44 protein-coding genes are annotated in these 49,334 nt (G+C 63.7%); 13 read left to right on the forward strand and 31 right to left on the reverse strand.

The features are described 5' to 3' along the window. The coding region (locus JOZ06_RS01055) for a glycosyltransferase (RefSeq protein ID WP_293227825.1) at positions 1 to 240 on the forward strand (240 nt) is incomplete at its 5' end. Positions 241 to 334: 94 nt separating this feature from the next. Continuing rightward, complete coding sequence (locus JOZ06_RS01060; RefSeq protein ID WP_293227827.1) at positions 335 to 1,585, forward strand: glycosyltransferase; 1,251 nt, start codon at positions 335 to 337, stop codon at positions 1,583 to 1,585. Between the two features lie 36 nt (positions 1,586 to 1,621). Here JOZ06_RS01060 and JOZ06_RS01065 read toward each other — a convergent pair whose 3' ends face one another. From JOZ06_RS01065 to galU, 13 genes are all read right to left on the reverse strand, one after another. Next, the gene (locus JOZ06_RS01065) at positions 1,622 to 2,440 is read right to left on the reverse strand and encodes a hypothetical protein (protein WP_293227828.1); all 819 of its coding nucleotides are present in this window, start codon (positions 2,438 to 2,440) and stop codon (positions 1,622 to 1,624) included. 44 nt (positions 2,441 to 2,484) lie between these two features. Continuing rightward, a complete protein-coding gene (locus JOZ06_RS01070) occupies positions 2,485 to 3,309 on the reverse strand; it encodes a hypothetical protein (RefSeq protein ID WP_293227830.1) in 825 nt (274 codons plus the stop codon). A 144-nt stretch (positions 3,310 to 3,453) separates the two neighbouring features. Further along, positions 3,454 to 7,974 carry a glycosyltransferase gene (locus JOZ06_RS01075; RefSeq protein WP_293227831.1) on the reverse strand — a complete coding sequence of 1,507 codons (4,521 nt, stop codon included), beginning with the start codon at positions 7,972 to 7,974 and terminating at the stop codon, positions 3,454 to 3,456. Positions 7,975 to 8,028: 54 nt separating this feature from the next. Next, the gene (locus JOZ06_RS01080; protein ID WP_293227832.1) at positions 8,029 to 9,420 is read right to left on the reverse strand and encodes a radical SAM protein; all 1,392 of its coding nucleotides are present in this window, start codon (positions 9,418 to 9,420) and stop codon (positions 8,029 to 8,031) included. Between the two features lie 37 nt (positions 9,421 to 9,457). Then, on the reverse strand, positions 9,458 to 10,516 hold the full coding sequence (locus JOZ06_RS01085) for a transketolase C-terminal domain-containing protein (protein ID WP_293227834.1): 1,059 nt from the start codon (positions 10,514 to 10,516) through the stop codon (positions 9,458 to 9,460). Next, positions 10,513 to 11,505, reverse strand: coding sequence for a thiamine pyrophosphate-dependent dehydrogenase E1 component subunit alpha (locus JOZ06_RS01090; RefSeq protein WP_293227836.1), 993 nt, complete (start codon positions 11,503 to 11,505; stop codon positions 10,513 to 10,515). The genes JOZ06_RS01085 and JOZ06_RS01090 overlap by 4 nt, the downstream gene beginning before the upstream one ends. After that, positions 11,480 to 12,580, reverse strand: a complete 1,101-nt coding sequence (locus JOZ06_RS01095) for a radical SAM protein (RefSeq protein ID WP_293227838.1) — start codon at positions 12,578 to 12,580, stop codon at positions 11,480 to 11,482. Before JOZ06_RS01095 ends, JOZ06_RS01090 begins: the two co-directional genes overlap by 26 nt. Positions 12,581 to 12,598: 18 nt before the next feature. Then, positions 12,599 to 14,116, reverse strand: coding sequence for a PfkB family carbohydrate kinase (locus JOZ06_RS01100; RefSeq protein ID WP_293227839.1), 1,518 nt, complete (start codon positions 14,114 to 14,116; stop codon positions 12,599 to 12,601). Beyond that, entirely contained in the window at positions 14,113 to 14,685 is a 573-nt protein-coding gene (locus tag JOZ06_RS01105) for an SIS domain-containing protein (protein ID WP_293227841.1), read from the reverse strand. Before JOZ06_RS01105 ends, JOZ06_RS01100 begins: the two co-directional genes overlap by 4 nt. Next, positions 14,682 to 15,674: an SDR family oxidoreductase gene (locus JOZ06_RS01110; protein WP_293227842.1), complete on the reverse strand. Its 993-nt coding sequence runs from the start codon at positions 15,672 to 15,674 to the stop codon at positions 14,682 to 14,684. Before JOZ06_RS01110 ends, JOZ06_RS01105 begins: the two co-directional genes overlap by 4 nt. Before the next feature lie 65 nt (positions 15,675 to 15,739). Continuing rightward, positions 15,740 to 16,480, reverse strand: coding sequence for an S-methyl-5'-thioinosine phosphorylase (locus JOZ06_RS01115; protein WP_293227843.1), 741 nt, complete (start codon positions 16,478 to 16,480; stop codon positions 15,740 to 15,742). 149 nt (positions 16,481 to 16,629) lie between these two features. After that, positions 16,630 to 17,172 (reverse strand): hypoxanthine-guanine phosphoribosyltransferase, encoded by a 543-nt coding sequence (locus tag JOZ06_RS01120; RefSeq protein ID WP_293227845.1) that lies wholly within the window; start codon positions 17,170 to 17,172, stop codon positions 16,630 to 16,632. A gap of 64 nt (positions 17,173 to 17,236) precedes the next feature. Continuing rightward, entirely contained in the window at positions 17,237 to 18,100 is an 864-nt protein-coding gene (gene galU, locus JOZ06_RS01125) for a UTP--glucose-1-phosphate uridylyltransferase GalU (RefSeq protein WP_293227847.1), read from the reverse strand. 308 nt (positions 18,101 to 18,408) lie between these two features. Here galU and JOZ06_RS01130 point away from each other — a divergent pair, with 308 nt between their 5' ends. Then, positions 18,409 to 18,666 (forward strand): hypothetical protein, encoded by a 258-nt coding sequence (locus tag JOZ06_RS01130; RefSeq protein ID WP_293227848.1) that lies wholly within the window; start codon positions 18,409 to 18,411, stop codon positions 18,664 to 18,666. Positions 18,667 to 18,738: 72 nt separating this feature from the next. Here JOZ06_RS01130 and JOZ06_RS01135 read toward each other — a convergent pair whose 3' ends face one another. Genes JOZ06_RS01135 through JOZ06_RS01160 form a run of 6 tightly spaced genes read right to left on the reverse strand, consistent with a single transcriptional unit; the run spans position 18,739 to position 25,553 of the window. After that, on the reverse strand, positions 18,739 to 19,119 hold the full coding sequence (locus JOZ06_RS01135; protein ID WP_293227849.1) for a type II toxin-antitoxin system VapC family toxin: 381 nt from the start codon (positions 19,117 to 19,119) through the stop codon (positions 18,739 to 18,741). Further along, positions 19,116 to 19,361, reverse strand: a complete 246-nt coding sequence (locus JOZ06_RS01140) for a type II toxin-antitoxin system prevent-host-death family antitoxin (protein ID WP_293227851.1) — start codon at positions 19,359 to 19,361, stop codon at positions 19,116 to 19,118. The genes JOZ06_RS01135 and JOZ06_RS01140 overlap by 4 nt, the downstream gene beginning before the upstream one ends. Before the next feature lie 42 nt (positions 19,362 to 19,403). Beyond that, a complete protein-coding gene (locus JOZ06_RS01145; RefSeq protein WP_293227852.1) occupies positions 19,404 to 20,795 on the reverse strand; it encodes a tetratricopeptide repeat protein in 1,392 nt (463 codons plus the stop codon). Then, entirely contained in the window at positions 20,792 to 22,240 is a 1,449-nt protein-coding gene (locus JOZ06_RS01150) for a tetratricopeptide repeat-containing glycosyltransferase family protein (protein ID WP_293227854.1), read from the reverse strand. The genes JOZ06_RS01145 and JOZ06_RS01150 overlap by 4 nt, the downstream gene beginning before the upstream one ends. Further along, positions 22,237 to 24,372: an NAD-dependent DNA ligase LigA gene (ligA, locus tag JOZ06_RS01155; RefSeq protein WP_293227855.1), complete on the reverse strand. Its 2,136-nt coding sequence runs from the start codon at positions 24,370 to 24,372 to the stop codon at positions 22,237 to 22,239. The genes JOZ06_RS01150 and ligA overlap by 4 nt, the downstream gene beginning before the upstream one ends. Before the next feature lie 47 nt (positions 24,373 to 24,419). Continuing rightward, positions 24,420 to 25,553: a cell division protein ZipA C-terminal FtsZ-binding domain-containing protein gene (locus JOZ06_RS01160; RefSeq protein WP_293227856.1), complete on the reverse strand. Its 1,134-nt coding sequence runs from the start codon at positions 25,551 to 25,553 to the stop codon at positions 24,420 to 24,422. 243 nt (positions 25,554 to 25,796) lie between these two features. On the opposite strand from JOZ06_RS01160, the gene JOZ06_RS01165 reads away from it, so the two are divergent. The 4 genes from JOZ06_RS01165 to JOZ06_RS01180 are packed head-to-tail and all read left to right on the forward strand — an operon-like array spanning position 25,797 to position 27,952. After that, positions 25,797 to 26,267: a MarR family transcriptional regulator gene (locus JOZ06_RS01165; protein ID WP_293227857.1), complete on the forward strand. Its 471-nt coding sequence runs from the start codon at positions 25,797 to 25,799 to the stop codon at positions 26,265 to 26,267. Further along, complete coding sequence (locus JOZ06_RS01170; RefSeq protein ID WP_293227859.1) at positions 26,251 to 26,796, forward strand: cytochrome b; 546 nt, start codon at positions 26,251 to 26,253, stop codon at positions 26,794 to 26,796. Before JOZ06_RS01165 ends, JOZ06_RS01170 begins: the two co-directional genes overlap by 17 nt. Positions 26,797 to 26,817: 21 nt before the next feature. After that, positions 26,818 to 27,360 carry a YceI family protein gene (locus tag JOZ06_RS01175; RefSeq protein WP_293227861.1) on the forward strand — a complete coding sequence of 181 codons (543 nt, stop codon included), beginning with the start codon at positions 26,818 to 26,820 and terminating at the stop codon, positions 27,358 to 27,360. A gap of 25 nt (positions 27,361 to 27,385) precedes the next feature. After that, positions 27,386 to 27,952, forward strand: a complete 567-nt coding sequence (locus JOZ06_RS01180) for a YceI family protein (protein WP_293227862.1) — start codon at positions 27,386 to 27,388, stop codon at positions 27,950 to 27,952. Here the strand turns inward: JOZ06_RS01180 and JOZ06_RS01185 are convergent. Genes JOZ06_RS01185 through smc form a run of 3 tightly spaced genes read right to left on the reverse strand, consistent with a single transcriptional unit; the run spans position 27,946 to position 33,523 of the window. After that, positions 27,946 to 28,605, reverse strand: coding sequence for an energy transducer TonB (locus JOZ06_RS01185; protein ID WP_293227863.1), 660 nt, complete (start codon positions 28,603 to 28,605; stop codon positions 27,946 to 27,948). The two genes, JOZ06_RS01180 and JOZ06_RS01185, sit on opposite strands and share 7 nt — an antisense overlap. 5 nt (positions 28,606 to 28,610) lie before the next feature. Further along, a complete protein-coding gene (locus JOZ06_RS01190; protein WP_293227865.1) occupies positions 28,611 to 29,990 on the reverse strand; it encodes an MFS transporter in 1,380 nt (459 codons plus the stop codon). 44 nt (positions 29,991 to 30,034) lie between these two features. After that, positions 30,035 to 33,523: a chromosome segregation protein SMC gene (smc, locus tag JOZ06_RS01195; protein WP_293227867.1), complete on the reverse strand. Its 3,489-nt coding sequence runs from the start codon at positions 33,521 to 33,523 to the stop codon at positions 30,035 to 30,037. Between the two features lie 107 nt (positions 33,524 to 33,630). On the opposite strand from smc, the gene JOZ06_RS01200 reads away from it, so the two are divergent. Both JOZ06_RS01200 and ruvX read left to right on the forward strand, forming a co-directional pair. After that, a complete protein-coding gene (locus tag JOZ06_RS01200; RefSeq protein ID WP_293227868.1) occupies positions 33,631 to 34,191 on the forward strand; it encodes a YqgE/AlgH family protein in 561 nt (186 codons plus the stop codon). After that, the gene (gene ruvX / locus JOZ06_RS01205) at positions 34,184 to 34,612 is read left to right on the forward strand and encodes a Holliday junction resolvase RuvX (RefSeq protein WP_293227869.1); all 429 of its coding nucleotides are present in this window, start codon (positions 34,184 to 34,186) and stop codon (positions 34,610 to 34,612) included. The genes JOZ06_RS01200 and ruvX overlap by 8 nt, the downstream gene beginning before the upstream one ends. Positions 34,613 to 34,624: 12 nt before the next feature. On the opposite strand, the gene ylqF is transcribed toward ruvX, so the two are convergent. The 6 genes from ylqF to JOZ06_RS01235 form a co-directional block, all read right to left on the reverse strand. Next, positions 34,625 to 35,554, reverse strand: a complete 930-nt coding sequence (gene ylqF / locus JOZ06_RS01210; protein ID WP_293227871.1) for a ribosome biogenesis GTPase YlqF — start codon at positions 35,552 to 35,554, stop codon at positions 34,625 to 34,627. Positions 35,555 to 35,556: 2 nt separating this feature from the next. Next, positions 35,557 to 35,754, reverse strand: a complete 198-nt coding sequence (locus JOZ06_RS01215) for a DUF3820 family protein (RefSeq protein ID WP_293227873.1) — start codon at positions 35,752 to 35,754, stop codon at positions 35,557 to 35,559. A 312-nt stretch (positions 35,755 to 36,066) separates the two neighbouring features. Beyond that, the gene (locus JOZ06_RS01220; protein ID WP_293227875.1) at positions 36,067 to 36,654 is read right to left on the reverse strand and encodes a hypothetical protein; all 588 of its coding nucleotides are present in this window, start codon (positions 36,652 to 36,654) and stop codon (positions 36,067 to 36,069) included. Between the two features lie 267 nt (positions 36,655 to 36,921). Then, on the reverse strand, positions 36,922 to 38,544 hold the full coding sequence (locus JOZ06_RS01225) for an electron transfer flavoprotein-ubiquinone oxidoreductase (protein ID WP_293227893.1): 1,623 nt from the start codon (positions 38,542 to 38,544) through the stop codon (positions 36,922 to 36,924). 106 nt (positions 38,545 to 38,650) lie between these two features. Continuing rightward, positions 38,651 to 39,844, reverse strand: a complete 1,194-nt coding sequence (locus JOZ06_RS01230) for a CaiB/BaiF CoA-transferase family protein (RefSeq protein WP_293227877.1) — start codon at positions 39,842 to 39,844, stop codon at positions 38,651 to 38,653. A 14-nt stretch (positions 39,845 to 39,858) separates the two neighbouring features. Further along, complete coding sequence (locus tag JOZ06_RS01235; RefSeq protein ID WP_293227879.1) at positions 39,859 to 41,046, reverse strand: acyl-CoA dehydrogenase; 1,188 nt, start codon at positions 41,044 to 41,046, stop codon at positions 39,859 to 39,861. A gap of 89 nt (positions 41,047 to 41,135) precedes the next feature. Here JOZ06_RS01235 and JOZ06_RS01240 point away from each other — a divergent pair, with 89 nt between their 5' ends. Next, complete coding sequence (locus tag JOZ06_RS01240) at positions 41,136 to 41,936, forward strand: IclR family transcriptional regulator (protein ID WP_293227881.1); 801 nt, start codon at positions 41,136 to 41,138, stop codon at positions 41,934 to 41,936. Between the two features lie 3 nt (positions 41,937 to 41,939). Here JOZ06_RS01240 and JOZ06_RS01245 read toward each other — a convergent pair whose 3' ends face one another. Both JOZ06_RS01245 and argB read right to left on the reverse strand, forming a co-directional pair. Next, a complete protein-coding gene (locus JOZ06_RS01245; protein WP_293227883.1) occupies positions 41,940 to 42,374 on the reverse strand; it encodes a CBS domain-containing protein in 435 nt (144 codons plus the stop codon). A 68-nt stretch (positions 42,375 to 42,442) separates the two neighbouring features. Then, positions 42,443 to 43,267, reverse strand: a complete 825-nt coding sequence (gene argB / locus JOZ06_RS01250; RefSeq protein WP_293227895.1) for an acetylglutamate kinase — start codon at positions 43,265 to 43,267, stop codon at positions 42,443 to 42,445. Between the two features lie 189 nt (positions 43,268 to 43,456). On the opposite strand from argB, the gene JOZ06_RS01255 reads away from it, so the two are divergent. From JOZ06_RS01255 to gabD, 3 genes are all read left to right on the forward strand, one after another. Then, positions 43,457 to 44,743 (forward strand): TolC family outer membrane protein, encoded by a 1,287-nt coding sequence (locus tag JOZ06_RS01255; RefSeq protein WP_293227885.1) that lies wholly within the window; start codon positions 43,457 to 43,459, stop codon positions 44,741 to 44,743. A 139-nt stretch (positions 44,744 to 44,882) separates the two neighbouring features. Beyond that, positions 44,883 to 46,142: a 4-aminobutyrate--2-oxoglutarate transaminase gene (gene gabT, locus JOZ06_RS01260; RefSeq protein WP_293227887.1), complete on the forward strand. Its 1,260-nt coding sequence runs from the start codon at positions 44,883 to 44,885 to the stop codon at positions 46,140 to 46,142. 13 nt (positions 46,143 to 46,155) lie between these two features. Further along, the gene (gabD, locus tag JOZ06_RS01265; RefSeq protein ID WP_293227889.1) at positions 46,156 to 47,616 is read left to right on the forward strand and encodes an NADP-dependent succinate-semialdehyde dehydrogenase; all 1,461 of its coding nucleotides are present in this window, start codon (positions 46,156 to 46,158) and stop codon (positions 47,614 to 47,616) included. A 47-nt stretch (positions 47,617 to 47,663) separates the two neighbouring features. On the opposite strand, the gene JOZ06_RS01270 is transcribed toward gabD, so the two are convergent. After that, on the reverse strand, positions 47,664 to 49,106 hold the full coding sequence (locus JOZ06_RS01270) for a hypothetical protein (RefSeq protein ID WP_293227891.1): 1,443 nt from the start codon (positions 49,104 to 49,106) through the stop codon (positions 47,664 to 47,666). Between the last annotated feature and the right edge of the window lie 228 nt (positions 49,107 to 49,334).

A 49,334-nucleotide genomic window follows, 5' to 3' on the forward strand; every position in this document is an offset into this window, starting at 1 on the left:
CCGGAGTACGACATCCGCCGCCATTTCACCCCCGGCGAGCATTACGTGCCGTTCGACATGGAGACGGCGGTCGAGACATTCTCCGAATGGCGCGGCCGCGACGCGGCGCTGCACGAGATCGCCATGAATGCCGCCGAACAAACGCGCCAACATCACACTTGGCGCCATCGCGCGCGCGAAATCCTCGCCGATGTGGCCGCCGTGCGGCAAATGGCCGCGCCCAGCCTCGAACCGGCGTGACGAAAACCGGCTCCGGCCAACACCGGGCCGTTTACAACCTGAGCAACAGCCGCGCAGCACAGCATGACCTACACGCCCTACACCGAGGTCCGCCATGCCGATCAACAACATCGCCCTGCTCGTGAGCTTCAGCCGCAACGGCTATCTGTTCAACATCATGCGCGCACTGGCGCAGGCCTTCCAGGACGAAGGCGTCGAGACACAATGGGTCGACGCCGGTCAAGCGCCGGAAGAGGTGAAGGCGCAGTTGGAGGCGCTCAAGCCTGACTTCGTCTTCGAAATCAATCGTACGCGGGGTCAAACGCCGGACGCCTTTCCCGAAGGCATGCTACACGTGGCCTGGATTCAGGACGGCTGGCGCGAGCCCAACAAACAGGAAGAACTGCCGCAGCTGCACTACAGTGATCCCCGTTTCGGCGGCAGCGCGCTGATCTACACCTTGGTCGACCCGACGTATTTCGGCTTCAGCCATCACTTGACGCAGGGCGTCTGGGGCCGGCTGCATACCGGCATCGACCCCCGCGTCCATCACGTCAAGCCGGAGGTCAAGGCCGAACCGGGACGCGCGGCAATCTGCGGCCATATTCCCATGCCGCTGCACGTGATGAACATGGAGTCCCTGCAGCATGTCATGGCCTGGAACAACGGCCGCAAGCTGCATTTCGACTACATGGCCAACTTCCTGCTCAACAAGGTCAAAGCCTCGATCTGCCAACTCAGCTTCCCCCAGCTCCACCAGATCATTGCCGACGAAACCAGCCGCTACCTAGGGATCGACTTCACCGCCGCGGACCTTGTCGGCGAAATGGATCAGACACCCTTTCTACAGCTGTTGGATACCGAGATGCCGCGCGTCAACGACCGTCTGGCGCTGGCCAACGCCACACTGGCCGCCGGGCTGTCCCTGCAGATCTACGGCACGAGTTTCTGGCGCTATTGGCCGACGTACCTGCCGTATTACCAAGGCAACCTGCGCTGGGCATCGGAACTGGCCGACGTGTACCGGCGCACGTCGTTCAACGTGCACAACGGCTGCTTCGGCATGCACTCGCGCGTGCTCGAGTGCATGGGCAGCGGCGGCAGTATCTTCGTCTGCACCGGGCGCTTCGACGACCCGGAGTACGACATTCGCCGCCATTTCACCCCTGGCGAGCATTACGTGCCGTTCGACATGGAAACGGCGGCCGAGACATTCTCCGAATGGCGCGGCCGCGATGCGGCGCTGCGCGACATCGCCATGAACGCCGCAGAACAAACGCGCCAACATCACACCTGGCGCCATCGCGCGCAGCAGATACTCGCCGACGTTAGCGCCGTGCGTGACACCCGGATTGAATCGGCATAGGAGACGGAACGGCGCGCGGGGCGGCCATCCCCTTATTCAGTGGGATCCGCTCACCGGAGGCACGCAATAAGCCTCCGGTAGCGCCGCCAGACACCAATCCTCCAACGGCAGCGCATCGATCTCGGACAGAATACCCTGCAGGGAGGGAAATCCACTGCTCCTCGGCGACTCGACGGTCTTGCGGAAACAAAGCGCCCCGATCAGCCAGGAAGGGTAACTGTCGAACCTCATTGCGGGATGGATACGCTGGAATACCGGAATACGCGGGCTGCTCCAGGCATAGGGCTGGCCGAGCGCATATCTTCGCTGATGATAAAACGCGAACAGCGCAATCGGACTGATGTTCCAGAACCCGTGGTTCGGGAATGCGATTGCGATCTGGTGAAACACGAATCCGTCCTGCTCGAGCAAATCATCGACGTTCTGCAGCGCCTGGCTGACATTGAAACAGTGTTCGATGGTACCCGGATCCAGAATGATGTCGAACTTCCCCAGCGCATGCAGCATTGCATCATCAATCGGCAAATTAAGGTTGAGGATGAAATCCTCTCCCCCCCAAGTGATGGCATCGACGACCACAAATTCGCAGCCCATGGTTTCAAACAGGCTGCGCGTCTCGAACATGGGTTTGTCGATGAATTCGTCCCAATTATGTTCTTTCCAAAGAGCGGCGCTATCAGATTCCAGTTTTATGTCTCGCCAGTCAACCGCAATATTCAGTTCGGCAAAATACTCGGCCAGGGCAAGAAAGGTGGGATATCCCAACGCCAGTACGCGGAGCTTCCTGTTTTTCTTGTTTTGATTCAATTGGATGAAATGTTCCAGTACACGCAGCTCCGTTACCAATAGGCCCATACCGGGTCCTCCATTCGTATCCTGTTTAAACGCGGCAACACGGCTTAGTTTCTGTTAAGACGGAATAGATGCGTTGCAGGCAATGCATCGGCAACAAAATCCCCAAAACTGAGATTCCTGCTCCGGCTTGAATAGCAATGTTGAATGGGAAACCCGGGGTCATCACTTGCGTATACACCCTTGCGGAAGATAAACGATCCGCAAAAATGCGCCGGATATTGGGGAATGGCCTCGTAAGGCATCGCTTCCTGCAACACCGGTTCAAAGCCGTACGCATCCCGCTGGCCTGCCCATAAACAGGGAATGCCGAGAAAATAGCCGCGCGTCCGGTAGAAGTCGTAGAAAGCGGTTGGGCTGATACCCCAAAATGCGTGATTCGGCGAGGCAATGACCGCCTGGTGATACACGATGGCCTGCTGGGGCAGTAACCAATCGATATTCTGGAAGCCCTGGGCAATATTGAACCGGCCCCCCAACACACCGGGGTCGATAATGAGGTCGATTTCACCCAATTGGCGGCGCAACGTGCCAGCAATGGGATAGTCGAGGTCATGCACGACATGCGGACCAGTGTGCGGCTGATCGGACATTACCCACAGATTAGCGCCCATGCGGTCAAACAACGAAGCCGCTTCGCACATGCCGGTGCCCGCCATGTCCAGCCCATGCGCCCGCCAGGCTGCCTCGCTGTCCTCGCGTTTGACGACCTCGTCCCAGGCGACCGGGAAATCGAGATTGGCAAAGGTTTGTGCATTGGCCAGGATGGCAGGATATCCGAGGCACAGCACCCGTGGGCGGCGCTGCTTTTCAGCATGCAAGCTTTGCACCAGGCGAAAAAGGATGCTCAATTCACTGCCGAAAAGCGCCATAACAATACCTTAGCGTAAAAGAGGTGGGACGGCATGGCACTCAATGCCGCTACCATGGCGTCCCTTTCATCCTGCTGGATGGCACCGGACGCCCTGGTTAGGGCCTGTCTGCAAACTATTTGCAGACAGGCCCTAAGAAGCGCGCTACTTCCCGTACGCGCGCACCCACTCGTCCAGATGATCCTCCAGCAGGTAATGCTGCGTCACCCAGGCGCGTAGCGCATCGCCTTCGCGGTAAGTCGCGTCCAGATCGTGCACCCGTTCGCGAATGGCCTCTATCCAGGCTTCCGGCGTATTCGGCACCCGCTTCACCGGCGCGTCGTTGGTCTGATACGGGATGATGTCGCTCGCCACCACCGGCCAGCCCAGCACGCCATATTCCAACAGCCGCAGATTGCTCTTGCTCTCGTTGAACGCGTTGATCTCCAGCGGCGCCACCGCCAGATCCAGGTTCATGCTGGCCACCGCCTGCGGGTAGTTCTTGAACGGCACACCCTGGCGTTTCTCGCGGATGCAGTCATCCACGTCTTCCGGCCACATGCCCATGAAGACCCACTCGACCTCGTCGGCAGTGGCGCGCACCACCTCCTTGATCAGCTCCAGATCGCCCTTATGCTGCAGCGCGCCCACCCAGCCGACGCGCGGCTTGCGGCCGACGCCGCGGGCGGAGGCCAAGTGCTGCCATTTGGCCTTGCTCACGCGGTTCGGCACCACCTGGATGTCGTCGATGAAATCGCGCGCGAACTCCGCCAGCGGCGCGGTCGACACCACCAGCCGGTCCGCCATCGACAAGCAGGTGCGCAAGCGCCGGCGCGCATCGCGGAAGTTGGCCTTGATATGCTTGTACTGCGAGCTTTTTTCCGGCAGATCGGTCAGCAAGTCGTCCAGCGTCACCACGCGCCGCTTATCGGCGAAATATTTCTGGTAGTAACGCAGGGTCTCAAGATGGTGATCGCTGATGCCGTTTTGCGTCACCAGCACATCCGGGTTCATGCGCTCGATCTCGGACAGCTTGAGCGTGCGATTGCCGCTATTGACCGCCCGCACCGTGCACACTTGCGCCTTGCCCGCCACCGCCAGGGCGACGAGCGGCTCGATGACGCGATACTCGCCGCTGCCGCCGGGAATCGCCGTCGCCAGGATCTTCGGCCGTTCGGTGAAGGACGGGTCCCAGGTGAACGGCACCGCCGGCTCGATCGTCAGCGGCGCCCCTTGCAGCGTCAGGTTGCGGTTATAGGCCGGGTCGTTGGCCAGCGCCGGCAGCCAATTGTCCAGCATGTATTCGTGTTCGCGCTGGCTGCGCTCGGCAAAACGGCCCTGCTCGATCGGATTCTTCAGCTTGTCGTTGACGCTCATGCCATGGTGATGCACGAGGACCGCGTAAGGCGTCCACAACAGCTTGTAGCCGGCCTGCCCCATGCGCAGGCAGAACTCGACGTCGTTGAACAGCACGCTGAGCTCTTCGTTCATGCCGCCGACTTCGGTGTAGACCTCGCGCCGCATCAGCAGGCAAGCGGCGGTCAACCCCGACAGATACATATCGCACTGGTTGCGGTTCATATAGCCCGGGTCGTCGAGCTTGCACTCCATGCCGAAGTGCGTCGCCACGTCCAGCAACATCGGGCCGCCGCCGAGCACGATACCGCCGTGCTGGACCATGCCGGTTTCCGGATACACCAGTTTGGCGCCGACCATGCCGACCTCGGGACGCTGCGCGTGCATCAACATCCGCTCCAGCCACTCGGGCTGCACGATCTCGATGTCGTTGTTCAACAGCAGCACGTAGTCGCCCTTGGCCACGCTCACGCCCAAATTGCACTGCGCGGAGAAATTGAACGGCGCATCGTACTCCACCACCCGCACGCGTTCGGGTTCGCGCTCCTGGATCTCGCGATAGTAGTCGAGCACGTCCGGATCGACGCTCTGGTTATCGACGATCAAAATCTCGAATTGTTGGTAACGCGTCTTGCCCAGCAGCGTCTCGACGCAAGGCTGCAGAAATTCCAGCTTGTCGCGGCTGGGGATGACGATCGACACCAGCGGCGTGCCGTCGATCTCATACGCCACCTTGAAGGTATCGGGCAGCGCGCCTTCCAGCACCTGCGACTTCTCGCGCCCCTGGCGCGCCAGATGGTTCATCACCGCGACGCGATGGGCCGCGCGCGACAGATCGGTCTCCTGCTGCTGGGGAAGATGCGCCAGCGGATACGCCAGGTGGCCGACGTTGTCGGCGCCGAACTGATCGATCAGGCGCAACAACAGCTCGTAGCCCTCCTTGCCCGGGAAGGCGGCGAAGCCGCCGACACTCATCACCGACTGCTGGTTGAACCAGCATGCCGCTTCGATGTAGTCCCAGTTGAGCAGGTACTCCAGGTTGATGTCCGGCTTGAACTGCGGCTCGGCATAGCAGCCCGGCAACAGCATCGTGTCGTGGTCGCTGTAGACGGCGACCAGCTTGTCCTTGTGCTGCACATAATCGGCCACGCGCAACAGGCAATCGGGCGCGAGCTCGGAGCCGGAAGGCAAGAAGCCGATCCAGTCGCCCGGCAGATCGGTGACGATGGCATTGAGCGCCTGTGCCAGCACATCCGCGTCGTCCAGGCGGTCGACCTGCAGCCAGCCGAGCAGGTCGGTGCTGTTGAAGATCGGGTCGGGCGCCGGGAAATCCGCCACCACCACCAGACGCCAGGTGTTGTACAGCTGCTGTTGCAGCGACTGGATCGTGCCGCCCAACGCATCCAGGCGCGCCTGGGGCACCTTCATGACGATGGTGATAAGCGGCCGGCGATGCCACTTGCTCATCATGCGCTCGGCCAGAATTTCGGCGTCGACTTCGCGCAAGCCATGGTCACCTAGCCAGGCTTGATAGCTCATCGAGCCGAGCGACGCTTGAATCGGATGTTCCGCCGCCAGAATCGCGGCCCGGCCGACACGCACCGCCGGCTCGCCCAGATCGTCGTAACGCGCGTAGATCTTGCGGAACAAGTCGTGCAGGTTGTCGAACTGGCGGCCGGTCTGGTGTCCGCTGCGGTCTTCCAGACGCTGCCGCACCTCGACCGTGTTGCGCTGGATGTGGACGAACGGCACCACGCGCGACAGGCGGATCAACAGATCCCAGTCTTCCAGCGCATGCAGCGATTCGTCGAACAGGCCGACGTGGTCCAACAGCGCGCGCGCGTGGCAGAAGGTGTTGATCGGGATGTAGTTGCATACCTGCAGGCGCAGCTTGTCGAATTCGTCGTGCGCGTAAGGGATGAAGCGCTTGCGTTCGATGCGCAGCCCCCCCTCCAGCGATTCGGTCACGTACTCCGCCGTGGTGTAGACCACCGCGTCGGGCGTCAGCTGCAGCTGCTCCTTCAGCGTCTCCAAGTGCTTGGGGCGCATCAGATCGTCGTCGTCCAAATAGACGATGTAGCGCCCGCGCGCGAGCTTCAGCGCGGCGTTGCGCGCCGCCGACGGGCCGCGGTTCGGTTGGCGCAGGTAGGTCACGCGCGCGTCGCGGCCGACCCAATCGAGCGTCGACTCGACCATCGGCCCGCCGTCGTTGACGAGCAGAATCTCGAAATCCTGGCACGATTGCGCGAGCACGCTCGCCAGCGCGTTCTGCAGCAGGGCCGGCCGCTGGTAGGTGGTCAGCACCACCGAGAACAGCGGTCCGATATTTTGCGCCTCGGCAACGGGGAAGTGCAGCGCACGGCCGGCCTCCAGCACGCCTTGCAACACCGGCGGCACGCTTGACGACGGGTCAAGCCGCAATAGCGTTTTGAAACGTTCGCAATACGCGCTGAAGCGGCGGCGGATATAGTCGTCGATCTGCTGCGACGCCGGCTTGGCGTGTTGCGTGTAAAACAGGAACTTGCCATACAGCAGCGCGAAGATCGGGCCGAGCTGGCCGGTCAGGCGCGGCAGGTTCTCGTCGGTCAGATAGCGGTCGAGCAACAGCATGTGCTCGGTGATGGCCACCCCGCTCGCGCCGTATTTGTCGACGCTGGAGGCTTGATGCTGGTGCTGGCGGAAGATCGAGATCTGCTCGTTGAGGAACACGCCGGTCACATTGTTGAGGCTGAGAAACAGCACCAGATCCCAGTCGGTGGCGCGGAAGAAACGTTCGCCCTCGAAGGTGCGCAACAACACATCGAAAAACGATTCGCGCAGCTTGACCGACGCGCGGCGGAACAGCGTGGCGCCGATGTTGATGTAACAATCGTGACGCAACAACGGTGCGAATTCGTCACGCGTGCCGGCGTAGCCGTGGTCGAGCCAACCGGGGTGCGTGAGCGCCGCGATCTGGCCGTTGCCCACTTCGATGTTGTAACGGCCGAAGGCGTAGCCGCATTCCGGATGATCGTCGAGCGCGGCTTTGAGATGCGCGAGCGCGCCGGGCGCCAGATAGTCGTCGGCGCCCAGCACCAGAATATAATCCCCGTGCGCCAGGCTGACCGCGTAATTGATGTTGATGACCGCGCCCAGGTTCACTAGGTTGCGGTAGCCGTGCACGCTAGGATGCGCGGCTTCGTAGCGGGCGATGACCTCCGGCGTATTGTCGGTCGACGCGTCGTCGCAAACCAGGATCTCGATATCCTCGATCCCCTGTGCCAATACGCTGTCGATGGCCGCGGGCAAATAATCCGCGTAGTTATAGGCCGGAATGACGACGGAAATCATGCACCCTCCCGAGCGCGCGCTCTGAGTTGTTATTGTTGGGCGGCTCGTGCCGCCTTAAATGAAGTTGATATGCTCCGGCGGGTTTTTCAGATCCCACAGGAATTTATTCACATAGTCCTGCCGGCAGCCGACCGCGCAATCCTTGTGCACGTCGACCGACTCCGACACGTCCTTGTGCACGGCCCAGTAACGGTCGCCCATTACCATGTCGTAGAACGACTGCTCGTGCAAATCGCCGATATAGAACCGTTCCTTGTTGAAGAACGGTCCGCACGGGTAGATTTTGCCGTTGCCGGAAATCTGCAGCAGGAACGGCGTGCCGTAGCAGACATCATATTTGCGATAGCCGTCCTTATACAAGGCGGATTCCGATGCGGCATTGATCTTATTCCACTTGGCTTGCACCACATAGCTGTCAGTGGAGTAGCTTTCCGCTTCCTTCAGCACGTCCTGAATCGACAGGTAGTCTTCGTACTGGATGCCGATTTCCTTGTACTCGGAATCGGAGCAGTGCTTGATAACGAAATAGTCGACGCCAAGCTCGGCGCCGAGCTTCGCCTCTTTCAGCACCTGATCGAAGCATTCCGGAATCAGCACCATCTGCAAGCCGAGCGTGCAGGGGTAATTGTTTTCCTTTTTGATGCGCACGAGTTCGCGGATCTTTTCCACCAGCTCGTCGAAGTTCTTCTCCTTCGACTGATGCACGCGGCGGAAACCGTCGCGTTCGCCGGCCGACAGATTGAAACGGATCCAGCTCATGTTCTTCAACAGATCGTGCGCCCGGTCCATGTCCAACAGCAGACCGTTGGTCGCCATCGAGGTATCGATGCCGACTTCGCGCGCGCGCACCACGGCGTCGTACAGTGCCGGATTCAACGTCGGCTCGCCGTCGCCGATGAAGCCGATCGAGCGCACGCCCAGGCGGCCGCAGTCGTCGATGTAGCGCAGCAAGGCGTCACGCTGGATCATCGTGCCCTGGGTCATGTTCTGCACCACGGCATAGCAATAGATGCAGGCGGTGTTGCAGAACTTGGTCAACCCCATGTCGATGTGGATCGGAGCGAAGCGCTCGCCGCGCTGCCAGGCCGCCAGCCGGTCGAGATGATGCATCATCTTGTGGCCGTCGAAGCGGAAGCGCTGCGGCGGATTGCGGTAGCTCGGACCGGTGAACTGGTTGGGCGCGCTGGGCGCCTCTTCGCCCTCGGACAGGCGCATCACGCCGATCTGGTTGCCTTCGCTGACGAAGTGAATCTTCTGCCCGGTCATCTTGTCGAGCTTGTAGCTATCGATCTGCTGCTGCTCGTCGGTCAACGCCGCGCGGTTGACGATGACGTTGGACGTGCGCAGCTTGTGCCCGGGGTTGCGCTTGAGCGGTGCGTCGTCGGGAATGGACGTGGTGGTTTCGTAACCGAAGCGGTTAACGTCCTTGTGCTTGTTGTCACTCATGATTCTGTCTCCTTACCCGCTTGCACGCGGCGTCAACTCAAAACGGCCCGCTGAACCAGACGCCCGGCACATCATGGTGCGTGTGGCGCTGGGGCAGGAACTCCAGCGGCAGGCTGGGGAGCCCCAGCATCTTGCCGATACAACGAACAATCTCTTCCGCGCCCGGATAGAACTGCCGGGTCAATCCATAGCTGGTCGGCTCCGGACAATCCGGCAGCGCGAGCCGCAACGGCGGCGCCTTGAGCGCGCTCCAGCAATCCATGCTGGCCCGCGCCACGATTTCGCCGGCAATCGAACCGGTGGCGGCGCCGGTATCCAGCGCCAACAGCCTGCCGGTACGGCGCACCGAGGCATAGACCGTGTCCCAATCAAGCGGCTTGACGGTACGCAGATCGATCAGCTCGCAATGCACGCCGGCGGCTTCCAACGCGCGGCAGGCATGCAACGCCTCCACCACCATGTAGGAGGCCGCCACGATGGTGACGGCGTCGCCGGCCTGACGGATGGCGGCCTTGCCGAGCGGCACGCGCACATCGCCCTCGGGCACCTCGCCCTGAGCGAAGTGCAGCCAGCGGTGCTCCAAAAACACCACCGGGTCGTCGTCGAAAATCGACGACAGCAACAGGCCCTTGGCATCGGCGGCGTTGGCCGGCATCACCACCTTCAAACCGGGCACGTGGGCAAACCAGGCCTGCAGGTTTTGCGAGTGGGTCGGGCCCTGCCCCCAACCGCGCCCCATGATCAAACGAATGGTCAGCGGCACCGGGCGGCCGAAGGTGTAGTGCCATTTGGCGGCGTTGTTAACCAATTGATCGAGCGCCAGCAGGAAGAAATCGAGCCGCTGGTGGCACATGACCGGGCGCATGCCCGCCAGGGCGGCGCCGATGGCGATGCCGGTCATGCCGTTTTCCGAGGTCGGGGTATCGAACACGCGCGCCGCGCCGAAACGTTCCTGCAGGCCCGCCGTGGTGTTGAAGATCGCCTTGGGGTCATCCACGCCCAAACCGAATTTCAACACGTGCTCGTCCTGCGCCATGGCAAGATGCAGCGCCTCGTTGATCGCCTGAGCGGCGTTGATGGTGGCTTCGCGGCTCATGACGCCAGCTCCGTGCGGTAAATGCCGTCCAACGCGGTCGACGCGTCGGGATACGGGGCGGCCAACGCCAATTCGAAAGCGAGGCCGATCTCGGCGGCGATCTCGGCCGCCATCGCCTGCTGATCGGCCTCGGTCAGCGACAGCGTCCGCGCGAGCCGCGGCAGCGGATCGCGCGCCTGCCAGGCGGCGAGTTCGCCCTCCGGCCGGTAGCCCAGCTCGTCGTCGTAGTTCGGTCCGCAATGCTCGCGCCAACGGTAGGTCGTGCATTCGACGAACCGCGGGCCGCCGCCGGCGCGGATGGCGGCCACCGCCTGCTCCGCCGCGGCTTCTACCGCCAACGCGTCGTTGCCGTCGACCCGCACCGCGGGCACGCCCAGCGCCTCGGCCAGCACGCACAGGTCGCGCGAGGCCGGCTGGCGCTTGGACAGCGGCGAATACACCGAATACAGGTTGTTTTCGCAGGCGAACAACACCGGCAACTGGCGCAGCGCGGCGAAGTTGGCCGCCTCGTAGAACGCCCCCTCCTCGGTCGCGCCGTCGCCGAAAAACACGCAAGTCAGCGTCTTGTCGCCGCGCAATTGCTGCGCCAGCGCCACGCCGACGCCGAGCGGAATGCTGTTGCCGACGATGGCCGTGCTGGCCAGGAATCCCGCGCGCGGGTCGGACAGGTGCATCGAGCCGCCACGGCCGCCGCAGCAGCCGGTGGCCTTGCCGTACAGCTCGGCGATCATGGCGTTCAGATCCCCGCCCTTGCCCAGGTAATGGGCATGGGAACGGTGCGTCGACAACGCCTGATCCTCGGCTGTGAGCGCGAAACCGAATGCCGCCGCCGGCGCTTCCTGGCCGATGGACAGATGCACCGGGCAACGCATCTGCTGCGCCGCATAACGCCGCGCGATTTCCTCCTCGACCAGGCGAATGCGCAGCATGGCGCGATACAGCGCGATCGGCCGCGACGCCGTCTCAAATGAAGTTGATGTGCGGCACACTTTGATTCACCAGCCGGTCGAGATAACGGTTGACTTCATCCATGCGGCAATTCTTGCGGCACTCGTGAATATCCAGTTGATGACGCACGTACTGGAAGTTCTCGCGCCGCTTGTCGCCCTCCCAAATCTCCTGGAAGGTGTTTTGATTGATGTTGCCGTATTCGAAACGCGGATCGAGCAGATAGGCGCTGCAGCCGTAGACGCGGCCATCGGCCATCACGTAGCCCCAGAGGAACGGCGTGGCGTGGCATTGCTTGTAGCGCGTCTCGGGGTCTTCCTGGTATTTGCGCATCGTGTGGGCGCGGAACACCACCTGAAACGTGTCGCTGTTCATCGGCGCCAGTTGTTCGGCCAGCGTCAGATAGCCTTGATAATTGACGTTCTCGTATTCGTGGGTTTCGCTGAACAGATGCTGCGAGTACGGCTTGATCACCAGATAATCGGCGCCGATCTCGTCGCGGCAGATGCGCGCGAGTTCGACCATCTCGTGCGCGTTCTCCGGCAGGAGCAGCGCTTGCACGCCGATCACGGTGTCCAGTCCATGCGCGCGCTTGTGCTCGGCGGCGGCGCGCAGGTTGTCGACCACGCGCTGGAAATCACGCTCGCGTGTGCGATGGATCGCCGCGTAGCTCTCGGCGCTGCCGGCGTTGAGCGATACCTTGATCCACGACACCTTGTCGAGCGACTCCTCGACGAAACGCTGATTGAGCAGCACGCCGTTGGTGGTGAAAGCCACGTCGATGCCGCTGGCTTTCGTCATGGCGACGATCTCGTTGATCTTCTTGTGCAGAAGCGGCTCGCCCTCGCCGGCGTACATGATGCTCTTCACGCCCAGACGCGCCATTTCCGGAATCCGCTCGGCCAGTACGGCCTCGTCGAGCATCACCGACTTGTAGCCGATATAGTCGACCGCGCAGAACGTGCAGCGGTGATTGCAGGCGCCCACCGGCGCGAGCTCCAGATAGATCGGATAGACCGACTTGGCGCGCTCCCACGCGTCGCCCACGTCCAGCAGTTGCGCCACCCGCTGCGGGTGATAAATCAGCTTGTGGCTATCGATCAGAAATTTGTCCATCGCCCGGTCCCTCCCGCCTTATTTGAGCAACGTCGTGGCATATTTGCAGAACAGCACCGGATCGACCGGCTCGCGGTTGCAGACGATCTGCACATCGAGCGCGGCGGAGATGCTGCCGGCCAGCACGGCGATTTCCGGCGGCTCGCCGGCCCCCATGCAGGTGCCGGCCAACGACAGGAACGCGTCGCCGGCGCCGATGCGGTCGACGACCTTGGACGACAGCGCCGGAATCGACAGCATGCTGTCCTGGCCGACCAGGAGTGCGCCGGCGCTACCGCGGGTAATGGCGGTGGCCCGGGCCGACAGGCGGCTATTGAGCTCGCTGGCGATCATTTCCAGCGGCGAGAGGCGGTCGTGCGCCGCCAGCCGCGCCTCGGGCTCGTTCAAGCACAGGAAATCGGCGCGCGGGTAGCGGGTGATCACGTGATAGCCGCGGTTGCCGCTGTTGATCTGCGTATTGACCGCCAGGAAACGGGCATGGGTCGAAATGGCGTGGGCGATGTCGCGCGAGATCATGCCGTTGCCGAAGTCGGGCACGATCACCGTGTCGTAGTCGGCCGCATGCGCCGCCAGCCATTGGCAGACCTGATGGTCGAGCGCGCTGCGCTCCTGCTCCACGCCGCCGAAATACACTTCGAACAAACGCTGCAGATCCTGGTCGACGAAGCGGCGCTTGATCAGCGTCTGCGCCGTCGGAAATTCGATGTGCGGCAAGCTGACGTTCGGGCGCAGCTTCTCGCTGACGTATTCGCGCGTGCCGGGCTCCTTGCCCAGCGCGGTCAACAGCGTGACCTCCTGGCAGAAGCCGGCCACATGGTTGGCCACCGCGATGGCGCCGCCGGCGAAGCGCTCTTCCGAGGCGTAACGTACCGCCAGGGTATTGCCCTTGCCGGTCTGGCCGAGCGTGGACACGTAATGGTATTCGTCGATGATGGCGTCGCCCACCACCAGCACGCGCTGCGACTTCAGGCGCCGGATGCGGCCGATGAACTCGTCGAGCGGAAACTGCTGCTTGAAGTCGGCCAAAAAGGCGCGCGCCTCGGGCGAGAACACATCGAAATGGTTATTCAGCAGGCTGGTGGAGCTGAAGGTGATCTCATCGGTGAAATGCACGTCGCCGCCGTGCGCGCGCACCGCCTCGACCTCGCGGGCGATATTGCCGGTCAGATCGGCGGCGGCGTCGACATAATCGCTGCCCTTGACATACAGCGACGGCTTGAGCGCGTGAATGACGTTGATGGCGGTCTCCGCCTGATTGACGGCCACCAGGTCGACGCAGGCGAGCGCGGCCAGATTCTCGGCGCGCAGATCCTCGCCGAACACCGGGCGGCCCGGGCCCTTGCGCACAAACGCGTCGCCGGTCAGCGTCACCACCAGCACGTCGCCCAGCCGGCGCGCGCTTTGCAGATGGCGGATATGGCCAGTATGCATCAAGTCGAAGGTGCCATGGCACAGCACCACGCGCCGCCCTTGGCGCTTATGCTCGTCGACGATCGCCGCCAGATCTTCCAGGGCGTGAATTTTGTGCTCGGTCATGTCCGCTCCGCCAGGCAATCCGCCACGTAGTGCAACAGGAACAGATGGGAAACCTCCACCTCGCCATAGTCGCCGGACGGACTCCAGAAGTTGATGTCGCCGCGGTCGGAAAGCGGATTATGCTCGGCGAAACCGCTCAGGGTAACCACATGGGCGCCGGTTTCGCGCGCCGCCGCCACCGCCTGCAGGATATTGGGCGATTTGCCGGAGCTGCTGATGGCAATCAGCGCGTCGCCTTTGCGGGCATAGCGCGCCACCATGCGCGCATAGGCCTGGTCGTAGCCGAAGTCGTTGCTCATGCAGGTCATCAGCGACGGCTCGTGCAGCACGTGGGCGCGCAGCTTGCCTTTATTGACCAGGTCGTTCTGAATATGCGCCGCCACGGCGGCGCTGCCGCCATTGCCGATGATATAGACCGCGCCGTCGGCATGGCGCAACGTGACCAGCATGTCGAGCAAGGCGGCGATGGCCGCATCGGTCGACAACGTGCGGCCGGCATGGCTCGCGACGATACCGCTCATGACGCCGGAAAAGCGTTCGCAGGCGCCGGACAAGGTTACGCTATTCATGATTGTGTCCCCAGGTTGTCGAACCAGCTCTTGGTCGCGTGTTCGATGCTCGCCGGCGTCCACAGCGGCGCGTCGCGCCAATCGTCGAGACAGGCCAGCATGTTGGCCACGCCCTGCTCCAGCGGCACTTCCGCCTTCCAGCCAAGCAAGCGCGCAATCTTGTCGGTATCGGCGAACGTGCAATCCGGTTCGCCGGGCCGTTTCGGAATATGGACCTTGTCGCCGCCCAACAGCGCGACCAGGCGATTGACTTTGTAATGGCCGCCGCTGCCGACGTTCATGATCTCGCCGCAGATGTCCGAGGCGCCGGCCATCATGAAGGCGCGCGCCACGTCGGTGACATAGGTGAAATCGCGGCTCTGCTCGCCGTCGCCGACAACGGTGAACGGCAATCCCTTGAGCTTTTGCGCCAAAAAAACGCCGAACACCGCGCCATAGGTGCCGGCCGTGCGCGAACGCGGACCGTAGACGTTGAACAAGCGCAGCGACACCACCGGCAAACGATAGACCTTGCCCCAATGCAGCACCAGCTCCTCGCCCATGGCCTTGGTCAGCGCATACGGGTATTCCGGCTGCACTGGCGCGGTTTCCGGCGTCGGATAACGATCAGGGATGCCATAGCAGGAAGACGAGGCGGCGTAGACCAGGCGGCGCGCGCCGTGCAGGCGGGCCGACTGCAGCACGTTCAACGTGCCTTGCACGTTGACCGAGAAATAGGTTTCGGGATCATCGATCGACGGCACGATATCGGCGCGCCCGGCCAAGTGGAACACTTGCTCCACGCCGGCGAAGCAGGGTTCCAACGCCTCGCGGTCGCGGATGTCGACTTGGCGGAAGACGCAGCGCCCTCGCGCCAGCAACGCGTCGATATGGGCTTGTTTGCCCGTGGACAGATCATCGACCAACACCACTTCCGCACCTTGCGCCAGCAGCATTTCCGCCAGATGACTACCGATGAATCCGGCTGCGCCGGTGACAAGAGCTTTCATCTTTCACAACACCTGAATGAATGAATGATTTATCGGCCCGAACAGGCATTACTTGAGTTGCGCAACTACCGCGACTGCAGCAACCGCTGCAAAATCCGCTCCACCGAACGCAGCGACGTATCCAACACCGACGAGGCGCCGGAGAAGTCGACCTTGTCCGCGCTCTCGCCGCGGCCCGCGGCGTAGTTGGCCACCACCGTCAGCATCGCATAGGGCAACCCCAGCTCGCGCGCGAGCGCTGCCTCCGGCATGCCGGTCATGCCGACGATATCGGCGCCGTCCCGCTCCAGCCGGTTGATCTCGGCGGCGCTCTCCAGCCGCGGCCCCTGCGTGCAGGCATAGACGCCGCCATCGATCAGCGCGATCGATTCGTCCGCGGCCGCCTGAGTGAGCCCGGCGCGCAAATCGGGGCAATAGGGATGGGTGAAATCGACGTGCACCACCGGCTTGTCGAGCCCCTCGAAATAGGTATGCTCGCGGCCCCAGGTGTAATCGAGCACGTCGACGGGCAGCACGATGGCGCCGGGGCACATGTCCGGGCGGATGCCGCCGACCGCGCCGATGGCGACGATGCCTTTGATGTTCTGCTGTTTGAGCGCCCAGATATTGGCGCGGAAATTGATTTCGTGCGGCGCCAGCGAATGGCCGTAGCCATGACGGGCGATGAACACGACGTTGCGGCCGCCGACCAGGCCGAAGGTGAGCGCGCAAGAGGGATCGCCGTACGGCGTGCGCACGACTTGGCGATGGGTGACTTCCAAGACCGACAGCTGGGCGAGACCGCTTCCGCCGATGATTGCCAGCATCTTAGCTTCCCGTAATAAAGTATGTTGTGATACTAGTGGTTGGAGTGTATCGGCTTTAGCGGACTAGGGATAGGGGAAAGAAGGGGAAAAAGCCCGGTTTGCCGCGGCGCATCATGCGCCGACAGGCCGAACCGGGCTGCGTCAGGCGTTTACTTCAGCGCGTGGATCGCCGGCAGGTTGCGCCATGCGCCGCGCACGTCCATGCCGTAGCCGAACACGTAGCGGTCCGGCACGTCCAGGCCGACGAAATCGGCGTGGATCGGTTTTTCCTTGGCGATCAGCTTATTGGCGAACACGCCGCTGAAAAACGCCTTCGCGCCCATGGCCATCACCTTGTCGCGGATGGCCGCCATGGTATGCCCTTCATCCAGAATATCGTCCAGCACCAACACCACACGGTCTTGCACGTCTTCCTTCGGCGCTTGCTTCCATACCAGTTCGCCGCCGTGGGTCTTGTCGCCATAGCGGGACACATGCACGTAGTCGAAATCCAGCGGGAAATGCAGGCGCGGCAGCAACTGGCCGGTAAACACCACCGCGCCGCCCATGACGGACAGCACCAGCGGATAGGCTTCCCCAAGCTTGGCGGAGATTTCCCCAGCCATGCGATCGACGGCGCGATCGACGTCCTCGGCGGTAAACAGAATGTCCGAGCTATTCAAGATGCCCAGGGCTTCGGCAACGTTTGCCATGCTGACTCCTTTACTTCAAACCGCCGCGCCGCAGGCAGGACGCAGCGGGATTCGATGATTCGTTTTAGCGCTTGGCCAGGTAATCGGCAAAGGCGGCGCCCACTTCGTGGTGTTTCAGGCCGTAGCTGACGGTCGCCTTCAGATAGCCGAGCTTGGAACCGCAGTCGTAGCGCACGCCGGAGAACGGTAGCGCCAAGATCTCTTCGTCCTTGAGCAGCGCGGCGATCCCGTCGGTCAGCTGGATTTCGCCGCCGGCGCCCGGCTTGGTGTTGATCAGCTTGTCGAAGATCTGCGGCGTCAGGATGTAGCGGCCGACCACGGCGAGATTCGACGGCGCCTCCTCGGGACGCGGTTTTTCGACGATGCTCTTCACTCTGCGCCGGCCGTTCGGCTGTTCGTCGATCTCGACGATACCGTAAGAACCGGTTTCGGACGGATCGACGGTTTCCACGCCCAGCACCGACGAGTGGGTCTCGTCGAACACTTGCACCATCTGCTCCATCGCCCCCGGCGTGCCGTCGATCAAGTCGTCGGCGAGAATCACGGCGAACGGTTCATTGCCGACCACCGGCTGCGCGCACAACACGGCGTGGCCAAGGCCGAGCGCCTCGGGCTGGCGGGTGTAGACGCAGGTGACCGAGCTCGGGATGATGCCTTGCACCATGTCCAAGAGCTTGTGCTTGCTCTTGATTTCCAATTCGGTTTCCAGTTCGTAGGCCTTGTCGAAGTGGTCCTCGATCGAGCGCTTGTTGCGCCCGGTGACGAAGATCAGTTCGGTAATGCCGGCCGCCACCGCCTCTTCGACGGCGTACTGAATCAGCGGCTTGTCGACCACCGGCAGCATTTCCTTCGGACTCGCCTTGGTGGCGGGCAGGAAACGCGTGCCGAGGCCGGCCACCGGAAACACTGCTTTGGTAATTTTCTTCATTGGCGCGTATCGCTTTCTGAATTTGACCGGGCGTATTCTAGCGTGCCGCCGTCAGCGGCTCTAGCGCTTTGCCGATTATTTGCTGTTTTTCCGACGTTATTTGCCTCATTCCAGCATCAGGGGGCGACCGTCGCTGTCTGATTTTCAGAATTTCCTGACGGGCATGCCATATTGTTTTTGCCCGTGTCACTGGATTAAGGTGGTCGGGCGGCACAACGCCGCAAAGGGCGCGGGCCCGGGGCGTTCTCAGCACCCCGGACCCGCTGACCAAACCAACTCTGTAACCCCTTAACGAAGGAGAAGTTGATATGGCTACCCGCCATCGTACTGTAACCCACACCGCCGTTTCAAACCGCGACCTCCAGCAATTGCCGCTGTTTTCTCTGATTTCGGAACTGTGCGCGCCGCACGCGGGCCGCGCCGATCCCGACGTTTGCCGGCTGATCATCGATAGCCGTCTGCCATGGTCGTCGCTGCGCGTCGATTCGGAGCGATCTTGGCTGTATTTCCCGGAGGTTGTGCGCACCAGACGGGTCGCGGGTTGCATGATTCTCACCGCGGACTAACGCTATAACGGAGGCGGGGGCCGCTGGCCCCCGATCCCGTGCGTTGCTTCGCGAACACTCGCTACACTTGTGTTACAGCAATTGGATCAGACCGGGATAGCCGCCGAACTTGCTGTCAACCGTCAATAGACGCATAGGCTCGGTGAGCGCTTGGGCAATGAGCATGCGATCGAACGGGTCCTTGTGAATCCAAGGGAGTTCTTCCGTTCTCGTCACGTGCTCCGGCAGAATGGGCAGGCTGTCAAAGCCCGCGGCGTTAAACGCGCTTTGCGCGTACTGGCTGGAAACCGGCAATTTTCCCAACGAGTGCTTTACGGCGATCTCCCACAGCGACACCGTGCTGGTATAAGCCCGCACCTCCGGCCTAAGCAGCATCTCGCGCGCGGCTTTGGGCAGTTTCGGATCGTCGACGATGGCCCATAGCGCGATATGCGTATCGAGCAGAACGTTCATTCCCCCCCCTTTTCGAACAGTGCCAACACCTCCTCGTTGCACTCGTCGATATCGTCGGGCACGGTGAACTCACCCTTGGCCAGCCCGAGCCGCACAGGTTGGCGATAATTCTGCAGCGGCACGATACGCACAGCGGCTTTGCCGTTTCTGGCAATAATCACCTCTTGCGTCTCGCCGCTTTCCACTGCTTCGACCAATTTTGACAACGTCGACTTCGCCTGGAACATGTTTACAGTCGTCATGGCGCCTCCTTAGCTAAGTCTAGTCTATACCAGTAAGCTGGGTTAACCAATTCCTGGAAGCGGGCAAACTTGACTGAGCAAACGCGGCAAGTCGGCGATGACCGGCTGCCAGTCGAACAGGCGCGTCTGGCGCGCCAGGCGCATGGACGCATACCACGGCATGCGCTCGCCGTCGGCGGGGAACAGGTTGCCGCCCAGCGCACGCATCAGCACCACAGTGGGCACGCCCAGCGCGCCGCCCAGGTGCGCGGCGGCGGTATCGACCGTGATCAACGCGTCCAATTGCGTCAGGATCGCCGCGGTATCGGCGAAGTCGCCGATGGCGCCGGGCGCGATCAGCCGCGCGGCAAGCGCGGGCGGCAGCGCATCGCCGCCGACCTGCAGCGAGAGCCAATCGGCGTCGATGCGGTCGAGTAAAGCCGCCAGCGCTTCGGGCGGCAGGCTGCGGCTTTGGCGGTCGATCTCGCCCAGGCCGACGCCGAAGTCGCCCGATTGCCAGACCACGCCGAGGCGCGGCCGTTGTCCTTTCGGCCCGAGGCGGGCGGCCCAGCGTTGCGTCAACGCGGCATCCGCCGTCAGGTACGGCGCGCGGCTGGGGATGCTCTCCGGCATTGTCCCCCAGACGAACGGAAACGACATGGCGGACAAGTGATAATCGGCGGGCGGCAATGCCGCTTGGCTACTGACAAGCAGGTCGACGCCGGCCAAGCAGGTCAGCAACGGCACGAGCGGCGCATCGACGCGCAACGCCAGCCGGCAGCCGGGATGCGCCGCCTTCCACAACGGCAGGTAGCGCGCCATCTGAATCATGTCGCCGAGCCCCTGCTCGTGCCACACCAGCAACGTCTTGCCGGCCAGCGGCTCGCCGCGCCATTCCGGCATCGCCTGGTCGAGCGGCTGGCGCAGCGCCTGCATCCGCGGCATGCGCCAGCGTTGTTCGTACCAACGGAAGCCTTCGCGATAGTCGCCGGACTGGATCAGCGCGATGGCGCCGTTGAAAAAGGCCTCCGCCGGCGCGTCCGCCAGCGCGGTCGCGCGGCGGTAGCTGTCGATGGCCTCGGCGAGCCGGCCCTGCTCCTTGAACAGCAGTCCGAGGTTGCTCAACAGTTCGGCATGCCGCGGCGCCAGCGTCAACGCGGCGTCGAAGCACTGATGCGCCTCGTCGTAACGTTGCAGGCCGCGGTACAGATTGCCCAGGTTGATCCAGGCATCCAGATAATCCGGGTTGAGCGCCAGCGCCTCGCGCAGGCAGGTCTCGGCCACGGCGCGCTCGCCCAGCAGCTTGAGCAGCACCGCCAAGTTGTTGCGCACCTCCCACGAGCCCTGATTCAGATTCAGCGCCTGCAGATAGTGATCGAGCGCCTGCGGATAATCGCCGCGCGCGTAGCATTGGTTGCCGAGGTCGAAACAGGCGCGCCAGTCGCTCAAGGTCATGATGCCTCCGCGCGCAAGGCGGCCAATTCGCCGGCAACACGCAACAAGACGGCGTTCCAGTCGCCGGGCGCGGGCTGACGCAATACCCGCGCGCTCGGATACCACGGCGCGGACTCGCCCTCGGCGCCGAAGAACGGCGCCCCTTCATGGCGCATCAGCACCCAGACCGGTTTGCCCATGGCGCCGGCCAAATGGGCGACGGCGGTGTCGACGCACAGCACCAGATCCAGATGGGCGATGATGGCGGCCGTGTCGGCGAAGTCGTGAATGACCGGCGCGAACACCCGTTCCTGCAGACAATCGGGCAACGGCTCGGGTTGCAGGCAGACAAAATCGGCTAGCGGCAATAGCGGCGAGAACGCCTCGGGGTCGATCGATTTCTGCTGCCGCATCAAGTCGCGCGCGCCGACGCCCCAGACGCCGGACTGCCAAGCCAGACCCACGCGCAGCCGGCCAGGCTGTTTGGGCGGCAGGCGCGCCGCCCACGCGGCCATGTCGTTCGCGCGCGCCGACAGATACGGCGCCAGCGGCAACGTGTCGATGCGGGCGGCCAGCACGCCAGGCAGTGACGCCAGCGGCAGCTGGCAATCGAAGGCCGGCGCCGCCTCGGGCGTTACCAGTTCGACGTCGCCGAGGCCGCTGAACAGCCGGTGCAAGCTCTGTGGGCAGGACAACAGCAAGCGCGCCTCGGGATGCGCGGCACGCACCTGTGGAATAAAGCGCGCCATCTGCAGGCTGTCGCCCAGCCCTTGCTCGCTCCACAGCAAGAGCGTGCGCCGGCCGAGCGCCTCGCCCTGCCAGCGCTGGCCTTGAAAGCGCGGTGTCAGGAACACCTGCCAGCGTGCCTCGTACAATGGCCAAGCCTCCAGGTAACGGCCCAGCGTCAACAGCGGAATCGCCTGGTTATAGCGCGCGTCGGAGAAATCGGCATCGAGCGCCAGCGCCTGCCGGTAAGCGTCGACGGCCTCGCTCAGATGCAGGCCGCCGGTGAGCGCGTTGCCAAGGTTGGTCCACCGCGCCGGACTCGCGCCCGCGCGCTCGATCGCGCGCAGATGGCAGGCGGCCGCGTCGTCATAACGGCGTTGATGCTGCCGCACGAGGCCCAGGTTGCTCCAGGCGTCGGCGTGATTCGGATCGAGCTCGATCGCGCGCGCGAGCAGGCCCTCGGCCGGATCGAGCTGCCCCAGTTCCTTGAGCAGCGCCGCCAGGTTGATCAGTAAGCCCGGCGCATCGGGCTGCAGCTTGAGCGCCTCGCAATAATCGTCCAGCGCCAGATCGTAGTGCTCAAGCCGATGGTGACACACGGCACGGTTGGCCAACGCCTGCCAGTCGTCCGGGCGCGCCGCCACGGCGGCGTCGAACGCGGTCAGCGCCGCATCGAGCTGTCCGGCGGCCATGTGCCGGCAACCCTGCTCGTACACCTCGTCCACCGCGATGTCCGTCATGCGCCGCGCTCCAGCAAGGCCAGCAAGCCGGCTTCGTCGACGATCGCCACGCCCAGCGCTTGCGCCTTGTCGAGCTTGCTGCCGGCGGCTTCGCCGGCCACCACATAATCGGTCTTGCCCGAAACGCTGCCGGCCACCTTGCCGCCGGCGGCCTCGATCAGCGCCTTGGCCTCGTCGCGGCTCAAGGTCGGCAGCGTACCGGTCAGCACCAGGGTTTTGCCGGCCAGCGGCTGCGGGCCGCTATCGGCCACCGCTTCTTGCGGCCAATGCACGCCGACCGCCACCAGGGCGTCGACCACCTCGCGGTTATGCGCCTCGGCGAAGAAATCGAGAATCGACTCGGCCACCACCGGGCCGATGTCGGGTACGGCCATCAACGTGTCGAGCGACCTGCCGCGAACCAGCGGATCGTCGATGCCGTCGGCCAGCGCCATCAGCGCGCCGATATCGCCGATATGGCGCGCCAGATCGCGCGCGGTCGCCTCGCCGACGTTGCGGATGCCGAGCGCGTAGATGAAGCGCGCCAACGACGTGTGCTTGCTGGCTTCGATCGCGGCCACCAGGTTGTCGGCGCTCTTTTGCCCCATGCGTTCCATGCCGGCCAGACGCTCGGCGTCGAGCCGGTACAGATCGGCCAGCGTATGTACCATGCCGCGCTCGACCATCTGGTCGATCAGCTTGTCGCCCAGGCCGTCGATATCCATCGCCCGGCGCGAGGCGAAATGCCATAGCGCCTGTTTGCGCTGCGCCGAGCAGAACAAACCGCCGGAGCAGCGCGCCACCGCCTCGTCCTCTTGCTTGACGATGTGCGAGCCGCACACCGGGCACTGGCTCGGCAGGCGGTAGGGCGGACTCACCGGCTCAAGCGACGTCGAAAACAAGTCCACGCCGGCAGCCTCGCGCATTGGCCGCTTGTCCAGCACCACCGACACGACTTCGGGTATCACGTCGCCGGCGCGGCGCACGATCACGGTGTCGCCGACGCGCACGTCCTTGCGCAGCACTTCGTCCTGGTTGTGCAGCGTGGCGTTGGTGACGGTGACGCCGCCGACGAAGACCGGCGTCAACCGCGCCACCGGCGTGATGGCGCCGGTTCGGCCCACCTGCTCCTCGATCGCCTCGACCACGGTCAGCGCTTCCTCGGCGGGGAACTTGTGCGCGACGGCGAAACGCGGCGCGCGCGCCACGAACCCCAATCGATCCTGTTCGTCGCGCCGGTTGACCTTGTACACCACGCCGTCGATGTCGTACGGCAGGCTGGGGCGGCGCGCCAGCATGGCTTCGTAACAGCCGATCAGGCCGGCCAAGCCGGATACGACCGGCCGCAATGCATGCTCGACCACCGGCAGGCCGAGCGCGGCCAGCCAATCCATTTCGGCTTGATGCGTCTCGGGCCAGACGGCGCCCTCGATACGGGCGATGGCATAGGCGTAAAACGACAGGCGCCGTTTGGCGGTGATGCGCGAATCCAGTTGGCGCAGGCTGCCGGCGGCGGCGTTGCGCGGGTTGGCGAAACGCTTCTCGCCCAACGCGTCCTGTGCCTGATTCAGCCGCTCGAAGTCGGCCTTGAACATCAGCACCTCGCCGCGTACCTCCAACAGCGCCGGCACGTTGTCGCCGGTAAGCCTGAGCGGCAGGCGCTTCACCGTGCGCACGTTCTCGGTCACCTCCTCGCCGGTCACGCCGTCGCCGCGGGTCGCGGCCTGCACCAGTACACCGTCGCGGTACAACAGACTGATGGCCAGGCCATCGAATTTGGGCTCGACCGCGTACTCGACCGGCAGCACGGCCAACTCGCGCGCGATGCGCTCATCGAATTGGCTCAGCTCCGCGTGCCGCGCGCTGGGGTCCTCGACCTGCATGTCGGAGAACACGTTGTTGAGCGACAGCATCGGCACGGCGTGGGTCACTTGCGCGAAAGCCGCCAGCGGCGCCCCGCCCACGCGCAGCGTGGGCGAGTCGGGCGCGCGCAATGCGGGATGGCGCGCCTCCAGCGCGATCAGCTCGCGCATCAAGCGATCGTACTCGGCATCGGGCACCGTGGGCGCGTCAAGCTCGTAGTATTCGCGGCCATAGCGGTTTAATAGGGCGCGCAAGGCGGCGGCACGCTGGATATCGTCGGTCGGTATCATGTCAGGACGGTCGGATGAGCGGGCCGACGCGGGGTCGGCCCGGTGGGTCAGGCAAACAGGCGCAGGGCGGCGACGCTGCCGGGCGCGATGCCGCGGTCGTCCATGCTGCCATAGATGGTCTTCAATTGATCGCGAATGCGGCCAAGGCCGACGTCGGTCAGCAGACGGCGGTTGTCATCGACCAGTTGCGCGTCGAACTCCTGCGCCAGCAACCGGGCAAACTGAATCGCGCGGTCGAATACCTCGACGCCGCCCGCCACGCGCGGCACGTCAAACAGCAGGCACAACGCCGGGAAACTGTTGTCGAGCAGCGTATGCAGCGTAAACGGCATCTGATCGGCCGCCATCAGCGAATACAGCGTATTGCCGGAGTCGGCGAGATAATGGAAAGCGCCGTCGGGTTCGAGCTGCATGCCGCTGGATTCGACGAAGCTGCGTAAGCGAGTACCTTCGATGGCCTGGCGCGGCACGACATTGATGCCGATGAGCACGTCCACGTCGGCGCAGAAACGATCGAGCTCGCGCGCGGCCACCAGCTTTTGCTGCCGCTGCGGGAAGCTCGCGGCAGCGCCGTACTCCTCGGCAAAGCGCGTGACTTGCTGGCAGAAGCTCGCCAGCTCCTGCTCGGTGACGGCACCGCCGCGGTCAACCAGCTGCAGCCCGATGTTGACCTGCTTATAACGGATGCCGGGCAGCACCTCGGCCGACTTCCACAGGCCACGCTCGGTACGGCCGATGATCTGCACCCGCTTGGCGACGTTGAAGCGCGGCATGCTGACCAGCTCCTGCGGCTGGTGGAAGACCACTTCACTGATGAAGTCCAGCGAGGGATCGAGCATGGCGACCACCAATGCCTGGTGGTCGGCCGCGTCGAACGGCTCCTCGGCCGGTTCCGCGACCATCTCGGCCACCGGCTCGTCGTCGGGCACCTCGACCTCGAACGGCTCCGGTTCGGGCAAGTCGACGCGACCGGCGTCGAGCAGCACCGGCTCCAGCCGGTCGGCGCGCACGCCGTCGCGCACATTGTTCTTCGGCACGGTCAACAGCGGATCGTCTTGCGTGCGTACGAAAGACTGTCGCATTTTGCGACGGAAGCGCCACTCCTGCACCACGTTGAAACCGTATACCAGGGCGACGATTGATCCGCCCAACACCAATAAACCTAGTTGTAATTCGCTCATCAGCCAGTCCGCAAGGGCGAATAAATCCGTGGGTAGTATAACGAATCGTCGTTCGCGCGACACCTGTGTCAATGAAATCGGACGGAAAAGCCTGTCATCTCGGCCTTTCATCCCCCAGGATGCCACCGCGTCTCCACGCCGTCGATACATTGTTCATGATTTGTGCTAGATATTCATGCATAAGGAATTTTGCAATTAGTTCTAATACGAACTATCATCACCATAATCAAATTCGGAGACGCTATGAGTCAAACGCCCCGGGAGCCCTTTCTACCGCTAATCCGGCTGCTGGCCCAAACCTATCAGACCTTCGAGCAATTCTCGGCCCACCACGTCCGGCAGATGGGGCTCACCCCGCCGCAGTTCGATGTGGTCGCCACCCTGGGCAATACCCGAGGCATGAGTTGCAAGGACCTCTCGGAAAAGACGCTGATCACCAAAGGCACGCTGACCGGCGTGGTCGATCGCCTGTGCGATAAGGGCATTGTGCAACGCACGACCTTGGAGCACGATCGGCGCAGCGTGTTCGTCGCTTTGACCGCGCGCGGCGAGGCGCTGTTCGAGGAAGCCTTTCCGGCGCACTTGCAGCATATGCGCCAGGCATTCGCCGCATTCGACCCCAAGGATTACGATCGGTGCGCCGCGGAGTTGAAACGCCTGCGCGATGCGTTTGCCATGGCCTTGAACGAGGTATCCGATGAAGCCTGCGAATAATCCCCGTTACGCCGTACCACTCGTCGTTTTGCACTGGGTGATGGCCCTTTTGATCGTGGTCGCGTTCGCCGTGGGGCTGAAAATCTGGAGCCTGCCGCTCTCGCCCTTGCGATTGAAGCTGATCCTGAGCCACAAATCGGCGGGACTGACGATCCTGTTGCTGCTGGCGCTGCGGCTGCTGACCCGCGCCGCGACCCGCGTGCCGCCGCTGCCCGCCCATATGTCCGCCGGGGAGCAGCGTCTGGCCCACCTCGGCCATCTGGCGCTGTATGCGTTGATGCTGGCGGTACCGTTGTCCGGCTGGGCCATGAGCTCGGCGTACGGCATCCCGGTCGTATTCTTCGGCATCGCTCACCTGCCCGACTGGGTCGCCGCCGATCCGGCGCTGGCCGAAAACCTGAAATGGCTGCATCGCGGCCTCAATCTGCTGTTGGCGTTGACAGTCAGCGGCCATGTGCTGTTCGCGCTGAAACACCATTTCCTCGACCGCGACGGCATGCTTCATCGCATGCGTCTCGGCGGTTCTTGATGATCGTTGGAGAGAAACCGAATGAAGCTCACCCTCGCCGCCTGGCTGCTCTTGGCCGCCACGCCGCTCTTTGCCGCGCCCGTCGATAGCGGCGCCAGCCGCATCGATTTCACCCTGAAGCAAATGGACATCCCCATGCAGGGGCAATTCAAGCGCTTTAGCGGCGACATCGTGCTCGACCCGGGCAAGCCCGCCCAAGGCAAAGCAGATCTGACCATTCAGATCGCCGGCATCAGCCTGCCGACCAGCGACGCCAACGCGCAAGTGCAACGCCCCGAGTGGTTCAACGCCGCGCGCTATCCGACGGCGCGCTTCGTCACCACCAGCATCAAGCCGCTGGGCGGCAATCACTTCCAGTTCAACGGCAAGCTGACCATCAAAGGTATCACCCGCGACGTCTCGGCGCCGTTCGTCGTCAATCGCCAAGGCGCACTGACCGTGGCCGACGGCGCGCTGGCCGTGTCGCGGCTGTCCTTCAAGGTCGGCGAAGGGGACTGGGCCGACACCGATACGGTGGCCGATACCGTGTTGATCAAATTCCACGTCGCCTTCCCAGGCAAATAACCGTCACACCATGGAGAAACATAAGATGAAGAAATTGTTGATCGCCAGCCTGCTGGCCGCCGCCAGCGCCGTCGCGTTCGCCGCCCCCGTCACCTACACCGTCGATCCGTCGCACACTTACGCGGCCTACGACATCAATCACATGGGCTTTTCCAATCAATCGGGCACCTTCACCCGCGTCAGCGGCACGGTGACGCTGGATACGGCGGCGCATAGCGGCGTGGTGGACGTGACGGTCGACACCGATTCGTTGCAAACGTTCTGGCCGGCACGCGACAAGCACTTGAAGAGCGAGGCGTTCTTCAACGTGGCCAAGTACCCGACCATGACCTACAAAGCCGACAAACTGGTGTTCGACGGCGATAAGCTGACTCGGGTCGAAGGCAATCTGACCCTTTTGGGCGTGACCAAGCCGGTGACGCTGACGATCACCAACTACCGCGGCGGCAAGAACCCGATGGTGGGCAAGGACGAATACGCCGCCAACGCCGTGGCGCAGATCAAGCGTAGCGACTTCGGCATGACCACCTATCTGCCGGCGATCGCCGACGACGTGACGCTGCGGCTGACCATCGAAGCCCTAGGTCAATAATCCAAGTGAAATGGCATCGCCATTTTGAGTTGTGAATCCACCGCCACCCCGGCGCGCCGCGCCGGGGTGAATCTACCGTGGCGCAGATAATCGAGCGCCGCCTGATCCAGGTCGTTGAACCCACTCGAACGCAAGAGCGCCACCTCGCGCACCTGCCCGTCCGCCGCAATAGTCACCAGCACCCCGACCCGACCCGTCTCGCCCCGCTCCCGCGCCTGCTCCGGATAAGGGGGCGTGCCGCCTAAATAGCGAGCGGGCGTCACCGTCCCGCCGCCATGGCCATCGCCCGTGCCGCTACCGCCGTCCGGGCTCGCTGCCGCCGAGCCGGCCGCGGGTGCCGGCGGCGCCGCGCTGACGGTCACAGACGGTGCGGGGGCGGCGGCAGGGGACGCGGTGGCGGGCTGGGGCCCCGGCGCCGCGACGGGCGCATGTTCGGCGGTTCTGGCCGCCGGCACGGCGGGATGGGCGGCGCCGGCGCGCGGCGTTCGCGCCTGGGGACCGACAGCCCCCAGCCCGGCATCCGGCGCGGCTTGCAGCACCACCTGCAACGGCGCCGCTGGCCGCGGCGGGCGCGCCGCCCACAGCCCCAGCAACAACGCATGCGCGAACAGCGACAGACCGATCGCCACGCCAAGGGGAGAATGCCGCCGCATGCCGGTCAGCAACGCATTTCGGCGCCCGGGCGGGTATAGCACAGCCAGGCGACCAACGTGGAGAGAACGTAAAACACGAAGAACAAGGCGAAGGCCGGCACGAAGCTATTGAACCAGGACAGCGCGCTGCCGAACGATTTCGGAATGAAGAAGCCGCCAAACGCCGCGCCGACCGAGCTGATATTCATCGCCAGCGCGCCATTGCGGCCGCCGCGCACATAGGCGTCTTGCGCGCTTTCGCCGCGCGCCTCGGCCTGTTGCAGCGCTTCGTGCATGAAAACCTTGGGCGCCAGCTGGTACGAAGAGCCGTTGCCGATGCCGGCGGCGATGAAAATCACCTGCACCATGGCGAGAAACAGCCAGAACGATCCGCCGCCAGCGGCGCCCGGCATGGCGAGCAACACGCCAATGGTGCCGATGGCCATCAGCACGTTGCTGATCATCGTGGTGATGCCGCCGCCGATATGGTCGCCGAGCCAGCCGCCAAGCGGGCGCAGCAGCGCGCACAACATCGGGCCGATGAAAGCGTAGGCCAATGCGTTATGCAACGGAAACAAGGCATGCGATAGCAACGGGAACGCCGCCGACAAGCCAAGAAACGTGCCGTAGCTGCTGAGGTATAACAGGCAGATCGCCCAGGTGTGCGGGTGCTTCATGGCCGTGAGCTGATCGGTCGGCGTCAGGCGCAGCCGCGGCATATCGTGCGCGTACAGCAGGCAGACGATGGCCATCAAGGCGATAAAGGGTGTCCAGCAATACCCCGCGTTCTGCAGCCACACGGCGTGCACGTCGCCGCCCTGCCCCCAGATCTGCGGCTCGCCGCCGGACCAGCCAAACAGATTGACGGAGATCAGCAGCGCCACGACCAATTGCGACACCGACACGCCCAAATTGCCGAGGCCGGCGTTGATGCCCATGGCGAAGCCCTTGGCCGATCGCGGGAAAAAGAAACTGATGTTGGGCAGATGCGAGGCCGATGCGCCGCCGCCGATGCCGCAGCAAGCGGCAACGAACAGCAGCATCGGGAACGGCGTGGCGATGTCTTGCACCACGTGCGCCACGCCCAGGGCGGGAATCAGCAAAAACAGCGTGGAGAGCGCCATCCACATGCCGCCGCCGACCCAACTCCACGCCCAGGAATAGAGAATGCGCATGATGGCGCCGATCAAACCGGGAATCGACACCAGCAGAAATTGTTGTTGGCTGGTAAGCAGAAAGCCGACGGCGGGCAGATTGACCACCACCATGCTCCACATCATCCAGATGTTGAAGTTCAAATGCAGCGAGCCGGTGGACAACCACAAGTTGCGCAGGGCGATGCGGCGACCGTGCGTTAGCCAGAAAAGCTGGTTTTCCGGTTCCCAACGCTGAATGCGAATGGTCATGGCAGGTCGTCCGTTGCGCAAAAGACAGCCATTATAACGGCCTTTCAGGCGGTCTCGCGCATTTGCAGCGCCTCGACGATATCCACCGCCACCACGCGGCTCACGCCTTTTTCCTGCATGGTGACGCCAACCAATTGCTCGGCCATTTCCATCGTCAGCCGGTTATGCGAAATGTAGAGGAACTGGGTACGCGCCGACATCTGCTTGACCAAATCGCAGAAGCGGCTGGTGTTGGCATCGTCCAGCGGCGCGTCCACTTCGTCGAGCAGGCAGAATGGCGCCGGATTCAGACTGAATAGCGAGAACACCAGGCTCATGGCGGTCAACGCCTTTTCGCCGCCGGACAGCAGATGGATGGTGCTGTTCTTTTTGCCTGGCGGCTGGGCGATGATCTGCACCCCGGCGTCGAGCAAATCCTCGCCGGTCAACATCAGTTCGGCGCGCCCGCCGCCGAACAGCGTCGGGAAAAATTCGCTCATCTGCGCGTTCACCGCGTCGAAGGTGCTTTGCAGGATCGCGCGCGATTCGCCGTCGATCTTGCGGATGGCGGCTTCCAGCGTCTCGATCGCCTGTTGAAGATCATCGGCTTGGGCGCCCAGGTATTCGCCCCGCACGCGCGCCTGTTCGAGCTCTTCCAGCGCCGCCAGGTTGACGGCGCCGAGCCCGTCGACCGCGCGCGCCAAGCGGGCGATCTCGTTCATCAGCGTCGCGGGCTTCACGCCGGCGCTCAAATCCGCCAACAGCGCCGCCTCGTCGACTTCGGCCTCCCGCAATTCCTCGGCAAAGCGCTCCATCCCCAGCCGCGCCTCCTGGTGCGCCAACAGCGCGGTCTGCCGCGCGGCGCGCAAGTCCGGCAGCGCCTGGCTGATCTCGTGTTGCTGCAGCGTCAACCCGCGCATGCGCTCGGCCAAGCCATTGAGCGCATCGCGCGCCGCCGCGAGCGCGCCCTCGCCCGACTCGCGCGCCAAGAGCAAGGTCTGCAGCGCTTCCTGCACGTCGTCCTCTTCGAGCATCGCCGATTCCTCCGCCAGCGTGGCCAGCCGTTCGGCCAACAACGCATCGCGCTCGTCACGCTCGGCGTCGCGGCGCGACAGCTCCGCCACCTTCTGTTCGGCGGCCTGCAGACGCAGGCGGATATCGTGCGTCTGGCGCTCCGTCTGCTGCCGGCGTTCCCGCGCCTGCGCCAGCGTGTCCTGCGCCCGGCCGCGCGCCGCGCGCGCGTCGGCCAGCGCCTCGTCCAACGTTTCCAACGCCAGGGTGACCGTTTCGGCCTCTTCGCCGGCTTCCTGCATCTGTGCATCGCTGGTGGCGAGCAGATCGGCCAGCACCGCCTCCTCGCCCAGGATGGCGTCGCGCCGGGCGCTGCCCTGCCGCGCCGCCTGATCGAGACGCACATGCGCCACCGTGGCGGCATTGAGTTCGCCGTCCAAGCGCGTCGTGGCGCCTTTTTGAGCGCGCACGGCCTCGGCCAGCATGCTCATCTGACCGGCGACCCGTTCGCGCTGGCCTTGCGCCGCCGCCAACTGCGGCGCCAATGCCGCGGCGCGCGCCACCGCGTCCTCCAGCCGGGCTTTTTGCGCCATCAGGCCGTCGCCGCCGGCCTCGCCATGGAATTGCACGCCATGCCTGCCGACGCGATGCCCCTGCGGGGTCACCAGCCATTCGCCGGCGGCAAGCCGCGGGCGCTCGGTCAGCGCCGCTTCCAGCGACTCGGCCAGGTACACGCCGACGAGCCAGTCGTCGAGCGCCGTATCGAAGGGGGCCGGCGCGCGCACTTGGTCGCGCAGCGTCTGCCAGCCGGCATGCGGCCGCACCGGCGCCGCCGGCGACGAGGCATCGATCACCGTGAGCGGCCCGGGGGGCGCTTGTGTCGGCACGCTGCCGGCGCGCGCGGTCAGCCGCTCGGCCAGCACGGCCTCCAGCGCGTCATGCCATGCCGGTTCGACCGTCAACGATTGCCACAAGACCGGCGCGTCCTGCAGGCCGTGAGCGGCCAGCCAATCCGACAACGCGCCGCTATCCTGCTCGCGCGACAGCAGCGCCGACAGCGCAGAGGCTTCGGCTTCGGCGCGCGCCGTCTCGCCGCGCAAACGCGTCAACGTTTCGTCCAGTTTCTCGCGCTCGCGCGTCAAGTCGGCCAACTTGGCCTCATCCGCCACCACGCGCTGCTGGACCGCGTCGAGCGCGTGTTTGGCGTTTTCCACCGCCCGCGCCGCGTCATCCAGCGCCTCGGCGCTGGGCAGATTGAGCGCCGTCTGCTCCCGGCGCAAGGCCTCGAGCCGCTCCGCCGCCTGACGCCGCGCCTCGCGCAAATGCGTGAGGCGTTGGCCGGCCAGGTCGCGCCGGCGCACTTGCTCGGCATAGTCTTCGGTCAACTGCTGTTGCCGTGCCTCGCTATCGGCGTACGCCGCCTCGGCATCCGGCAATTGCACCCCGTCCTCCTCCACGCGCAGCATCGCCTCTTCCATCTGCAGCCGCAGCACCTCGCACTGCTGTTGCCATTCGCCGCGCTCGTCGGCGATGCCGGACTGCTCGTCGGCCAGCATGGCGCGATCGTTGCGCGCTTGCGCCAGGTCGCGCTCCAGACGCGCGCGCGTTTCCTGCCGGTGCCGCTGTTGCTCTTCCAGCCGGGCAAGCTGCGCGTTGGTTTCGGAGACGCGCTGCTGCGCCGCCTGGACCCGGTCGCCGGCGTCGAAGTGGCCGTCGCGCACGGTTTCGATTTCCGCCTCCAGCGCCGACAGCGCCTGGCCCAGCCGCGCCTCCTCGCTCTCCAGCCGGGCGAGTTCCGCGCGCGCGTCCGCCTCGTTCCTGGCGGCTTCCTCGCGCCGCGCCAGCGCCAGCAGATTCTGTTTATGCGTCAGCGCCGCGCGCAGATCGTGGTATTGCGCCGCGACCGCGGCTTGTTCGGCCAGCCGGTCGACTTGGCGCGCCAGCTCCTGACGCAGATCGTCGACGCGAGACAGATTGTCGCGGGTATCGCCCAGCCGGTTCTCGGTCTCGCGCCGCCGTTCCTTATAGCGCGACACGCCCGCGGCCTCTTCCAGATAGACGCGCAACTCTTCCGGCCGCGCCTCGATGATGCGCGAGATCATGCCCTGCTCGATCACCGCGTAGCCGCGCGCGCCCACGCCGGTGCCGAGGAACAGGTCGGTGATGTCGCGCCGCCGCACCACTTGGTTGTTGATCAGATAGGTGGATTCGCCCTGGCGTGTGAGCACGCGCTTGATCGCCACCTCGGCATACTGCCCCCAGGGACCGGTGAGCTGGCCGTCGGCATTGTCAAAAACCAGTTCGACCGAAGCGCGCGACACCGGCTTGCGCGTGGTGGAGCCGTTGAAAATGACGTCCTGCATCGATTCGCCGCGCAGCTGTTTCGCCGAGGACTCGCCCAGCACCCAGCGCACGGCGTCGATCACATTCGACTTGCCGCAGCCGTTCGGGCCGATCACCGCCACCAACTGGCCCGGCACCGGGATGGTGGTAGGATCGACAAACGACTTGAATCCGGATAGCTTTATATGCGTTAGCCGCACGACACCCTCGCTTGCGAGACGCTCCAAACCGACAGTTTAACAAGGCTTGCCGCGGCGTGTGGAGCCTGACTCCGTCCCGGCCGCCCAGCCTGTGCCATAATGCAAAGATGAACCCGTTATCGCTTGCAGACCAGTTTCTCATCGCCATGCCCAATATGGCTGATCCGCTTTTCGCCCGCGCGCTGGTGTATCTGTGCGAGCACGGCGAACACGGTGCCATGGGACTGATCGTCAATAAACCTTCAGGCATCGCGATGGCCCAGCTCTTCGACCAGATCGACCTGCCGATGGAGCCCGGCGCGCTGGCGGCCACTTCCGTGCTGTTCGGCGGCCCGGTGCAGCCGGACCGCGGCTTTGTGCTGCACAGCCCGATCAGCGACTGGCAGTCCAGCTTGCGCGTCACCGACGACATAATGCTCACCACCTCCAAGGACGTGCTCATCGCCGTGTCCGAACACAAGGGACCGGCGCGCATTCTGGTGACGCTCGGCTACGCCGGCTGGTCAAGCGGCCAGCTGGAGGAGGAGATCGCCAGCAACGCCTGGCTGACCGTGCAGAGCGACCCCGCCATCATGTTCGATCTGCCGGCCGAGGAACGCTACGACGCGGCCATGGCGCTGTTGGGTTTCGATCCGTCCCTGCTGTCCGGGGACATCGGTCATGCCTGAAGGCGGCGCACTGGCTTTTGATTTCGGCGAGCGCCGCATTGGCGTCGCCGTGGGCGATGGGCTGCTCGGCATCGCCCATCCGCTGTGCACCATCGACACGGAAAGCAACGACGAACGCTTCGCGCGCATCGCGGCGCTGATCGACGAGTGGCGGCCGCAGGCCCTGGTGGTCGGGCTGCCGACGCACGCCGACGGCACCGAACATGAACTCACGCGCCTGTCGCGCCGCTTCGCCAACCGTCTCAAAGGCCGTTTCGCGCTGCCGGTGTGGCTGGTCGATGAACGCCACACCTCGCTCTTGGCCGAAAGCCTGCTCAAGGAAGCCGGCCTCAGAGGCCGCAAGCAAAAACCCGTACTGGACCAGGTCGCCGCCCAGGCGATTTTGCAAACCTGGTTCGACATGCGCGGCGAAACGGTCTAGGGCCCGGACAGCTTATTCCGCCGCCTTGCCCTTGCGCGCCTCTTCGCGCGCCGCGCGTTCCGCCTGGCGCCGCGCCTCGAGTTCGCGCGCGGCCTTCAACCAAACCGTCCATTCCTCCGGCCGCTCAAGGGTGATATGCCCGGTGGCGCCGGAACGGAAATCGGTCAGCACCACTTCGGCTGCCTTCTGAATGTTGACCCGGCCGCCCCCCAGCATCGCGCCGCGTTTGCGGCCAATGGCCTCCAGGGCATCGATGTCCTGCCATCCTTCAATGCTATCGAGCTTGTAGCGCTGGCACAGCGCGTCCGGGTAGCGCCGCATCAAATAGCCGAGCAACACCAGCGCGACTTCTTCCTCATCCATGGCGTTGCGGCCGATGGCGCCGCTGGCGGCCAGGTTATAACCGCCTTCCTCGACCAAAATCTTCGGCCACAGCATGCCCGGGGTATCGAACAATTCGAAATCGTCGGCCAGCAGAATGCGCTGCTGCGCTTTGGTGATGCCCGGCTCGTTGCCGGTCTTGGCGACGCGGCGGCCGGTCATGGTATTGATCAGCGTCGACTTGCCGACGTTGGGAATGCCGCAGATCAGCACGCGCAACGGCTTGTCGAGTCCGCCGCGGTGCGGCACCAGCTCGCGGCAGGCGGCAATCAGCTTTTGCGCCGGGGCGCGGTCGCCGGCGTCGAGCGCCAGCGCCCGGGTATTGGCAAGACCGTTGTAATGCTCGAGCCACAAGCGCGTCACCTGCGGATCGGCCAGATCCTGCTTATTGAGGATTTTCAGCGCGCGCTTGTTGCGCGTCAGTTGCGCCAGCATTGGATTGGCGCTGGAGGCGGGTAGCCGCGCGTCCAGCATCTCAATCACCACATCAATATCCGGCACGCGCTCGGCAATCGCCTTCTTCGCCTTGTTCATGTGACCGGGAAACCATTGAATTGCCATGCTTAACGCTTTCTAAGAGGATCCAAAAGGGCCATGAGGCCGTTGTGCTGCAGCTCGAAGGCGAGCGCCAGCAGCCTGCCGATTTCCCCATCGGGAAAACCCTGACGCGCGAACCACGACAGATAATGCAGCGGCAGGTCGGCGATCAGCCGGCCTTTATATTTCCCGTAGGGCATTGAGCGGCTGACGAGCAGCAGCAAGTCTTCGTTCCGCATGATAAAGAATCTCGGCAAGGATGCGCATTGTGCCAAAGATAGCGTCCGTTTGCCATGAAAACGCTTTGTTAACAGCGCGTTGTTGCCGCGGCGGCAACGATGCTCTTGACATGGCTCAAGCAGGGACGGGCTTTCTGCGGACAAGCCGCGGGTGACCGGCTAGCATGGTGGGGAGTCATCATCTTGAACCCGGTTGATCCCTCTCCCGGGGGCATTCAGGTTGTTGGCAGCACGGGCACGCTGCCCGAGTTTTGGTTCGCGCAGAGCCACTGGGGGCATCCGCTGGATGCCCCTCTTTTATGGCCGCGGCGCCAATGCCGATAAGAGAGCGGCCAGCCGCGACCGGCAGCGCTGGCGCAGCCATCCGCCCTGATTGGCGCCGGCCGGCGGCAGCGGTCCCCAGCCGCGTAGCGCCATGGGTTGCGCCGGCGCATCGCATGCCGCGCAGAGCACCGGCAACAGCGTCTGCCGCGCGAGCCCCGCGCGCGCGCCCAGTTCGCGTAGGCGCCGGTTCGCTTGATCGAGCAGCCCCATTTGCCCCAGCGTCACTTCCACATGCGTCAAACCCAGCAGATACGCGCGCGCGGCCAGCCAGTCGGCATCGTCGGTAAAGTGGTCCGGGGAACGCACGGCGCGCGCGTCACGGCGCCCGGCCGCCAGAAGCGTGGCCAAACAACGGATTTCGGGTAGCGCCGACTCCAAAACCGCTTGACCGGCCTCCATGTGCCGCAAGCGCGTAATCTGCGGCGCAACCTGGGCATAGGGACGGCTGCCCGCCGACAGCGCTTGCACGTCGGTGACAAGGGTCACCGCCCACAGCGCCGGCACGTGGTCCGGGTGCGTCGAGTCGCTTGCGACCAACCGGTCGCCCGTCAATTCATCCATGATCGAGATCCCCTCTGCGGCCGCGGCCCCGGGAGAGCATCTGTGTCGTCATCGTGTGAAAAAACAAATGCCGCCCAAGCTCAGGCGGCATTTGTCGGTATGTTGTCTTTGCTTCGTCAGAACAGACAGATCCCTTGGCGCCGCGCGGTGCTGCGGTACCAATACCAATAACGAGTATGGGAAAAGGACGAAGTCATCATGCGTCTATCCTGACGCGCGGGCACGGGGCTGTCAAGCCGGCAAGCCGACAGCCGCCGTCCGCATGGCTTACATATTGGGGTAATTCGGCCCGCCACCGCCCTCCGGCACACTCCAGACGATGTTCTGGGTCGGGTCCTTAATGTCGCAGGTCTTGCAATGCACGCAGTTTTGCGCGTTGATCTGCAGCCGCGGCGCGCCGCCCTCCTGCACGATTTCGTAAACGCCCGCCGGACAGTAGCGCGTTTCCGGCGCGGCAAACTTGGCCAAGTTGACCGCGACCGGCACGCTGGCGTCTTTCAAGCGCAAATGAATCGGCTGATCTTCGCTGTGGTTGGTGTTGGACAGGAACACCGACGACAGGCGGTCAAAGGTCAGCACGCCATCGGGTCGAGGGTAGCTGATCGGCTCGACCTCTTCCGCGGGGACCAGACACTCGCTGTCCTTGTGTTTGTGGTGCAGCGTCCAGGGCGCGCGGCCGCGGAACAGATAGGTATCGAGCGCCGAGTAGAGCATGCCGGCCCACAACCCATAGCGGAAAGAAGGCCGGATATTGCGCACACGGTAGAGCTCGTCGTACAGCCAGCTCTGACGGTAACCGCGCGCATAGCCGGACGCTTCGGCGCCGTCGGCCGGCGTGTCGCTCGACAACAGCGCAAACACGCCTTCGGCCGCCAACATGCCGGACTTCATTGCCGCATGCGACCCTTTGATCTTCGGCACATTCAGGAATCCGGCGGTATCGCCGATGAGCGCGCCGCCGGGAAAGGTCAGCTTCGGTTGCGCCTGCAGGCCGCCTTCGTACAGCGCGCGCGCGCCATAGGCAATGCGGCGCCCGCCCTCGAACACGCCGCGAATTGCCGGGTGCGTCTTGAAACGCTGAAATTCCTCATAGGGCGACAGGTAGGGATTGGTGTAATCCAATCCAATGACGAAACCTACCGCCACCAGGTTGTCTTCAAGATGATAAAGGAACGAGCCGCCATAGGTGCTGCGGTCGAGCGGCCAGCCGATGGTATGGGTGATCTGGCCGGGCTCATGCAATTCCGGCTTGACTTGCCACAGCTCCTTGATGCCGATGCCATAAGTCTGCGGATCGCTGCCGGCATCCAATTTGAAGCGCTGCACCAGGGTTTTGGTCAGCGAGCCGCGGCAGCCCTCGGCAAACAGCGTTTGCTTTGCCCAGAGCTCCATGCCCGGCTGCCACGCGTCGGTTTTTTCTCCGTCGCGGCCGATGCCCATGTCGCCGGTGGCCACGCCCTTGACCGAACCATCGTCGTGATAGAGCACTTCGGCGGCGGCGAAACCCGGGTAGATCTCCACCCCCAGCGCCTCGGCCTGCTCACCGAGCCAGCGACAGAAGTTACCCAGGCTGACGATGTAGTTGCCGTCGTTGTGCATTTGCGGCGGCGTCGGCAGCTGGATCGATTCATTCTGGGTCAACAGCAGGAAACGGTCCGAGCGCGCCGGGGTATTGAGCGGCGCGCCTTTTTCTTTCCAGTCGGGGATCAGTTCGTTCAGCGCGCGCGGCTCGATGATGGCGCCCGACATGATATGCGCGCCGACTTCGGACCCCTTTTCCAGCACGCAGACGCTGATTTCGCGTTCGGCCTGGGCAGCCAATTGCTTGAGGCGAATGGCGGCGGCGAGACCGGAAGGGCCGGCGCCGACAATCACCACGTCATACTGCATCGATTCGCGTTCCACCGTTTCTCCTTCTGTGCATTGCACTTTATGGACTTATCTGCCCTCAATCATGCAATGAACCCGCCTGGTTCGTCAAAAATCAAACGAACGTTTAAATGACATTTTCATGGCGCAGTTGTGCGATGGAAACAGCGTCGTAGCCCAATTCGGCCAGGATGGCGTCGGTGTGCTCGCCCAGTTTGGGGGGCACGCGCGCGTAGGTCACCGGCGTTTCGGACAGCTTGATCGGACAGCCGACCATCGGCACGTCCAAGCCGGCGGCGTCCGGCATGTGCACCTCCAAGCCGCGATGCTTGATTTGCGGATCGGCGAAGGCCTCGTCGACGGTATTGATCGGCCCGCCCGGCACGCCGATACGGTCAAGCAACGGCAACCATTCGTCGCGGTGCTGGCGGGCGAACTCTGCCGCCAGCAGCGGCACGAGGATGTCGCGATGCCGCACGCGTGCCGGATTGGTGGCGAAACGCGCGTCCTTCGCCCATTCGGGGTGGCCGAAACACTCGGCCAATGCGGCGAATTGACGATCGTTGCCGCAAGCCAGAATCAAATGGCTGCCGCCCGCGCAGGCAAAGACCTGATAGGGCACGATATTGGCATGCGCATTGCCAAGCCGTGGCGGCACACGGCCCCCTACCAGCCAGTTTGAATTCACATTGGCCAGCATGGCCACCGCGCAATCGAAGAGCGCCATGTCGATATATTGCCCGCGCCCCGTGCGATCGCGCGCCAAAAGCGCCGCCATGACCGCGTTGGCCGCGTAAAGCCCGGTAAAAACGTCGGTGACCGCCACGCCGACCTTGTGCGGTTCGCCGTCACTCGGACCGGTAATGCTCATCAAGCCGGACATGCCCTGCAGGATGTAATCGTAGCCCGGCAGCGCGCTGTAGGGGCCGTCCTGCCCAAAACCGGTGACGGAACAATACACCAGGCGTGGATTGAGGGCGGATAGGGCGGCGTAATCCAATCCGTATTTGGCGAGCCCGCCCACCTTGTAGTTTTCCAGCAGCACGTCGGCCTCTTCTGCGAGGCGGCGCACGACCTCCTGGCCCGCGGGCGTGGCGATGTCGACAGTCAACGAGCGCTTGCCGCGGTTGGTGCAAAGAAAATAGGCCGCCGTGCCGTCTTCCAAGGCCGGCGGCGCCCACTGCCGCGTGTCGTCGCCGCTGCCCGGCCGCTCCAGCTTGATGACGTCGGCCCCGAGATCGGCCAGCAACTGGCCGGCCCAAGGCCCGGCCAGCACGCGCGACAGATCGAGCACCTTGATGCCCTGCAATGCTCCGGCCATGATTTCCCCCTCGCTCAGCAGAAGGCCTGGATGCCGGTCTGCGCACGCCCCAGAATCAGCGCATGCACATCATGCGTGCCCTCGTAGGTGTTGACCGCCTCCAGATTCATCACATGACGGATGACATGGAATTCGTCGGCAATACCGTTGCCGCCGTGCATATCGCGCGCCACGCGGGCGATATCCAGCGACTTGCCGCAGTTGTTGCGCTTGATCAGCGAAATCATTTCCGGACTGGCGCGGCCCTCGTCCAGCAGGCGCCCGACGCGCAGCGCTGCCTGGAGCCCCAGCGTGATTTCGGTCTGCATGTTGGCAAGCTTAAGCTGCACCAGCTGCGTCGCCGCCAGCGGCCGGCCGAACTGCTTGCGGTCCAGCGTATATTGGCGCGCGGCGTGCCAACAGAACTCGGCGGCGCCGAGGCTGCCCCAGGCAATGCCGTAGCGCGCCTTGTTCAGGCAGCCAAACGGCCCTTTCAAGCCGCTCACGCCCGGCAGCAGCGCGTCTTCAGGCACGAACACGTCGTCCATCACGATTTCGCCGGTGATCGACGCGCGTAGGCTGAACTTGCCATGGATTTTCGGCATCGACAGTCCCTTGGTGCCGCGCTCGAGCAGGAAGCCGCGGATCTCATCGGCATCGTCCTTGGCCCAAACGACGCAAACGTCGGCGATCGGGCTATTGGTGATCCACATCTTGCTGCCTTTGAGCAAATACCCGCCATCAACCTTGCGCGCGCGGGTTTTCATGCTGCCCGGATCAGAACCGGCATCCGGTTCGGTCAAGCCGAAACAGCCGACGAGCTCGCCGGTCGCCAGCCGCGGCAGGTACTTATCCTTCTGCGCCTCGCTGCCGTAGGCCCAAATCGGGTGCATGACCAGTGACGACTGCACGCTCATCGCCGAGCGATAACCGGAATCCACCCGCTCCACCTCGCGCGCCACCAAACCATAGGCGACGTGAGACAGTCCCGCGCAACCGTAACCATCGATGGTGCAGCCAAGCAGACCGAGTTCCCCCATCTCCGACAGGATCTCGCGGTCGAAGCGCTCCTCGCGATTGGCGACGAGCACGCGCGGCATCAGCTGCTCTTGGCAATAATCGCGCGCGCTATCGCGCGCCATGCGCTCGTCGTCGGTCAGTTCATCGTTCAGCAGCAAGGCATCGTCCCAGGCGAAGGCCGGGCGTTGGGTGGATTGAGCCATCTGGATTCTCCTCTGTTCTGCATTGCAGAATTATGTTTTACTATGCGAAACCAGACTATCAATCCTCATAGCGACTTGTAAAGCACGACATGACAAATCAATCGCTTGCCCAAGAGACCGGCGCCGAGCCGGCACAAGATCGCCACTTCGTCACCGCGCTCGCGCGCGGCTTGCAGGTGTTGGCCGCCTTTCTCCCTGGCGAAGGTTCGCTGTCCAATCAGCAACTGGCGCAGCGCACCGGCCTGCCGAAATCGACAGTGTCGCGTTTGAGTTACACGCTGACCCGCTTAGGCTATCTGGCGCAGGATGCGGAAAGCGGCGGCTACCGGCCGGGGCTGGCGGGGCTGTCGCTCGCCGGCGGCCTGCTCGGCAGCTTCGACATCCGCCGCGTGGCGGGCCCATTGATGCGCGCGTTTTCCCAGGCCCATGCCATCTCCACCAGCCTGGGGCTGCTCGATGGCACCGATATCGTCTATCTGGAAACCTGCCGCAGCCAAGCCCGTGTCTCGGTGCAACTGAGCGTCGGTTCGCGCGTGCCGCTGGCCACCACCGCCATCGGCCGCGCCTGTTATGCGGGATTGCCGCCTAGCGAACAGGCCATGTTGCGGCCGCTCTTGGCCGCGCGCTACGGCGACGCCTGGCCGGCCCATGAAGCCAGGCTGGCCGCTGCCGGCGAAGAAGCGCGCCAAAGAGGTTTTTGCACGTCGTTTGGGGAATTCGAGCCGGATGTGATGGCCGTCGGGGTCGCGCTGCCGCCGCTCGTCGCGGGTCATGGCGCCATGTGCTTGAACGCCAGCGGACCGGTTTTCGCCTTTGATGAAAACGACATGGCCGGACGCATTGGTCCGGCCCTGCTGGCGTTGCGCGACCAGATCATGCCGCGCAAGTGAAAACTAGGCGTTTTGGATGTAATGCACCAGCTGGTCGATGAAGAACTGTTGCTCGGCGATGGTGGCGCGCACCAGATCGCCGATCGACAGCATACCAATCACCAGGCCGTCTTCCATCACCGGCAGGTGGCGAATATGGCGCTCGGTCATGAGCGCCATGCATTCTTGCAAGGTGTTGTCCGGCTTCACGTAGACGACGCGGCTGGTCATGATGTCGCGCACCGGCGTGGTGATCGACGTACGTCCTTGCAGCACGATTCTCCGGGCGTAGTCCCGCTCCGAAAAGATGCCCTGCACGTCGCCCATTTCCATCACCAGCACCGCCCCCACGTCTTCGTCGGCCATCACTTGCAACGCCTGGTACACCGTTGCATCGGGGCTCACCGAAATCAAGGGCCGGTGCGATTTCTCATTGAGCAGCTGTCGTACCGTATGCATGTCATCTCCCATTGTCGTTGTGATAGCGCGAGGCGTGTCATCACTATAGACAATGGGAAGGGATGTCATTAAGCCCGGATCATGGTGCCGCAGTGACTGTCGGTCAAAAGCTCCAACAACAGCGCATGCGGCACGCGGCCATCGATGATGTGCACGGCCCCCACGCCGCTTTGCGCCGCGCCGAGTGCCGATTGAATCTTGGGAATCATGCCGCCGTACAGCGTTCCATCGGCCAAGAGCGCCTGGATGTCGCCGCCGGACAACGCCGTCAATAGCGCGCCCGATTTGTCCAGCACCCCCGGGGTATTGGTCAACAGCATCAGCTTCTCGGCGCAAAGCGTCTGCGCCAGACAGCCGGCCACCAGGTCGGCGTTGATGTTGTAGGCCTCGCCATGTTCGCCGACGCCGATCGGCGCGATGACCGGAATGTAGCCGCCTGCCGCCAGATGCGCGATCAACGCCGGCTCGATGGCGACGACCTCGCCCACCTGCCCGATATCCACCGGCTGCCCCTGCTCGTCGCGCATGGCCAGTTTACTGGCGCGTATCATGTGCCCGTCCTTGCCGGTCAAGCCGACCGCCTGGCCGCCATGCAGATTGATCAGCGACACGATTTCCTTGTTGACCTGGCCGCCAAGCACCATCTCGACGATCGCCATGGTGTCGGGGTCGGTCACGCGCATGCCCTGCACGAATTCGCCCTGCTTGCCGACGCGCGCCAACGTCTCGTTGATCTGCGGCCCGCCGCCGTGTACCACCACCGGGTTGAGTCCCAGTTGGCGCAACAACACCACGTCTCGGGCGAAGCCGGCCTTGAGGCCATCGTCGGTCATGGCGTTGCCGCCGTATTTGATCACGATCGTCTTGCCTGCCAGCTCGCGGATGTGCGGCATGGCCGAGGCCAACACCTGTGCCTTGTTTTCTGCAGTCAGTGTCACTACCCTCTCCTTCACTTTGCTCAGCGCACCATTCTAACGGCATAGCGCCTGATGCGGGGGCATCATCCACCATCCTCCGCCCAACCGGAAGCCGACGTGAGAAAAATTGCCTGTTCGCTGGCTTGCTGCTTCGCGGTGATCGGTATGAGCACACCCGTCGCGGCTTTCGACCTGCTGCTCGCGTGGCGCGCCGCGCGCTTGCACGACGCCGGCTACGCCGCGGCGCAAAGCGATTATCGCGCCGGCCGCGAACAAGCGCCCCTGGGCCGCGCGCCACTCATGCCGCAAATCAGCCTGATTGGCAACTATCAACAGAGCCACACGATCAATCAACCGCTGGCCGACGGGCTTCTTCACGACGCGGACGGAGCGACACGCGGCATGGCCGTCCAGCTGACACAGTCGCTGTTCGATCCCGGCAAGTGGGCCGGCTTTCGCAAAGGACAAGCCAGCCAAGCACGGGCGGCCATCCTGCTCGATATCGCCAGTCAGCAATTGATGGTCGATGTGGCGGCGGCCTATTTCAACGTGCTGCAAGCACAAGATAATCTGACCGCAACGCAGATGGCCCTGAAGGCTTATGCCAACCGCCGGGCCCAAGCCGAGAAGGAATTTGAAATCGGTCAGGCGACCATCGCGGATGCCATGGAGGCGCAGGCAGGTTACGACAGTGCCGTGGCGGATGAAATACAGGCGCAAAGCGATCTGGAGATCCACCGCAGCGCGCTGGCCCGCCTGACGGGCTTGCCGGCGCAATCGCCGCAGCCGCTCGCGGCGCCGTTCCCGCTGGCGCTTCCCTCGCCTGCCCGTCAGGAAGACTGGCAAACGCTCGCAGAGCACAACAATCTGGCGATCCGCGCCCAGGCACTGGCCCTCTTCATGACAGAACAGTCGCTGAAAGAGCGCCGGGCCGGCCGGCTCCCGACCGTCCAGCTGATTGCCGACTACAAAGACAACACCACGCAGGCCCCCACCGGCGCCATCCGCCAGCAAAGCCGCGCGCGCATCGGTTCGGTAGCTATCGCCTTCAATATGCCGTTATCCACGGGCGGTAGCCTCCGTGCGCAAGTGCGCGAAGCGGCGGCGCACCGGGACAGCGCGCGGGACAAGCTGCTCGACACGCGGCGCCATGTCCGCGAAGAAATCCGTCGCGCCTGGCTCGGCATCACCGATGGCGCTGCCTCGGTCCGTGCCCAGGCGCAGCGGCTCGTCTCGGCTCAGCGCAAGCTCGACGCCACCGAACGGGGGCGCGAAGTCGGTATTCGCACCAACCTTGACTTGCTTAAAGCGCAACAGGAATACAGCGACGTATTCAAGGCGCTCGCCGGCGCTCGCTATCGTTTTCTCAATGCCAGGCTAAAACTGGCGCAATCGGCGGGCCAATTGGACGAAACCGTACTGGCCCAGGTCAATCGGGCCATTCAGCCCTAGCTCGGCGCCATGTCATGCTAGGGGCTGTGCATGACATACAACAAGTGTTTAATTTATTCATCTCCCTGTAGCTTTTTGCTAAACGCGTTATTAGAATCGAATGACCAATTACATGGCACTGCCAACAGAGGAGAACCAGATGTCGGATTTGCTGAAGCGTAAGGCGCAGGCCACCCCACGCGGCGTCGGGGTCATGTGCGATTTTTTTGTCGAGCGTGCCAAGAACGCAGAACTGTGGACCACCGAGGGTAAGCGCTACATCGATTTTGCCGGCGGGATCGGCGTGCTGAACACGGGCCATCTGCATCCCAAGGTCCAGGCGGCAGTGAGCGCTCAACTGCAACAATTCAGCCATACCTGCTATCAAGTGGTGCCGTACGAGTCCTACATTTCGTTGGCGGAGAAAATCAATCAACGCGCGCCGGGCGCGGCGGCGAAAAAAACCGCCTTCTTCACCACCGGCGCCGAAGCGGTGGAAAACGCCATCAAGATCGCTCGCGCCGCGACCGGCCGCCCGGCGGTGATTGCCTTCGGCGGGGCATTCCATGGCAGAACGCTACTAGGCATGGCGCTCACCGGTAAAGTCGTGCCGTACAAGGTCGGCTTCGGGCCCTTCCCGTCGGACATCTACCACGCCCCCTACCCGAATGCCTTGCACGGCGTCAGCGTTGACGACGCCATCGCCGGCGTGGAAAAACTGTTCAAATACGACGTGGACCCGGGCCGCGTCGCCGCCATTCTGTTCGAACCGGTGCAGGGTGAAGGCGGGTTCTACCCGGCCCCGGCCGACTTCGTACGCCGCTTGCGCGCACTGTGCGACCAGCATGGTATTTTGCTCGTCGCCGATGAAGTGCAGGCCGGCTTCGCCCGCACCGGCAAGCTGTTCGCCATGGAACATTACGATGTGGCGGCGGACTTGATCACGCTGGCCAAGAGCTTGGCCGGCGGCTTCCCGCTCTCCGCCGTCGTTGGCCGCGCCGAACTAATGGATGCGCCCGCGCCGGGGGGGCTCGGCGGCACCTACGCCGGCAACCCGCTCGCGCTTGCCGCCGCCGAAGCCGTGTTGGACGTCATCGAGGAAGAAAACCTGACGGTGCGCGCCAATACGCTCGGCGCGCTACTGCAGGAGAAACTGCGCGCGCTCAAGCACAGCGTGCCGCAGATTGCCGAGGTGCGCGGTCTGGGCAGCATGGTGGCGGTCGAATTCTTGAAGCCCGGCAGCCACGAACCGGATGCCGATTTCACCAAGAAAGTACAAGCCGAGGCGCTGCGTCGCGGTCTGATTCTGCTGACTTGCGGCACCTACGCCAACGTGGTGCGCTTCCTGTTCCCGCTGACGGTCGAAGATGCCGTGTTCGATGAGGCGTTGGGCATTTTGGAACAGGCACTGAAGGCCTAAGAGGAGTCATGGCATGTTGAATCTGAAAGATCCGGCTCTATTGCGCCAGCAATGTTATATCAATGGCGAATGGCAGAATGCCGACGACGGCGCCACGATCGAGGTCACCAACCCAGCAACGGGTGAATGCATCGCCACGGTGCCGAAGATGGGCCGAGCCGAAGCCCTGCGCGCCGTGGCCGCGGCGGAGCACGCGTTCCCCTTGTGGAAAAAGAAAACCGCCAAAGAACGCGCCGCCATCCTGCGCCGCTGGTACGACCTGATGATGGCCAACCAGGAAGATCTGGCCATCATCCTGACCGCCGAGCAGGGCAAGCCGCTGGCCGAGGCCAAAGGTGAGATCGCCTATGGCGCCTCGTATATCGAGTGGTATGCCGAAGAAGCCAAGCGCGTCTATGGCGACACCGTGCCGACCAGTCAAGGCGATAAGCGCATCCTGGTATTGAAGGAACCGATCGGCGTCACCGCCGCGATCACACCGTGGAACTTTCCCAACGCCATGATCACGCGCAAAGCGGCGCCGGCATTGGCCGCCGGTTGCCCGATGGTGGTGCGCCCGGCAAGCCAGACGCCGTTGTCGGCGCTGGCCATCGCCGTGCTGGCCGAGCGCGCCGGCGTGCCGGCAGGCGTATTCTCGGTGCTGACCGGGGGCTCGAGCGAAATCGGGGCCGTGCTGACCGGCGCCGACGCCGTGCGCAAATTCAGCTTCACCGGTTCGACCGAAGTGGGCCGCAAGCTGATCGCCCAATGCGCCACCACCGTCAAAAAGGTGTCGATGGAACTTGGTGGCAATGCGCCGTTCATCGTGTTCGACGACGCCGATCTGGATGCCGCCGTCGAGGGCGCGATGATCTCCAAGTATCGCAACGCGGGTCAGACATGCGTTTGCGCCAATCGCATCTATGTTCAGGACGGGGTGCACGACGCGTTCGTGGAGAAATTCCTCGCCGCGGTCGGCAAACTCTCGGTGGGCAACGGCCTGGAGGCCGGCGTCAACCAAGGGCCGTTGATCGATACCAACGCTGTGCGCAAAGTCGAGGAACATATCGCCGACGCCGTCGGCAAGGGCGGTAAGCTGGTGCTGGGCGGCAAACGCCACGCATTGGGCGGCAGCTTCTTCGAGCCCACCGTGGTCACCGGCGTCACACGCGACATGAAAGTCGCGCGTGAGGAAACCTTCGGTCCGCTGGCGCCGATCTTCCGCTTCAGTACGGAAGAGGAGGCGCTGCAACTCGCGAACGATACCGAGTTCGGCCTGGCAAGCTATTTCTACGCCCGAGATCTCGGCCGCATCTTCCGCGTGGCGGAGGGCCTGGAGTACGGCATGGTGGCGGTCAACACCGGCATTCTCTCCAACGAGACGGCGCCTTTCGGCGGCGTCAAACAGTCGGGGCTGGGTCGCGAAGGGTCCAAGTACGGTATCGAGGATTATCTGGAAATCAAATACCTGTGCCTGGGCGGCATCGACCGCTAAGGCAAAAAAAACCGGCGACAGCCGGTTTTTTTATGCTTCATGCCGCATCAATGCAATCGCGACAACCGCTCCGCCAATGGAATACCCGCCTCTTCCAGACAATGCGACAGATCGCTCCAGGCGCGGGCGCGATCGGGAGCCACATCCGGCACCAGCATCCACGGCAAGCGCGCCACCACGTCCTCGCGCCCGCTTCGACGTAGCAACACCTCATAAGCTTGATGCTCCGGCTGATACTCCGCCTCGGCTTGCAGCGGCGCGCCACGACTGGCGTGTGCGGAGGCCAGCGCCAAGGTCAAAGCCAAACGCTTGCGGTTGATGCCGCCGATGCCGGCCGCCAAGGCTTCCCACCAGGGCAACGGCGCAAACAGCTCGGCCTCGCCGTACTCCATCTCGGCGCCGATCGCATCCTGCACCAGCGGCATCACCGCATCCAACGCGCCGCGGGCAAAGCGGCGCGCCTGTTCCTGCGGCAAGGCCCCGCGCTCAACCAAAAAGGGAATAAAGCTCAGCATTAACCGCGGATCCTGCGTCCGCCGGGCGGCCTCATAGGTCGCGCGCGCATCGTCCGGATTCATCGGCGCGTAGTCGCAACCGGCATCCATCACCGGTGCCAGGTGCACCAAATCCTGGCAAGCGCGCTCGTTGAGCATCTCGACCGTAAAGGCGGTCGGCGACATCCACAGCGTTGCCTTGGGCGCGAGCCCCAATGCGTCGGCCAACACGGGTTCCGCCCGCTCGATGAGCGGAAAATGCCACCAGGCGCCGCCTTGCGCGCGCGAGAAGGCAAACGGCATGGCCCAGAGCTCGAACGACAGAATGGAGCCGTCTTTGTGCACGACCTCCGGATACGCGATGCAATCACGCGCCGTCGCCAACAAGAGCTCGCGCGCCGCGGGCGCTGTCTGCAGCCCCAACTGCGCTTCGGTCAGTACCGCCTGATCGCCGCCGGCCATGGTTTGCTGCACGAGGCCAGTCAGGCGCAATCTGCTCACGGGGCGCTCGCAGGCTTCCTGCGCCAGGGATTTCAAATTGGCCACCGCCGCCACACGCCCAGCCGGAGGCAGGGGCGTCATGGGGAAAACGCGTATTTCCCGCGCGGGCAAACCCTCGTCGCGTTGTCGGTAGATATCTTGCAGGTCCAGATAGGTCTGCATGGCATCGTCGCAGATGGCTTGCAGTTCAGCCGCCGTTGGCGTGGCATCGTGAAAGAAGAAATCGAACAGACGAAAACCCTGATTGCAGACATAGATCGACACATTGTCGGTCTCGTCGAACAACAACGCGCTGGCGAAAGCTTCCTGATCGTCGCCATCAAACGGGGTTTCATCATTGCCGACCAAGCGGCAGACGAACATCGGCGACTCGGTATGCACCAAGTACTCGCAAGGCTCCAATCCTTGCTCGTCGACAGCATCGCCAAAAATGAATCGGTTCGGACGCAAGGCCGAACCTTTGATACGGGCATTGCGGGGGTGCGGCTTCATCATTACCAGTCACATTCAATACTAACTAACCATGAATTGTAGCCTGATTTGTCCAGGGATAGGCACTCTCCCTGGCAGGGCACGGCAAAGCAAAAAGCCCAGACCTTGTGGTCTGGGCTTTCGTATGGGGCGTCTGGCGGTGTCCTACTTTCACACGGCGAATGCCGCACTATCATCGGCGCTAAGGCGTTTCACGGTCCTGTTCGGGATGGGAAGGCGTGGGACCACCTC

The sequence above is a fragment of the Paludibacterium sp. genome, from assembly GCF_019232825.1.
Taxonomy (GTDB): domain Bacteria; phylum Pseudomonadota; class Gammaproteobacteria; order Burkholderiales; family Chromobacteriaceae; genus Paludibacterium.

Bases quoted from the DNA above. Each gene is read 5' to 3' on its own strand.
- JOZ06_RS01245 (WP_293227883.1), bottom strand. From the start codon at position 42,374: ATGCATACGGTACGACAGCTGCTCAATGAGAAATCGCACCGGCCCTTG.
- JOZ06_RS01135 (WP_293227849.1), bottom strand. From the start codon at position 19,119: ATGAACGTTCTGCTCGATACGCATATCGCGCTATGGGCCATCGTCGAC.
- JOZ06_RS01100 (WP_293227839.1), bottom strand. From the start codon at position 14,116: ATGACCGAGCACAAAATTCACGCCCTGGAAGATCTGGCGGCGATCGTC.
- ylqF (WP_293227871.1), bottom strand. From the start codon at position 35,554: ATGGCAATTCAATGGTTTCCCGGTCACATGAACAAGGCGAAGAAGGCG.
- JOZ06_RS01165 (WP_293227857.1), top strand. From the start codon at position 25,797: ATGAGTCAAACGCCCCGGGAGCCCTTTCTACCGCTAATCCGGCTGCTG.
- JOZ06_RS01180 (WP_293227862.1), top strand. From the start codon at position 27,386: ATGAAGAAATTGTTGATCGCCAGCCTGCTGGCCGCCGCCAGCGCCGTC.
- JOZ06_RS01130 (WP_293227848.1), top strand. From the start codon at position 18,409: ATGGCTACCCGCCATCGTACTGTAACCCACACCGCCGTTTCAAACCGC.
- galU (WP_293227847.1), bottom strand. From the start codon at position 18,100: ATGAAGAAAATTACCAAAGCAGTGTTTCCGGTGGCCGGCCTCGGCACG.
- ruvX (WP_293227869.1), top strand. From the start codon at position 34,184: ATGCCTGAAGGCGGCGCACTGGCTTTTGATTTCGGCGAGCGCCGCATT.
- JOZ06_RS01255 (WP_293227885.1), top strand. From the start codon at position 43,457: ATGAGCACACCCGTCGCGGCTTTCGACCTGCTGCTCGCGTGGCGCGCC.
- JOZ06_RS01070 (WP_293227830.1), bottom strand. From the start codon at position 3,309: ATGGCGCTTTTCGGCAGTGAATTGAGCATCCTTTTTCGCCTGGTGCAA.
- JOZ06_RS01185 (WP_293227863.1), bottom strand. From the start codon at position 28,605: ATGCGGCGGCATTCTCCCCTTGGCGTGGCGATCGGTCTGTCGCTGTTC.
- JOZ06_RS01110 (WP_293227842.1), bottom strand. From the start codon at position 15,674: ATGAAAGCTCTTGTCACCGGCGCAGCCGGATTCATCGGTAGTCATCTG.
- JOZ06_RS01175 (WP_293227861.1), top strand. From the start codon at position 26,818: ATGAAGCTCACCCTCGCCGCCTGGCTGCTCTTGGCCGCCACGCCGCTC.
- JOZ06_RS01160 (WP_293227856.1), bottom strand. From the start codon at position 25,553: ATGAGCGAATTACAACTAGGTTTATTGGTGTTGGGCGGATCAATCGTC.
- gabT (WP_293227887.1), top strand. From the start codon at position 44,883: ATGTCGGATTTGCTGAAGCGTAAGGCGCAGGCCACCCCACGCGGCGTC.
- JOZ06_RS01060 (WP_293227827.1), top strand. From the start codon at position 335: ATGCCGATCAACAACATCGCCCTGCTCGTGAGCTTCAGCCGCAACGGC.
- JOZ06_RS01240 (WP_293227881.1), top strand. From the start codon at position 41,136: ATGACAAATCAATCGCTTGCCCAAGAGACCGGCGCCGAGCCGGCACAA.
- JOZ06_RS01225 (WP_293227893.1), bottom strand. From the start codon at position 38,544: ATGCAGTATGACGTGGTGATTGTCGGCGCCGGCCCTTCCGGTCTCGCC.
- JOZ06_RS01095 (WP_293227838.1), bottom strand. From the start codon at position 12,580: ATGGACAAATTTCTGATCGATAGCCACAAGCTGATTTATCACCCGCAG.
- JOZ06_RS01085 (WP_293227834.1), bottom strand. From the start codon at position 10,516: ATGAGCCGCGAAGCCACCATCAACGCCGCTCAGGCGATCAACGAGGCG.
- JOZ06_RS01170 (WP_293227859.1), top strand. From the start codon at position 26,251: ATGAAGCCTGCGAATAATCCCCGTTACGCCGTACCACTCGTCGTTTTG.
- ligA (WP_293227855.1), bottom strand. From the start codon at position 24,372: ATGATACCGACCGACGATATCCAGCGTGCCGCCGCCTTGCGCGCCCTA.
- JOZ06_RS01140 (WP_293227851.1), bottom strand. From the start codon at position 19,361: ATGACGACTGTAAACATGTTCCAGGCGAAGTCGACGTTGTCAAAATTG.
- argB (WP_293227895.1), bottom strand. From the start codon at position 43,267: ATGCCGCACATCCGCGAGCTGGCAGGCAAGACGATCGTGATCAAATAC.
- JOZ06_RS01220 (WP_293227875.1), bottom strand. From the start codon at position 36,654: ATGGATGAATTGACGGGCGACCGGTTGGTCGCAAGCGACTCGACGCAC.
- JOZ06_RS01230 (WP_293227877.1), bottom strand. From the start codon at position 39,844: ATGGCCGGAGCATTGCAGGGCATCAAGGTGCTCGATCTGTCGCGCGTG.
- JOZ06_RS01200 (WP_293227868.1), top strand. From the start codon at position 33,631: ATGAACCCGTTATCGCTTGCAGACCAGTTTCTCATCGCCATGCCCAAT.
- JOZ06_RS01065 (WP_293227828.1), bottom strand. From the start codon at position 2,440: ATGGGCCTATTGGTAACGGAGCTGCGTGTACTGGAACATTTCATCCAA.
- JOZ06_RS01235 (WP_293227879.1), bottom strand. From the start codon at position 41,046: ATGGCTCAATCCACCCAACGCCCGGCCTTCGCCTGGGACGATGCCTTG.
- JOZ06_RS01150 (WP_293227854.1), bottom strand. From the start codon at position 22,240: ATGACGGACATCGCGGTGGACGAGGTGTACGAGCAGGGTTGCCGGCAC.
- JOZ06_RS01270 (WP_293227891.1), bottom strand. From the start codon at position 49,106: ATGATGAAGCCGCACCCCCGCAATGCCCGTATCAAAGGTTCGGCCTTG.
- JOZ06_RS01080 (WP_293227832.1), bottom strand. From the start codon at position 9,420: ATGAGTGACAACAAGCACAAGGACGTTAACCGCTTCGGTTACGAAACC.
- JOZ06_RS01115 (WP_293227843.1), bottom strand. From the start codon at position 16,480: ATGCTGGCAATCATCGGCGGAAGCGGTCTCGCCCAGCTGTCGGTCTTG.
- JOZ06_RS01105 (WP_293227841.1), bottom strand. From the start codon at position 14,685: ATGAATAGCGTAACCTTGTCCGGCGCCTGCGAACGCTTTTCCGGCGTC.
- gabD (WP_293227889.1), top strand. From the start codon at position 46,156: ATGTTGAATCTGAAAGATCCGGCTCTATTGCGCCAGCAATGTTATATC.
- JOZ06_RS01145 (WP_293227852.1), bottom strand. From the start codon at position 20,795: ATGACCTTGAGCGACTGGCGCGCCTGTTTCGACCTCGGCAACCAATGC.
- JOZ06_RS01120 (WP_293227845.1), bottom strand. From the start codon at position 17,172: ATGGCAAACGTTGCCGAAGCCCTGGGCATCTTGAATAGCTCGGACATT.
- JOZ06_RS01190 (WP_293227865.1), bottom strand. From the start codon at position 29,990: ATGACCATTCGCATTCAGCGTTGGGAACCGGAAAACCAGCTTTTCTGG.
- JOZ06_RS01075 (WP_293227831.1), bottom strand. From the start codon at position 7,974: ATGATTTCCGTCGTCATTCCGGCCTATAACTACGCGGATTATTTGCCC.